The sequence below is a fragment of the Guptibacillus hwajinpoensis genome (genome assembly GCF_005144865.1).
Taxonomy (GTDB): Bacteria; Bacillota; Bacilli; order Bacillales; family Guptibacillaceae; genus Guptibacillus; species Guptibacillus hwajinpoensis_A.
In genome coordinates this window covers 576716-634386 of sequence record NZ_SWFM01000003.1, presented here as the reverse complement: position 1 = coordinate 634386, position 57671 = coordinate 576716, and the positions used below count along the sequence as shown (strand labels likewise).

Annotated in this window: 51 protein-coding genes, 1 tRNA gene and 2 riboswitches (2 of these 54 running past the window's edge); of the genes, 48 read left to right on the top strand and 4 right to left on the bottom strand. The window is 39.5% G+C overall.

The genetic code is table 11. The annotated features are described in order from the left end of the window. Positions 1-593: the 3' portion of a phenylalanine--tRNA ligase subunit alpha gene (gene pheS / locus FBF83_RS14130; RefSeq protein ID WP_136947773.1), read on the top strand. Its footprint begins 442 nt before the window's first position; only the last 593 of its 1035 coding nucleotides appear in the window; the start codon falls outside the window, past its left edge; the stop codon is at positions 591-593. 23 nt (positions 594-616) lie between these two features. Further along, positions 617-3025 (top strand): phenylalanine--tRNA ligase subunit beta, encoded by a 2409-nt coding sequence (gene pheT, locus FBF83_RS14125; protein ID WP_136947772.1) that lies wholly within the window; start codon positions 617-619, stop codon positions 3023-3025. A gap of 49 nt (positions 3026-3074) precedes the next feature. Here pheT and FBF83_RS14120 read toward each other — a convergent pair whose 3' ends face one another. Beyond that, the gene (locus FBF83_RS14120) at positions 3075-3371 is read right to left on the bottom strand and encodes a nucleoside transporter C-terminal domain-containing protein (RefSeq protein WP_240688101.1); all 297 of its coding nucleotides are present in this window, start codon (positions 3369-3371) and stop codon (positions 3075-3077) included. A 141-nt stretch (positions 3372-3512) separates the two neighbouring features. Further along, positions 3513-3615: riboswitch (purine riboswitch) on the bottom strand. Positions 3616-3804: 189 nt separating this feature from the next. Between FBF83_RS14120 and FBF83_RS14115 the strand changes: the two genes are divergently transcribed. Beyond that, positions 3805-4779 carry a nucleoside hydrolase gene (locus tag FBF83_RS14115; RefSeq protein ID WP_136947771.1) on the top strand — a complete coding sequence of 325 codons (975 nt, stop codon included), beginning with the start codon at positions 3805-3807 and terminating at the stop codon, positions 4777-4779. Positions 4780-4841: 62 nt separating this feature from the next. Here the strand turns inward: FBF83_RS14115 and rnhC are convergent, their stop codons facing one another. Continuing rightward, the gene (rnhC, locus tag FBF83_RS14110) at positions 4842-5789 is read right to left on the bottom strand and encodes a ribonuclease HIII (RefSeq protein WP_136947770.1); all 948 of its coding nucleotides are present in this window, start codon (positions 5787-5789) and stop codon (positions 4842-4844) included. Positions 5790-5940: 151 nt separating this feature from the next. Between rnhC and zapA the strand changes: the two genes are divergently transcribed. The 21 genes from zapA (at position 5941) to FBF83_RS14005 (ending at position 30512) form a co-directional block, all read left to right on the top strand. Next, entirely contained in the window at positions 5941-6201 is a 261-nt protein-coding gene (gene zapA / locus FBF83_RS14105) for a cell division protein ZapA (RefSeq protein WP_136947769.1), read from the top strand. A gap of 6 nt (positions 6202-6207) precedes the next feature. Further along, the gene (locus FBF83_RS14100; RefSeq protein WP_136947768.1) at positions 6208-6750 is read left to right on the top strand and encodes a CvpA family protein; all 543 of its coding nucleotides are present in this window, start codon (positions 6208-6210) and stop codon (positions 6748-6750) included. 323 nt (positions 6751-7073) lie between these two features. After that, on the top strand, positions 7074-8789 hold the full coding sequence (gene polX / locus FBF83_RS14095) for a DNA polymerase/3'-5' exonuclease PolX (RefSeq protein WP_136947767.1): 1716 nt from the start codon (positions 7074-7076) through the stop codon (positions 8787-8789). Positions 8790-8819: 30 nt separating this feature from the next. Further along, positions 8820-11165, top strand: a complete 2346-nt coding sequence (locus tag FBF83_RS14090; RefSeq protein ID WP_136947766.1) for an endonuclease MutS2 — start codon at positions 8820-8822, stop codon at positions 11163-11165. 17 nt (positions 11166-11182) lie between these two features. Continuing rightward, the gene (locus FBF83_RS14085) at positions 11183-11590 is read left to right on the top strand and encodes a DUF350 domain-containing protein (protein WP_136947765.1); all 408 of its coding nucleotides are present in this window, start codon (positions 11183-11185) and stop codon (positions 11588-11590) included. 303 nt (positions 11591-11893) lie between these two features. Then, complete coding sequence (locus FBF83_RS14080) at positions 11894-13588, top strand: long-chain-fatty-acid--CoA ligase (protein WP_136947764.1); 1695 nt, start codon at positions 11894-11896, stop codon at positions 13586-13588. 235 nt (positions 13589-13823) lie between these two features. Beyond that, the gene (locus FBF83_RS14075; protein WP_240688100.1) at positions 13824-14417 is read left to right on the top strand and encodes a TetR/AcrR family transcriptional regulator; all 594 of its coding nucleotides are present in this window, start codon (positions 13824-13826) and stop codon (positions 14415-14417) included. A gap of 49 nt (positions 14418-14466) precedes the next feature. Then, a complete protein-coding gene (locus FBF83_RS14070; RefSeq protein WP_136947763.1) occupies positions 14467-15240 on the top strand; it encodes an enoyl-CoA hydratase in 774 nt (257 codons plus the stop codon). Positions 15241-15269: 29 nt separating this feature from the next. Further along, positions 15270-16040 (top strand): electron transfer flavoprotein subunit beta/FixA family protein, encoded by a 771-nt coding sequence (locus FBF83_RS14065; protein ID WP_136947762.1) that lies wholly within the window; start codon positions 15270-15272, stop codon positions 16038-16040. Between the two features lie 12 nt (positions 16041-16052). After that, a complete protein-coding gene (locus FBF83_RS14060; protein ID WP_136947761.1) occupies positions 16053-17030 on the top strand; it encodes an electron transfer flavoprotein subunit alpha/FixB family protein in 978 nt (325 codons plus the stop codon). Positions 17031-17525: 495 nt separating this feature from the next. Beyond that, positions 17526-17837 carry a thioredoxin gene (trxA, locus tag FBF83_RS14055; protein ID WP_136947760.1) on the top strand — a complete coding sequence of 104 codons (312 nt, stop codon included), beginning with the start codon at positions 17526-17528 and terminating at the stop codon, positions 17835-17837. Positions 17838-17993: 156 nt separating this feature from the next. Beyond that, positions 17994-19199, top strand: a complete 1206-nt coding sequence (locus tag FBF83_RS14050; RefSeq protein WP_136947759.1) for a hypothetical protein — start codon at positions 17994-17996, stop codon at positions 19197-19199. A 75-nt stretch (positions 19200-19274) separates the two neighbouring features. Next, positions 19275-20216 (top strand): NAD-dependent epimerase/dehydratase family protein, encoded by a 942-nt coding sequence (locus FBF83_RS14045; protein ID WP_136947758.1) that lies wholly within the window; start codon positions 19275-19277, stop codon positions 20214-20216. Next, positions 20192-21133, top strand: a complete 942-nt coding sequence (locus FBF83_RS14040) for a lysylphosphatidylglycerol synthase transmembrane domain-containing protein (protein WP_136947757.1) — start codon at positions 20192-20194, stop codon at positions 21131-21133. The genes FBF83_RS14045 and FBF83_RS14040 overlap by 25 nt, the downstream gene beginning before the upstream one ends. Then, a complete protein-coding gene (locus FBF83_RS14035; RefSeq protein ID WP_136947756.1) occupies positions 21130-22590 on the top strand; it encodes an alkaline phosphatase family protein in 1461 nt (486 codons plus the stop codon). The genes FBF83_RS14040 and FBF83_RS14035 overlap by 4 nt, the downstream gene beginning before the upstream one ends. Continuing rightward, the gene (locus FBF83_RS14030; protein WP_136947755.1) at positions 22590-23363 is read left to right on the top strand and encodes a glycosyltransferase family 2 protein; all 774 of its coding nucleotides are present in this window, start codon (positions 22590-22592) and stop codon (positions 23361-23363) included. The genes FBF83_RS14035 and FBF83_RS14030 overlap by 1 nt, the downstream gene beginning before the upstream one ends. Positions 23364-23427: 64 nt before the next feature. Next, positions 23428-24192 (top strand): hypothetical protein, encoded by a 765-nt coding sequence (locus tag FBF83_RS14025; protein WP_136947754.1) that lies wholly within the window; start codon positions 23428-23430, stop codon positions 24190-24192. A gap of 27 nt (positions 24193-24219) precedes the next feature. Continuing rightward, positions 24220-25158 carry an FTR1 family iron permease gene (locus tag FBF83_RS14020; protein ID WP_136947753.1) on the top strand — a complete coding sequence of 313 codons (939 nt, stop codon included), beginning with the start codon at positions 24220-24222 and terminating at the stop codon, positions 25156-25158. 93 nt (positions 25159-25251) lie between these two features. Beyond that, positions 25252-26751, top strand: coding sequence for a hypothetical protein (locus tag FBF83_RS14015; RefSeq protein ID WP_136947752.1), 1500 nt, complete (start codon positions 25252-25254; stop codon positions 26749-26751). Positions 26752-26827: 76 nt separating this feature from the next. Further along, positions 26828-28609 (top strand): excinuclease ABC subunit UvrC, encoded by a 1782-nt coding sequence (gene uvrC / locus FBF83_RS14010; protein WP_136947751.1) that lies wholly within the window; start codon positions 26828-26830, stop codon positions 28607-28609. A gap of 79 nt (positions 28610-28688) precedes the next feature. Continuing rightward, positions 28689-28877: riboswitch (Lysine riboswitch) on the top strand. A 399-nt stretch (positions 28878-29276) separates the two neighbouring features. Further along, positions 29277-30512, top strand: a complete 1236-nt coding sequence (locus tag FBF83_RS14005; RefSeq protein WP_136947750.1) for an aspartate kinase — start codon at positions 29277-29279, stop codon at positions 30510-30512. 33 nt (positions 30513-30545) lie between these two features. Here FBF83_RS14005 and FBF83_RS14000 read toward each other — a convergent pair whose 3' ends face one another. Further along, a complete protein-coding gene (locus FBF83_RS14000) occupies positions 30546-30989 on the bottom strand; it encodes a YslB family protein (protein ID WP_136947749.1) in 444 nt (147 codons plus the stop codon). A 303-nt stretch (positions 30990-31292) separates the two neighbouring features. On the opposite strand from FBF83_RS14000, the gene FBF83_RS13995 reads away from it, so the two are divergent. The 24 genes from FBF83_RS13995 (at position 31293) to FBF83_RS13880 (ending at position 57310) form a co-directional block, all read left to right on the top strand. Further along, positions 31293-31901 (top strand): succinate dehydrogenase cytochrome b558 subunit, encoded by a 609-nt coding sequence (locus FBF83_RS13995; protein ID WP_136947748.1) that lies wholly within the window; start codon positions 31293-31295, stop codon positions 31899-31901. A 78-nt stretch (positions 31902-31979) separates the two neighbouring features. Next, a complete protein-coding gene (gene sdhA, locus FBF83_RS13990) occupies positions 31980-33743 on the top strand; it encodes a succinate dehydrogenase flavoprotein subunit (protein ID WP_136947747.1) in 1764 nt (587 codons plus the stop codon). Next, a complete protein-coding gene (gene sdhB, locus FBF83_RS13985; protein WP_136947746.1) occupies positions 33743-34501 on the top strand; it encodes a succinate dehydrogenase iron-sulfur subunit in 759 nt (252 codons plus the stop codon). The genes sdhA and sdhB overlap by 1 nt, the downstream gene beginning before the upstream one ends. Positions 34502-34726: 225 nt before the next feature. Then, complete coding sequence (locus FBF83_RS13980; RefSeq protein ID WP_369810531.1) at positions 34727-34954, top strand: helix-turn-helix domain-containing protein; 228 nt, start codon at positions 34727-34729, stop codon at positions 34952-34954. Between the two features lie 341 nt (positions 34955-35295). Continuing rightward, positions 35296-36135, top strand: coding sequence for a glucose PTS transporter transcription antiterminator GlcT (gene glcT, locus FBF83_RS13975; protein WP_136947745.1), 840 nt, complete (start codon positions 35296-35298; stop codon positions 36133-36135). 166 nt (positions 36136-36301) lie between these two features. Further along, complete coding sequence (gene ptsG / locus FBF83_RS13970) at positions 36302-38332, top strand: glucose-specific PTS transporter subunit IIBC (protein ID WP_136947744.1); 2031 nt, start codon at positions 36302-36304, stop codon at positions 38330-38332. Positions 38333-38362: 30 nt separating this feature from the next. Beyond that, positions 38363-38629 carry a phosphocarrier protein HPr gene (locus FBF83_RS13965; RefSeq protein WP_136947743.1) on the top strand — a complete coding sequence of 89 codons (267 nt, stop codon included), beginning with the start codon at positions 38363-38365 and terminating at the stop codon, positions 38627-38629. Next, positions 38629-40356 (top strand): phosphoenolpyruvate--protein phosphotransferase, encoded by a 1728-nt coding sequence (ptsP, locus tag FBF83_RS13960; RefSeq protein WP_136947742.1) that lies wholly within the window; start codon positions 38629-38631, stop codon positions 40354-40356. The genes FBF83_RS13965 and ptsP overlap by 1 nt, the downstream gene beginning before the upstream one ends. A gap of 296 nt (positions 40357-40652) precedes the next feature. After that, positions 40653-41102, top strand: coding sequence for a MarR family winged helix-turn-helix transcriptional regulator (locus FBF83_RS13955; RefSeq protein WP_136947741.1), 450 nt, complete (start codon positions 40653-40655; stop codon positions 41100-41102). Positions 41103-41132: 30 nt separating this feature from the next. Continuing rightward, positions 41133-41930, top strand: a complete 798-nt coding sequence (racE, locus tag FBF83_RS13950; RefSeq protein ID WP_136947740.1) for a glutamate racemase — start codon at positions 41133-41135, stop codon at positions 41928-41930. Between the two features lie 178 nt (positions 41931-42108). Further along, a complete protein-coding gene (locus tag FBF83_RS13945) occupies positions 42109-43197 on the top strand; it encodes a GerMN domain-containing protein (protein WP_136947739.1) in 1089 nt (362 codons plus the stop codon). 133 nt (positions 43198-43330) lie between these two features. Further along, positions 43331-44089, top strand: coding sequence for a ribonuclease PH (gene rph / locus FBF83_RS13940; RefSeq protein ID WP_136947738.1), 759 nt, complete (start codon positions 43331-43333; stop codon positions 44087-44089). Further along, complete coding sequence (locus FBF83_RS13935) at positions 44082-44675, top strand: XTP/dITP diphosphatase (protein ID WP_136947737.1); 594 nt, start codon at positions 44082-44084, stop codon at positions 44673-44675. Before rph ends, FBF83_RS13935 begins: the two co-directional genes overlap by 8 nt. 19 nt (positions 44676-44694) lie before the next feature. Further along, the gene (locus FBF83_RS13930; RefSeq protein ID WP_136947736.1) at positions 44695-45210 is read left to right on the top strand and encodes a metallophosphoesterase; all 516 of its coding nucleotides are present in this window, start codon (positions 44695-44697) and stop codon (positions 45208-45210) included. Positions 45211-45341: 131 nt separating this feature from the next. Then, a tRNA-Arg gene (locus FBF83_RS13925) sits at positions 45342-45418 on the top strand. 246 nt (positions 45419-45664) lie between these two features. Beyond that, positions 45665-46693, top strand: coding sequence for a tetratricopeptide repeat protein (locus FBF83_RS13920; RefSeq protein ID WP_136947735.1), 1029 nt, complete (start codon positions 45665-45667; stop codon positions 46691-46693). Positions 46694-46952: 259 nt separating this feature from the next. Then, a complete protein-coding gene (gene tig, locus FBF83_RS13915) occupies positions 46953-48245 on the top strand; it encodes a trigger factor (RefSeq protein ID WP_136947734.1) in 1293 nt (430 codons plus the stop codon). 325 nt (positions 48246-48570) lie between these two features. Continuing rightward, the gene (gene clpX, locus FBF83_RS13910) at positions 48571-49845 is read left to right on the top strand and encodes an ATP-dependent protease ATP-binding subunit ClpX (RefSeq protein ID WP_136947733.1); all 1275 of its coding nucleotides are present in this window, start codon (positions 48571-48573) and stop codon (positions 49843-49845) included. Positions 49846-49981: 136 nt separating this feature from the next. Then, complete coding sequence (gene lonB / locus FBF83_RS13905) at positions 49982-51643, top strand: ATP-dependent protease LonB (RefSeq protein ID WP_136947732.1); 1662 nt, start codon at positions 49982-49984, stop codon at positions 51641-51643. 172 nt (positions 51644-51815) lie between these two features. Then, a complete protein-coding gene (gene lon, locus FBF83_RS13900) occupies positions 51816-54137 on the top strand; it encodes an endopeptidase La (protein WP_136947731.1) in 2322 nt (773 codons plus the stop codon). Next, on the top strand, positions 54134-54715 hold the full coding sequence (yihA, locus tag FBF83_RS13895) for a ribosome biogenesis GTP-binding protein YihA/YsxC (protein ID WP_136947730.1): 582 nt from the start codon (positions 54134-54136) through the stop codon (positions 54713-54715). Before lon ends, yihA begins: the two co-directional genes overlap by 4 nt. 287 nt (positions 54716-55002) lie before the next feature. After that, positions 55003-55815 carry a transporter substrate-binding domain-containing protein gene (locus tag FBF83_RS13890; RefSeq protein WP_136947729.1) on the top strand — a complete coding sequence of 271 codons (813 nt, stop codon included), beginning with the start codon at positions 55003-55005 and terminating at the stop codon, positions 55813-55815. 73 nt (positions 55816-55888) lie between these two features. Then, entirely contained in the window at positions 55889-56548 is a 660-nt protein-coding gene (locus FBF83_RS13885) for an amino acid ABC transporter permease (RefSeq protein WP_136947728.1), read from the top strand. 21 nt (positions 56549-56569) lie between these two features. Further along, positions 56570-57310, top strand: a complete 741-nt coding sequence (locus tag FBF83_RS13880; protein WP_136947727.1) for an amino acid ABC transporter ATP-binding protein — start codon at positions 56570-56572, stop codon at positions 57308-57310. Between the two features lie 23 nt (positions 57311-57333). Here FBF83_RS13880 and FBF83_RS13875 read toward each other — a convergent pair whose 3' ends face one another. Next, positions 57334-57671: the 3' portion of a LiaI-LiaF-like domain-containing protein gene (locus FBF83_RS13875; protein WP_136947726.1), read on the bottom strand. 139 nt of this gene lie beyond the right edge of the window; 338 of the gene's 477 nt are visible here — the last part of the coding sequence; its start codon lies beyond the right edge, outside the window; the stop codon is at positions 57334-57336.

Genomic DNA, 57671 nt, shown 5'->3' with positions numbered 1-57671 from the left:
AGGACCATCCAGCTCGTGATATGCAGGATTCATTCTATATTACAGAGGAAACGTTACTTCGTACACATACGTCTCCTATGCAGGCAAGAACGATGGAGAAACTTAACGGTGAAGGTCCAGTTAAAATCATCGTCCCAGGTAAGGTATACCGCCGCGATACAGATGATGCAACACACTCTCATCAATTTATGCAAATTGAAGGGTTAATGGTTGGAGAAAATGTTCGCATGAGTGATTTGAAAGGCGTATTGCAATCATTCGCAAAGAAAATGTTCGGTGACGAGCGTGAAATTCGCCTCCGCCCAAGCTTCTTCCCATTTACAGAACCTTCTGTTGAAATGGATATTTCATGCTTTAACTGCGGTGGTAATGGGTGTTCTGTATGTAAGGGTACAGGATGGATTGAAATTCTTGGTGGAGGAATGGTTCATCCGAACGTTCTACGTATGTCAGGATTTGACCCTGAGAAAGTAACGGGCTTTGCATTTGGAATGGGACCTGAACGAATTGCAATGCTTAAATATGGCATTGATGATATTCGTCACTTCTATACAAATGACAGTCGATTTATTAAACAATTTAACACACTATAGATGATGGTTAGGAGGAGAAAAGAATGCTCGTATCAATGAACTGGCTACAACAATATGTAGATCTAGATAGTTATTCAGCTGATGAACTTGCAGACCTTATTACTAAGGGCGGTATTGAAGTTGAGACAGTTGAAAAGCTTAATAAAGGAATTAGTGGCGTGGTGATCGGACATGTTCTATCATGTGAACAACATCCTGATGCGGATAAGTTAAACATTTGCCTTGTAGACATTGGTGAAGAAGAACCTGTCCAAATTATCTGTGGAGCAGCTAATATAGCAAAAGGCCAACACGTAGCAGTTGCGAAGGTTGGAGCTGTTCTTCCAGGTAACTTCAAGATTAAGAAAGCAAAACTTCGTGGTGAAGCATCACATGGTATGATCTGCTCGCTACAAGAGCTTGGTATTGAAAGCAAGCTTGTTCAAAAAGAATTTGCTGATGGCATTTTTGTATTTAGTGATGATGTAACACCAGGTGAAGATGCGCTTCATTACCTTAATTTAAACGATGAAATTCTTGAATTAGGTTTAACGCCAAACCGTGCAGATGCGATGAATATGATCGGTGTTGCATATGAAGTTGGGGCAGTCCTAAATCGATCAATTGACCTACCATCACCTGAGCTTGTCCGTACAGAGGAAAGCGCAGAAGATTATGTGTCTCTTCATGTGGAGAATGAAGATGACAATCCTTATTACGGTGCAACTGTTATTAAAGACGTAACAATCGCCTCATCTCCGCAATGGCTTGTAAACAGACTTGTCTCTGCAGGGATTCGTCCAATCAATAATGTAGTTGATATTACAAACTATGTCCTACTTGAATACGGACAGCCGCTACACGCTTTCGATTATGACCGTTTTGGATCGAAAGAGGTTATTATTCGACGTGCAACAGATGGAGAGAAAATCGTCACGCTTGATGATACAGAGCGAACGCTTTCAAGTGATCATCTTGTCATTACGAATGGTTCTAAGCCAGTTGCTGTAGCAGGCGTAATGGGTGGAGCAGATTCGGAAGTTCAACAAGATACAACTACTATCTTGCTCGAAGCAGCTTATTTTAATAGTAAGCTTGTTCGTAAAGCATCGAAAGATTTAGGTTTAAGAAGTGACTCTAGCGCACGTTTTGAAAAAGGAATTGACCGTAATCGTGTAGTTGGCGCAAGCGAACGAGCTGCTCAGCTTATTCAAGAGATTGCCGGTGGAACAGTTCTTAAAGGAATAGCGGAACAAGGCGCACGAACAGTTGAAGCGAAAGACGTTAGCATCGAAGTAACGAGAATTAATCAAGTGCTCGGTACTGAAATTTCTGAAACAGAAGTTGCGGCTATTTTTGAGCGTCTTCAATTCTCATATCAGAACTTTGGTGGTACGTTTACTGTTCAGGTTCCTCCTCGTCGTCCTGATATTACAATTTCAGAGGACTTGATTGAGGAAGTAGGTCGTCTTTATGGTTACGACAATGTTCCTGCAACGTTACCAATTACGGAGAGCACTCCAGGTCAACTTTCTGATTACCAGAAGAAACGTCGTCGTGTTCGTCGAGCGTTAGAAGGTGCTGGCCTTTACCAGACTGTTACTTATTCCCTTACTAGCCCATCAAAGCGCATATTCTTCTCTGATGAGACAACAGATGCCATTCGTCTCGCAATGCCAATGAGTGAAGAGCGAAGTGAACTTAGAACTAGTCTATTACCGCATCTCCTAGAGGTAGCGCAGTATAACAAGAACCGTCAATTAGAGAATCTTGCTTTCTACGAAACAGCTTCTGTTTTCTTACCAGATGGAGAGCTTCCTAAAGAGCAGGAACATCTTGCTGGTGTAGTATCTGGGTTATGGCAAGAGCATCTATGGCAGAAAGAAAAGAAGTCAGTTGATTTCTTCGTTGTAAAAGGTATTCTTGAAGAACTTGCCGTAGAGTTCGGTGTGGAAGAGCGTCTTACATTTGCTCGAGCAGATGAACCAAAACTTCATCCTGGTAGAACGGCAGCAGTTCATCTTGATAATGAATTGATCGGTTACATTGGTCAACTACATCCTGAAGTTGAGAAAGAACTTGATTTAAGTGAAACGTATGTTTTCGAAATCAATCTTGAAGCATTGTTAAAAGCAAATGTTGATCATCTTAAGTACAAGAAGCTTCCTCGCTTCCCTTCCGTAACGCGTGATGTTGCACTTGTTGTAAATGAGTCCCTTGAAGCAGGACAGGTGAAGCGCGTCATTGAAGAAGCTGGCGGAGCAAAGCTTGTGGAAATTAATCTATTTGATGTCTATCAGGGCGAGCATCTAGAAGAAGGTAAGAAATCACTTGCTTTCTCCTTGCGTTATTACAATCCTGAACAAACATTAACAGAAGAAGAAGTGAAGAAAGCGCATGATCGTGTGCTTACAGCAGTAGAAGAACAATTTGGTGCTGCTCTTCGTAGCTAATAGGAAAGACTCCCTTCTTATAATAGAAGGGAGTCTTTTTAGATATTCTCTACATAAACATACCAACAAAAATAGCCGTAATAAACGAAGCGAGCGTTCCTCCAATAATTGCTTTGAATCCGAGGCGAGAAACTTGAGAACGTTTAGAAGGCTCGAGTGAGCCAAGTCCGATAATCAATTGGCCAATCGACGAGAAGTTCGCAAAGTTACAAAGAGCAACTGAAAGAATCGCTATCGTTTTCTCAGATAAATGATCCTGTATGGAAGTTAGGTTTTGATATGCAACGAATTCATTTATTGACATTTTGGTACCAATGATTGAAGAAGCACGGAAGGCTTCATCCATTGGAATGCCAACAAGTAATGCAAACGGATAGAATATATATAGCCAAGAATAGAACCAAGATCAGTACCAACTACACCAAGCATGCCGTTTACCACAGCGAGGATACTAATGAATGCTAAATACACTACATGTTTATTTTTTACCAATGCGTACCTTCCCTATAGTCCAGCAATTGACGGTTGCCGGGTAGAAACTTATTGGACCCTATTTCCAAAATTATATAGAGATAAATGTGAAGTTGTATTAATCAATTTAGCAGAAGAAATAGTAGGTAGCAAAACCTGTTAAGATAGTAGGAATCTTTAAAAAATCAAGCTCAATATGTAAGCGATCGACAAAATACGACGTATTGTTTCTTTTAGGTCTGATAGAGTACAAAGTGAAAAGTTGAAGGTTCAGTCAGGCGAGTATTTTTAGTTTAGGGAGATGACATATGAGTAAAAAGCGTGTGTATTTTAATCATGATGGTGGAGTTGATGATTTAGCATCTTTATTTCTATTGCTTACAATGGAGGAAATAGAGCTAGTAGGTGTATCTGTTATACCAGCAGATTGCTATTTAGAACCCGCAGTATCAGCAAGTAGAAAAATAATTGATCGGTTCGGTAAGGGTGAAAGCCTTAACGTTGCTGCTTCTACTTCACGAGGAGTCAATCCATTCCCGAAAGAATGGCGTATGCACGCATTTTACGTTGATGCCTTACCTTTATTGAATGAGGCAAACGTAATCAACACTCCGAAGTCGAAATTACCAGCACATTTGCACCTTATCCAAACACTTGAACAAAGCAATGAACCACTTACACTTCTTTTCACAGGGCCATTAACTGATCTTGCAAGAGCTTTGGAAATCTCACCTGAAATTGAGAAGAAGATTAATAAGTTAGTTTGGATGGGAGGTACATTTCTTGATGAAGGAAATGTCGAAGAGCCTGAACATGACGGGACGGCAGAATGGAATGCTTTTTGGGATCCAGAGGCAGTCGCAACTGTTTTTGATACTAACATCACAATAGAAATGGTTGCTCTTGAAAGCACCAATCAAGTTCCGTTAACGAATGAAGTTCGCAATATGTGGGCATCACAACGAAAGCAAATAGGCGTTGATTTTATTGGGCAATGCTATGCTATGTGCCCACCACTTGTTCATATGGAAACAAACTCTACTTATTATCTTTGGGATGTGTTAACAACGGTATCGGTAACCCCTCAATCGTTTATCCATTCTAAGGTGGTTAAGTGTAGCGTTGAAAAAGATGGGGTAAGTCAGGGAAGAACAGTTCTTAATGAAAAGGGAAGAGAAGTAAAAGTCGTCAATGATGTTGATCGTGATATGTTCTTTCAATACATTACAGCACTCATGCATCATGCAGAAGATCAACTAGAGGCGCCACAATTGTACTTATAGTCTTAAAGATCAAAAAAGCTGGCTCAACTGAGCCAGCTTTTATCTATAGTGTTAGAGATGGATTAGGATCGATCAGCCTTCTCGGCAATTTTCTTTGCTTTTAAGCTGTTAGCGAAATGTAACTTAGCGAGTTTATCAAGTACGCCTCCACCATGCTTTTGAATTAACTTGGCCGCTGCAAGATCTACAGCCGATCCCGCTCCTTTAGGCAATTTAACGTTGTTTTCTTTTCCAAGCTTATCGATTTCCATAACGAATGAATATCTAGCAATGATAGAAGCTGCTGCAACTGCGAGATGAATCTCTTCTGCTTTTGTCGCAAAATACACTTTTTCTTTCACAATTGTTGATTGACCCTTGAGATAGTTAAAATAAATTTCTGGCTTAGCGAACTGATCAATTAAAATAGCATCGTATGATGGAATTTTGCGTTGTACGTTTTGAATGGCCTGATTATGTAATAAAGCCTTCATCTTCCCCTGATTCATCCCTTTTTTCTGCATTGCATTATACTTTTCGTTTGGTAATACCATAAGACTATATGGAATTGTTTTAATTAGGTTTCTTGCGATTTCAATGATTTCAGGATCCTTCATTCCTTTAGAATCTCTTACACCAAGCTCTTTTAAGAGTGGAATCTGGTTTTTGTCAACAAAAGCAGCTGCTACTGTAATAGGTCCAAAGAAGTCTCCTGTTCCTACTTCATCACTTCCAATAGCTGAAAGAGTAGAAATATGTGCAGGTGGTGCGTATTGATGATCGCCCACTTTTTTCTTTGCAGGTGATTTACCTGAAGTAGGTGTACTTGAGGACTGCCATGGTTTTGCCTCTACTTCTGCTCCAGTACCTTGGAACATAATCTTTCCCGACCGGTATCCTGTAATAGTACAAGTGGGTGTCTTTGCTACAAAAATACTTCCTGGTGGCTGTTTATCGCTTAAGTGGCTGTTGTATTTCTTTTTAATTTCATTCATAATGGATGGTGATACAGTTAGAACTACCTGTGACATAACAAAACTCCCTTTGTGAACTGTGCTTACATCCTATTATATCAGACTGTGTTTGTGAATCGGAACGGTCCAAGAGCACTGTATTTCAAAACCACTTTATTCATGCTATGATATACGTTAGGATTCTCTCTCATGATAGGAGGCTTATTGGGTGACAGACAGTCATGGAAAAATACGCACAACCGTGGAAATATATGGAGAACAATACACAATCGTCGGCGATGAAAGTCATCAACACATTCGTGAAGTCTCAAATTTAGTCGATGAGAAGATGAGTGAGATTAAAGGATTAAATCCATACTTAGATACAAAGCGTCTCGCTGTGTTAACAGCAGTAAATATAGTAAATGAATACGTTATGATTAAAAAAGAACTTGAAGATATGAAGAAAAAACTGAGAGAAGAGGAATAACGTAAGATGGTTGATCTAATTCTTTTGATTATACTGGTTGGAGGTTTCCTTGTAGGACTTCGAAGAGGACTAATTCTACAGGTTGTCCATTTAACCGGATTTATTGTTTCGTTTATTGTAGCATACATGTACTTTAAAGACCTTGCTCCGCATCTAAAACTTTGGATACCATATCCATCTTTTGGGAACGAAGCGGCATCAACAGCCATGGTTTTTGATGCAATTAATCTTGAAGCTACATATTATAGTGGAATTGCTTTTGCACTACTGTTTTTTGGTACAAAAATCATTATGCAAATAATTGGGTCCATGCTTGATTTTCTTGCGGATCTTCCAATTTTGAGAACTGTGAATGGTTGGCTTGGTGGTGTACTTGGATTCGTAGAAGTGTACATTGTCGTATTTCTATTTCTATTTATTGCTGCCCTTGTTCCAAATGAAACGGTGCAAACCGCCATCTCGAATTCCATTCTTGCAGAGAGCATTGTGAAGCACACCCCTGTGCTGACAGAACAAATTAAAGATCTCTGGAGTACGCATGTAGCATAACCCTTCGCATAGAAGGGTTATTTGTTTGTTATAAGCTTTTTTTTAGATTATTGCTTTTAATAGGATTTTTGTATAAAGAACTATACTTAGCTGATTGGAGCGGAAGGATGCTCGACTCCTGCGGGACTAGCGGGACAGGTGAGACCCCACAGGAGTGTAAGCGACGAGGAGGCTCACCGCCCGCCCCGCGGAAAGCGAGCATCCTGGAGCGAAAATCGTTATAGCAACAATGTCTATTTAATAAATAAGATTAAATAATTGGATTTAGCTGTAAATATGGATACGATAGAGATAATGATTTCATTAAGAAGGGTGAGGAGACAATGAACAAAAAGAACGTCATTCAATACCTTGAAAAGATTGCAGTGTACATGGAACTAAAAGGCGAGAACCCTTTTAAAATATCTGCATTTCGTAAAGCAGCTCGTGCGTTAGAAACGGATGATCGAAGCATGGATCAAATCGAGGATCCTGCTGAACTAACAGGCATAGGTAAAGGAACCGCAGCTGTTATAAATGAGATTATAGAAAACGGTGAATCTGAAACTCTTGAGTCTTTAAAGAAAGAAGTGCCAGAAGGACTTGTTCCACTTCTTAAATTGCCCGGCCTTGGTGGTAAAAAGCTTGCCAAACTATATAAGGAGCTCGGAGTTGTTGATCTAGCTTCACTTAAAAAAGCATGTGAAGCTCAACAGATTCAAGAACTCCCAGGTTTTGGCAAGAAAAGTGAAGAAAAGATACTTGCAGCGCTTGAGGAAGTTGGAAAAAGACCAGATCGTTTATCGATTGCTTACATGCTCCCTCTTGCAGAGAAAATCGAGGTTCAATTAAATGAAATTGAGAGCATTGAAAAATTCGCAAGAGCAGGGAGCTTGCGAAGAGTTCGTGAAACGATTAAAGATCTTGATTTTATTATTGCGACTACAACAGCTGAAGACGTTTCAGAGAAGCTGCTAGAGCTTGACGGTATTTCAAAAATTGTTGTAAAAGGTGAAACGAAGATTACGCTAGAACTAGATGATGAGTATGGCGTATCAGTTGATTTTCGAATAGTGAAACCCGAAGAATTTGCAACAACTCTCCACCACTTTACAGGTTCAAAAGCACACAATGTAAAGATGAGACAAATTGCGAAAAAAAATGGCGAGCGAATTAGTGAATACGGAGTTGAGTCTTTAGAAACTGGAGAAGTTCTTACCTTTAAGAGTGAGGAAGAATTCTACCATCATTTTGCTCTGTCCTATATTCCACCCGAGATCCGAGAAGATACTGGTGAGATTGAGGAAGCTGCCGAAAAGAAGATGGAGTTAGTTCAATTAGAAGACATTAAAGGCGATCTCCACATGCACTCTACTTGGAGTGACGGAGCTTATACGATAGAGGAAATGGCCGAGCGTGCGCGAGAGAAGGGCTATTCTTATATCGCAATAACAGATCATTCACAGTACTTAAAGGTAGCAAATGGCTTAACTGCTGAAAGACTGCGCGAACAAAGAGTCGAGATCGATCGATTAAATAAGAATTGGACAGACTTTAGGATTTTTGCTGGAGTAGAGATGGATATATTACCAGATGGTACGCTTGACTATGATGACGAACTACTTGCTGAGATGGACTTTGTTATCGCCTCGATTCACTCTTCATTCACTCAAGACGAAGATACAATCATGGGGCGTCTTGAAACCGCGTTACGTAGTCATCACGTCGATCTGATCGCGCATCCATCTGGAAGACTTCTTGGCAGAAGGAAAGGCTATGCACTTAATCATGATAAGTTAATCCAACTTGCAAAAGAAACGAATACGGCCCTAGAGTTAAATGCGAATCCAAATCGATTGGATCTTGCTGCCGAATGGCTTCGTAAAGCACAGGATGAAGATGTTAAAATAATGATCAATACAGATGCCCATCACATGGACATGCTTGAACATATGGAAATAGGCGTAGCTGCTGGACGAAGAGGCTGGCTACGAAAAGAGAGCGTCTTAAACACATACACGGTGGAAGAACTTGAAACATTCTTTAACCGTCATCGTTAACTAAATCATAGCTTCTAGGAGGAACGACCATTGCAAAAAAGAGTGTTGCGACTACTCGAATACGACAAAGTTAAAGAACGACTCAGTAAACATGTATCGTCTTCATTAGGAAAGCAAAAAGTGGAACAGCTCGTTCCGTTGTTCTCCCTTACAGATGTGAAGCATCAGCTAGATGGAACTGAAGAAGGAAGAAAAGTGATCCGTCTTCGTGGTCAGGCACCGTTAGGCGGAATTAGAGATATACGTCAGAGTGTTAAGAGAGCCGAAATAGGTGGAATGCTTAATCCGTCTGAATTATTGGATATTTCTAGTACGATTTATGGAGGAAGACGATTTAAAACATTCCTCGAGAATATGATTGAAGATGGGGTAGAGCTTCCGCTTCTTGGAGATCTTGTAAGTCAAATAATGCATGAAACAGAGCTCGAACAGGAAATTAATGCATGCATTGATCAGGATGGAGACTTACTGGATTCAGCAAGCGATGATTTACGTCGTCTACGAACACAATTAAGAAGCTTTGAGTCTCGTGTAAGAGAAAAGCTTGAGAGTTTAATTCGATCATCAAGCACGAGAAAAATGCTTTCAGATGCTCTAATTACAATTCGAAATGAGCGATATGTTATCCCTGTAAAGCAAGAATACCGCGGTTCATTTGGAGGTATGGTTCATGATCAATCATCCTCAGGAGCGACGTTGTTTATTGAGCCGCAATCGGTTGTATCCATCAACAATCAGCTGAAAGAAGTGAAAGTGAAGGAAAAGCTTGAAATTGAGCGTATTTTAACTGAATTAACTAGACGCGTTGCAGAGTCTTCAGAAACGTTACGTCATAACGTCGACACGCTTGCGGACATTGACTTTATTTTCGCGCGAGCACTATATGCGAATGAATTGAAAGCAACACATCCCTCCATGAATGATGAAGGTGAACTTGAGATTAGAAACGGCCGACATCCCCTTCTTCCTCAGGATGTAGTCGTACCGTCTTCTCTTTACCTTGGACGTGATTATTCATCACTCGTTATTACTGGTCCAAATACAGGGGGGAAAACTGTTACACTGAAGACAGCTGGTCTTTTAACACTTATGGCACAGTCAGGTTTACATATTCCTGCTGATGAAGGCTCTACGATGTCCGTTTTCCAACAAATTTTTGCTGATATTGGCGATGAACAGTCGATTGAGCAAAGTTTAAGTACATTCTCTTCTCACATGACCAATATCGTTACGATTCTAGAGAACATTGATCACAATAGTCTTGTTCTGTTTGATGAGCTTGGTGCTGGTACGGATCCCCAAGAAGGAGCAGCGCTTGCCATCTCGATTCTAGACTATGTCTACAATCGTGGATCTAGAGTCATTGCCACTACACACTATAGTGAATTAAAAGCATATGCGTATAATCGTGAAGGGGTTATGAATGCTAGTGTAGAATTTGATGTGGAGACCCTTCGTCCAACTTATCGTCTATTAATTGGTGTTCCTGGCCGAAGTAATGCATTTGAAATCTCAAGACGCCTTGGGTTAATGGATGATATTATTGAGGATGCACGATCTCAGATCTCAAGTGAAAGCAACAAAGTCGATCGAATGATTTCTTCTTTAGAAGATAGCCAAAAGCAAGCCGAGCTAGATCGACAGAGTGCATCTGATCTCCGAAAAGAAGCTGAATCACTGAAAAAAGATTTGGAAACTCAGTTAGAGAAATTCGAAAAACAGCGTGAGCGAATGTTTGAAGAAGCAGAGCAGAAGGCTGCAGAAGAAGTTGAGAAAGCGCAGGAGCAAGCTAAAAGGATTATTCATGATTTGCGTACCTTCCAAAAAGGCTCTGTTAAAGAACATCAGTTAATCGATGCGCAGAAACAGCTTGAGGATGCGAAACCTGAACTTCGAAGCGAAAAGCCAGCACAAAAGAAAGCGAAAGTGAGATCCTACCAACCTGGTGATGAAGTAAAAGTGATTAGCTTCAACCAAAAGGGTCATATAGTGGAACAAGTCGGGAAGAACGAATACCAGGTTCAACTTGGAATTATGAAAATGAATGTAAAATCAAATGACCTTGAAGCGATTAAATCAAAACCAGTCGTTGAACGAAAGCCTCTAGTTACTGTTAGAGGAAGCGATAGCAGCGTGAAAACAGAACTTGACTTAAGAGGAAAAAGATACGAAGACGCTCAAATGGAAGTGGAACGCTATATTGACGACGCGCTTCTTGCAGGGTATAGCCAGGTTTCTATTATCCATGGTAAAGGCACTGGTGCGCTTAGAAAAGGTGTTCATGAATGGTTGAAACGGCACTCTCGAGTCAAAAATCTTCGTATGGGCGGAATGAATGAAGGCGGCGGTGGAGTAACCGTTGTGGAACTGAAGTAGAGAAAGGAATTATCATAATGGATCAATTATGGGAGAGTGTAGCATTTCAGACGGCCGCTAATTATAGTGTTGTCATTGTTTGTATGATTGTTTTTCTAGCGGTCTTTGAATTTGTCACATCCTATCGTAACTGGGAGGAAATCCAAAAAGGGAATCTTGCTGTAGCAATGGCTACTGGAGGGAAGATATTCGGAATAGCCAATATCTTTCGGTTTTCAATTGAGCACAATGATTCGCTTGTTACGATGATGGGTTGGGGAGTATTCGGTTTTTTCCTTCTATTGATTGGATACTTTACCTTTGAATTTCTAACGCCTAAATTTAAGATTGATAAAGAAATTGCAGCAGATAATCGAGCGGTAGGTTTTATTTCGATGGTGATCTCAATTGGCCTGTCCTTCGTTATTGGAGCAGGGATTTCATAAGAGGAGCAAGGTATGGAAACGTTATGGAAAGTTCTTATTGTCGTATCTGGCGTGTTTTTTATTGCCGGTATCGTCTATTTAATTTATTTTGTGTAAGAGTTAAAGAAACAGGCGAATTGCCTGTTTCTTTTTTCTTTAATTAAGAAAAACATTTATGACGCTCGTCTACCTTTTACGACCTAAATTGCCAATGTATTCAAAAAAATCAAAAAAAGATAGGATATTTTAAGCGTTTTCATTATAATTATCTTATAGAGAGAAATTTTTGGTTTGGAAGGAGTCGAAAAGGGAGGTTGACGATATATGACGAACAACGTTGAAAAAGAATGGTTTAGCTATTATCAAGAAGGGGTTCCTACCTCAATTGAATACGAGAATAAACCACTTCAAGCTTATTTGATTGATGCCGCAACAAAGCATCCCAACAAAACAGCTGTTCATTTCCTTGGGAAAGAGCTAACGTTTCAAGAACTACTTAGCCGTTCGAAGCGGCTAGCAAATTCATTACGAGAAAATGGGCTTGAAAAGGGTGAGCGTGTTTCCATTATGCTTCCCAACTGTCCGCAAGCTGTCATTAGCTATTATGCTGTACTTATGGCAGGAGGAGTAGTTGTTCAAACGAACCCTCTTTATATGGAAAGAGAACTAGAGCATCAGCTTTCTGATTCAGAAGCGACTATGATGATCTGTCTTGATCTTGTACTGCCAAAAGTACTGAAAGTAAAAAGTAAGACAGTGCTTCAGCACATTGTGGTAACAAAAATTCAGGACTACTTACCATTTCCTAAAAACCTTCTTTATCCGCTTATCCAAAAGCAAAAGAAGCAAGGATTGCTAGTCGAAATGCCATCTACAGCAGAAATTCATACATTCCAGGACTGGGTAGCAAAAGGAAGTAATGAAGACATTGAATTAGATGTTAATCCGAAAGAAGATCTTGCTCTTCTTCAATATACTGGAGGAACAACAGGTCTTGCAAAAGGTGTTATGCTGACTCACTTCAATCTTGTAGTTAATACGATGCAATGTAAAAACTGGATTCCTGATGCGAAATACGGTGAGGAAAGCGTAATGGGTATTCTACCGTTCTTCCATGTTTACGGCATGACATGTGTGATGAATCTTTCGATTATGTATGCTGCCAAAATGATTATCCTTCCTAAGTTTGAACCAAAAGATACCTTAAAGGCTATCCAGAAGCAGAAGCCAACATTATTTCCTGGAGCACCAACCATTTACATTTCATTGTTAAATGAACCTGACTTTGATCAGTATGATTTATCCTCCATTAAAGCTTGTATAAGCGGTTCTGCTCCCCTTCCGATTGAAGTACAACAAAAGTTTCAGGAGAAAATCACAGGTAGACTTGTAGAAGGGTATGGTCTAACAGAATCATCTCCTGTAACGCACTCGAATCCTCTGTCCGATGGAACCGTAGTTGGAAGTATAGGTCTTCCATGGCCAGACACAGATGCAAGAGTTGTGACGCCAACAGGAGAAGAAGCGCCACTTAAAGAAATTGGAGAGCTTATTGTAAAAGGACCTCAAGTTATGAAAGGGTATTGGAATAAACCGGATGAAACGGATGCGGTATTAAAAGATGGATGGCTTTTTACAGGTGACATGGCCTATCGTGATGAAAAAGGTTACTTCTATGTTGTTGATCGTAAGAAAGATATGATTATTGCGGGTGGCTATAATATATATCCTCGTGAAGTGGAAGAAGTATTGTATGAGCACCCAGCAGTACAAGAAGCTGTCGTCATAGGCATTCCTGATGCTTATCGTGGTGAAACGGTAAAGGCGTTTGTCGTACTGAAGCAGAATGAGAACACTACTGAAGAAGAAATGAATCAACACTGTCGTAAATTTCTTGCTGCCTATAAAGTGCCGCGCCTTTATGAATTTCGAGCAGAACTTCCGAAAACCACGGTCGGAAAAATTCTCCGACGTGTTCTAGTGGATGAAGAAAAAATGAAAAAGGACCAATCGCTCTAGCGATTGGTTTTCTTTGTGAGTTCTTAAATTTCTCACAATTAATATTCTGGAAAGATTCGCACATTTCTGCTTATTATGGTATGATTACTTTGTGAAAAAGCTCCTGATTCCAACCGAGCGCTCGCTCAGAAATCTTATGTTGACAGTAGATGGAATGTATCGCTACAATAAGATTATGAATGAATGCTCATTCATTTTGAATGAGCGCCGGATAAAGAATAAAGGAGAAAATATTATGGTTGAAAAGGGGAAGAAAAGGGGACCGAAGTACGATAAAATCATAGATGCAGCGGTAGTTGTCATTGCGCAAAATGGTTATCATCAAGCACAGGTTTCTAAGATTGCTAGAGAAGCTGGAGTTGCTGATGGTACAATTTATCTTTATTTTAAGAATAAAGAAGATTTATTAATATCATTATTCCAGAAAAAAATGGGTAGCTTTATCGACAAAACAGAAGAGCAAATTGCCCGCAAAGACAACGCAATGGATAAGCTTTTTACGCTGATTGATATGCATTTTAAACACCTTGGTTCAGATTATGAGCTTGCTATCGTTACACAACTAGAACTTAGACAAACAAACAAGGCGCTTCGTGCTCAAATCGGCGAGGTACTTAAGAAATACCTCACCCTGGTTGATCATATTCTCGATGAAGGTATTAAATCAGGTTTGTTTATTGAAGAATTAGACATTCGACTAGCTAGGCAAATGATTTTTGGCACGTTGGATGAAACCGTAACAAACTGGGTAATGAAGGATCACAAGTTTGAATTAGAGGCACTCGCAAAGCCGCTTCACAATTTATTGATAAACGGCTTGAGTAAATAAAAAGATGTCCCGGCTCAGACCGGGGCCACCATGTGAGAGGAGTGGAGAAGTGGAATTTATTAGGGTAGCTAATGAAAACAAGGTAGCACATGTAACGCTAAACCGCCCACCAGCCAATGCGGTAGCATCTGATGTATTAAAAGAACTGTCCGAAGTTCTTACCAGTATTGAAAAAGATCCCGAGACAAAAGTTGTCCTAATTTCAGGAGAAGGCAAGTTTTTCTCAGCTGGAGCTGATATTAAGGAATTTACTACCGTTAGTAGTGAAGAGGGATTTGCAGAGCTGGGTGGTTTTGGACAGCGTTTATTCGATAAAATGGAAGCGTTCCCAAAACCGATCATTGCAGCTATTCATGGTGCTGCTCTTGGTGGAGGTTTGGAACTTGCGATGGCTTGTCACATTCGACTAGTAACTGAAACGGCCAAGCTTGGACTTCCTGAACTTCAACTCGGTCTTGTCCCTGGGTTTGCAGGAACACAAAGGCTACCTGCACTTGTTGGGAAAGCAAAAGCAACTGAAATGCTACTAACAAGTGAGCCGATTACAGGCATTGAAGCTGTGGCTGCAGGTCTAGCGAATCAAGTATATAGCGACGAAGATCTGCTTCCGAAAGCTAAAGAACTTGCTGAGAAGATCGCTTTAAAGAGTGCTGTAGCAGTTAACTATGCTCTTAAACTTCTCACCTATTCTAAGTCAGAGCAGTTTGATGAAGGTGTACAAAAAGAAAGAGAGTATTTTGGGAAGGCGTTTGCTTCAGAAGATGGACAGGAAGGTATTCGTGCATTTATTGAGAAACGTAAGCCTCAATTCCAAGATAAATAAAGTGAACTATTTCAGGGAGGGATAAAGATATGAACATTTATGTAATCATGAAAAGAACTTTTGATACTGAGGAAAAAATCGTTATCGAAAACGGAAAAATTAGTGAAGAAGGTGTTGAATTCATTATCAACCCTTATGATGAGTATGCCATAGAAGAGGCTATTCAACTTCGTGATGACCACGGCGGTGAAGTAACAGTTGTTAGTATTGGTGATGAAGATGTAGAGAAGGAGCTTAGAACAGCCCTTGCAATGGGAGCTGATAAAGCCGTTCTTATTAATAATGAAGATCTTGATGAAAGTGATCAATACACAACTACTGCCCTTCTTGCTGCATATTTCGAAGATAAGGAATACGACATCATTCTTGGAGGAAACGTATCCAACGATAACAGCACTGGACAAGTTGGCCCCCGTCTTGCTGAGAAACTTGGAATCGCTTACGTAACGACGATTACTAAGCTTGATATTGATGGAACAACAGCTACAATGGAGCGAGACGTTGAAGGGGACATGGAAATTGTAGAAGCACAGCTCCCATTACTAGTGACGGCTCAACAGGGACTTAACGAACCTCGCTATCCTTCACTTCCGGGTATTATGAAGGCAAAGAAAAAGCCATTAGAAGAGATCGATTATGATGATCTTGATGTGGAAGATGATGAAATAGAAGCAAAAACCGAAACCATTGAGCGCTATCTTCCACCTAAAAAGGAAGCAGGTAAGGTTCTTGAAGGTGAGTTAGGTGATCAAGTAGAAGAACTAGTGAAACTACTTCGCCAGGAAGCGAAAGTTATATAGGAGGGGACAATTATGGCTAAAAAAGTACTCGTATTTGCAGAAGCTCGTGATAATGAATTACGTAACGTATCGTTTGAGGCGATTGGTGCAGGGAAAGAAATCGCAGCTGGTGGTGAAGTCATCGCAGTAGTGGTAGGAGAAAATGTTAGCTCTTTAACAGATCCTCTTTTCCATTACGGAGCGGACCGTGTCATTAAAGTAGAGGATCAGAAGCTTAAAAACTATACAAGTGATGGGTATGGACAGGCTTTCTTACAGATCGTTGATTCCGTTGATCCTGATGCTATTCTAATGCCGCATACTTCAATTGGGAAAGACCTAGCTCCTCGACTGGCAAGTAAACTTGATGCAGGTCTTGTATCTGATGCTACAGGTATTGAACTTGACGGAGAAGAGGTTATCTTTACTCGTCCGATCTATTCAGGTAAAGCTTTTGAAAAGAAAAAAGTTAAAGAAGGTATTATTCTTGCAACGATCAGACCTAACAATATTGATGCACTTGAAATTGATGAGTCTCGTTCAGGTGAGGTTTTTGAAGAGAGCGTAAACATTAAAGACCTACGTACAATTGTGAAAGAAGTTGTTCGCAAATCGACTTCAGGCGTGGATCTTTCTGAAGCAAAAGTTATTGTAGCTGGTGGTCGTGGTGTTAAGAGTGAAGAAGGATTTGAACCTCTTCAGGAACTAGCAGATCTTCTTGGAGCAGCAGTAGGAGCTTCTCGTGGAGCTTGTGATGCGGATTACTGTGATTACTCCCTTCAGATCGGACAAACAGGTAAAGTTGTAACACCAGATCTTTATATTGCGTGTGGTATTTCCGGTGCAATTCAGCATTTAGCTGGTATGTCTAATTCGAAAGTAATTGTAGCGATCAATAAAGATCCTGAAGCAAGCATCTTCAGTGTTGCTGATTATGGCATCGTAGGCGATCTTTTCGAAGTCGTACCATTGCTTACAGAAGAATTTAAGAAAGTACTTCAAACAAACTAAGATGGAAGCGAGCTATATAGCTCGCTTTTTCTTATGAGTCGTAGAAGTTTCTAAAAGATTGTTTTATTTAATGAATTTTATATTAAAGGCTCTTTTATAAATGATCGTTGTTTTTAAAGGATTTTCCTATAGAGAACAACACTCCGTAGTTAATTGGAGCGGAAGGTGCTCGACTCCTGCGGGACTAGCGGGACAGGTGAGACCCCACAGGAGCGGACATCAACTTCTACTCATATCGGCATAGCAACAAAGTCTACGAAAACAGACAGTTTAAAAGAAGATCTAAATAGTTTAGATTATTATATCCTGACTCGTTTGATTAAAAGAAAGATGGGGAACAATGAATGTGAGTCAAAAAAATGGAATCATGATGAGTATTAATGATATACTCATTTTGTGCCAGTTGATAATTGTCAACCTGGCAGAGCACACTGAGGCAACCGGCCTTAACCTGGTATACTCAAGTGATAAATGTTTTAAGGAGGAAGATATAGAATGGCTATTGTACACGCAACAGATCAAAGTTTCACAGAAGAAACAAGTGAAGGTCTTGTACTAGCAGACTTTTGGGCACCATGGTGTGGCCCATGTAAAATGATTGCACCAGTTCTTGAAGAGCTTGATGCTGAAATGACTGACGTGAAAGTTGTTAAACTTGACGTTGATGAAAATCAGGAAACAGCAAGCAAGTTCGGTGTAATGAGCATCCCAACGCTTCTAGTATTCAAAAATGGTGAGGTAGTTGACCAGGTTGTTGGCTTCCAACCAAAAGAAGCACTTGCGCAAACTCTTTCTAAACATCAATAATGGAAGAAATGTAAAGAGCCCTGATCTGTATATACAGATCAGGGTTCTTTTTTGTTTAGCTATCATTCTCTAAAAGGTAAATTGTATTGACAATGATAATCGTTCTCGTTATAATCGTCATGGATAAACAACCCTAGGAAAAAGGAGTTTTACATAATGAAAAAGTCTATGATGTTATTCGCTTCCATCACATTAGCAGGTACAGTTCTCGTCGCTTGTGGTAATAATTCTGAAAATGCTGCAAATACAGAGAAAAATTCTCAGCAAGAAGAAGCTGCTAATTCTCAATCTTCAGAAGAAAATGCAGAAATGTCAATTGACGAATCGGCAACTGCAAAGCAAGTCGAGGCATATAAAGCAATTACCGACGAATTGAATAAGATGAAAGAAAACCAAGACGTTGATTGGGACCTTGTCGAATCAACTTATACTAGTGACTTGAAAAGCGCAGTGAATGAAATCGATAACGAGTTCGACCAATTCATTACAACAGGTATTCAGGCTGGAAAATCAGAAGAGCTTGATGAGAATGTTGCACGACAAATGATTGATAAAGGCACTCAATCTTATTTCTACCAGAAACAAAAGTCACTACAGCAAGCAGTAATTGATGCGAAAGACGCTGATAAGAGTGATGAAGCAATGCTTCATTTCAATGAAATTAAGTTACTAGCTGAAGATGTCTTTGTTCCTACCGCTGAGAAACGCGATTCTTATTACGAGCTTGAAGGAGAGTCTAGTATCGTTGAGAACATAAACAGCGGATTGGCGGCACAAGAAGAAGCTCTTTCTAGTGAAGAAGGTATGGAAGACTTTGCTGTAGCCAAGCAAATAACGGATAAATCAATTTATAGAAGTTATTACCTTGCTTCAAATTCTTACGCAGAGAAAATTGAAGAAGCTGTAACTTCTGGCGATACTGAAGAAGTCCAAATCATGCAAACTGAAGCATTAGGATTTTATCAGGCGATTAAAGGTTCATTAGCTGGTGGTGATGAAGAAGCTGCTGCTAAGCTAAGTGAGTTATTCGATCTAAGTAATGATCCTGCTTCTATTAAAGCAGACGAAGTTTCCAATCTATTTGTAAAGGCTTTTGTAGGCAAAATCAAAGGCTATCATGAAGAAGTTGCTGAAATGGCTGAAGAGGGCAAGATTACTGAAGCAAAAGAAGATGCTATGGAAGCTAATGTCTTTTTGAAAGCAATCGAAATGCCAGTAAATGATGCAATCGGGCAGGAGAAAGCAGATGTGCTTTACGCAGATGCAAAAAATTGGTATGAAGCAATTGCTGACGGTAATGCTGAAGAAGCGAACAAACTAAGTGAGCAGATTTTGTCCGAGTTACAAAGTGTAGTAGAATAATGACAGATCTTAACGGCCGCTAATTGCGGCCGTTTCTATTGTATAAAGGTTATATGATGTTTAGGGGTGCACGATATGAACATATTGATTACAGGCGGAGCTGGTTTTATTGGAAGTAGCCTGGCGAAGTCACTATTGAAAGCAAAGCATGATGTATCGATTATCGATCACTTTTCAACATTCTACAATGTTGAAAGGAAAAAGGAGCAGGTTAATCAAATTAAAAGGATCGGCCCTGTTGTGGTGCATGAGTTTGATTTACTAGATGAAGAGGAAACAATAGTTCATTTTAAAAACCACAAATATGATGCAGTAATTCATCTAGCTGCACTACCTGGCGTTCAGCCTTCTTTAACGAATCCACATGCATACATTGATCAGGATATTAAGGTTACCGTGAACGTGTTAAGAGCTTCTGGAATATCAGGGGTGCCACATGTATTATTTGGTTCTTCTTCTTCTGTATATGGAAATCAAGATGGTCCAGTATCAGAATCCTTTGCTAATGGCAAAGTAAAATCGCCTTATGCAGCTGCAAAAGCGGGAGCAGAATCATTCTGTCATGCTTATCAGTCGCTTTATGGGTTCAAATTAACGATTCTTCGATTTTTCACAGTGTATGGTCCTTGGGGGAGACCTGATATGGCCATTCCTCTTTTTCTAACTAAACTTCTAAATGGAGAGTCAATTAATATTTACGGACGTCATCAGTCCAGAGATTTTACATACATAGATGATATTGTGAATGGTATAGCTCTTGCATTTAATCAAACTGGTCAATCCGAGATTTATAATCTTGGTTCTGGAAAACCGATTCGTCTCGAAGAATTAATTCGTCTTTTAATGACCTATTTTCCAAATGCTAGTGTGGTGGATGAAACGTTTCGTGCTGGAGATGTGAGACATACGTGGAGTAACATAGAAAAGGCTGAGAAAGAACTTGGGTATGTTCCTGAAATAGGGTTCGAGGAAGGGTTGCGGAGAACAGTCGAATGGGCAAAAAAATACCACAACTAGTTAAGTGGACTGTAGGTTTGCTTCTCGTCATTCTGTTTATTTTTCTTCTATTAAATGAATTTAATTTATCAATGGTAACATCTTTCAGCCTTAACTTACTTGATCATCCAGTTTGGTTTCTAACGATGATTAGTGGGTATACAGCCTCTTTCCTGTTGCGTGGCTGGTGCTGGCAACTGCTTGTTGATCAGAAGATTAAATTTAGAGTGTACATATCAGGCATCTTCTACAGCTTGTTTTTTAATCATCTTCTTCCATTTAAAGGTGGCGAAGCAGTTCGGATGGGAGTTCTTGCACAGGAACAGCAAGGGAAATGGGGGACTGCCGTTCAATCGGTTGTTCTTTTACGCATTGTTGATCTTTTTTGGTTAGGTCTATTTGCAATTGTTGGTGCTGCTTTGATAGGAATTAGCGTGCATCTACATTTTCTAATTGGATCGGTGTTTGTTTTGGTAGCTTCAGGTCTCCTTGTCATTCTATTTCTCAAAAAAAGTAAGTTTCGATCTGCCCTGAAGCAGTTGCTCACATTGAGAGACCTCATGATCTCACCCAATTTCCCTTTCGTTTTAGTGCTATCGTGTATTAGTTGGATTGCTGAAGGGGTTGTGGTGTTCGGAGTTGCAAGCCTGAGTGAATCTACTTTTACTTATTTAAATGCGATGTGGATAACGGCATTATCTGTGGGGGCAGGTGTGTTTCAGCTTGCACCAGGAGGATTTGCAACCTATGAAAGTGTGATGAGCTTCTCTCTAAATCAGGTCGGTTTTGGGTGGGAAGAAGCTCTTTCAATCGCGCTAATCACACATGCATTTAAGTACCTCTATTCTTTTGCTGCCGGTGTGGTGGCGTTTTATCTTTATCCTCTTCAATTTCGTAAATTGAAGACGTTTCTAACAAAGAAAGGAGAAACATCATGAAACAAGCGTCAGGATTTGAGAAAATAGCAGCGAGGTGCTGGAATCTTCTAAATGAGGGTAAACCATTCACCCCAATCTTTGTAACAGGGACTATTTTGTTGTTGTATATAACACAGTGGTCTGAGGTCGAGTTCTGGGAAGGTTTCTTCCTTGGACTTGGTGCCATTCTTCCCTTACTTGTTTTATATTACTTCTACGATTTCCCACTGTTTTTAAGGAATTATTTATGGATACCGTTAATCGCTTATTTATTATTATTTGATACGTTCTCCCTCTCAGCAGCAATGCTTGGAATTGGATTGTACTTCTTCTTTACCGTTTTCTTCTGGGGAACGTTCTATTATCATCTCCGAATCGGGACAAGCTGGCTTAACTTTACACGATTCTGGAAGTTAGTGCTTAAGAATAGTGATTCAACGAGTGGGAATGCTCAAGAACAATTGCCTAAATTTCTACTGATTTTACCAATATGGTCGATGGTGATTAACGCATCAATGGGCACTGGACCATCGTTCGACTTGGTCAATCTTCTATACTTATACGCTGGAATCTGGTTATTTAGCTTTATCTTGCATCGGAACTTATTTGATTGGAAACCAGAGGTCAAATCGGACTATACGAAAAAAATACCAGCTACTTCAATAAATGAACGCGTTATGATGATCGTTATTGACGGAATGCGTAAAGAACGTTTTCAAGAAGCGAATACACCATTCCTTGATTCATTAAAGAAAAATGGGACAGAATACAGTCAAATGGAGACTGTTTACCCTGCTCGAACTGTTGTGTGTTTTTCTTCAATGATGACAGGCACTTACCCTATTGAACATGGTATTAAGTCAAATATGGTATGGAAGCTTGGAGTGAAGGTAGAGACAATATTTGATTCTTTACGTAAAGTTGGAAAAAGCGGTCGCCTGCTTGGTATTGCTCATCTTGTTGATGCGATGGGTGAAGATGTTGATACAGTAACAGCTGTAATGAACAATGATGTAGCTGATACGAAAATCATGGAAGGCGCTCGCCAAATCATGTTGGATAAGAATCCTGATTTCTTTGCAGTACAGTTAATCGGTACCGATCAAACTGGACACGCTCGTGGTGTTTTGTATGATGATTACATTCAAAAAATTGAAGAAGCAGATAAATTAGTTGAAGAGTATGTAGAATGGTTAGAGCAGCAAGGATTCATGGAGAATACAACGTTGATCGTTTGTGCCGACCACGGTCAAGCAGATGGAATTGGCGGACATGGACATCTTGACGAAGGTGAAAGGTACGTACCGTTCTTTATGAATGGACCTTCAATAGCAAAAGGAAAAATCATAGAGGACAAGCATAGTCTTACATCTGTAGCCCCAACTGTTGCTCATCTTTTAGGAGCTCCGATACCTACTCATAGTAGAGGAGCTATCCTAGAAGATGCTTTTCAAGATAGGAAGGAAGAAATGAATTAATGAAACAACACGTAATTGTATTTTTACCTGCCCATAACGAAGAAAATGCTATCGGAGAAGTTATAAAGCAGATTCCTCGTGATTTTCACTCTAGTGTTCATGTGAGTGTACTCGTTATTGATGATGGCTCAACTGATCGAACAGTGGAAGTAGCGAAGAATGCTGGCGCGGATTATATTTTTTCTTTTGATACAAACCAGGGGTTAGGTGCAGCTGTTCGTAAAGGTCTCTCTTATTCACTAGAACTTGGCGCGGATATTGGTGTCATGCTTGATGCTGATAATGAGTATCCAGCATGGCAACTACCTGAGCTTTTAGAGCCCCTATTTCGTGGCGAAGCTGATTATGTAATGGGTTCACGCTTCAAAGGAACGATTGACGGAATGCGACTTCACCGTCGATTGGGAAATTATTGTTTTACTTTCTTACAATCTCTTTTATTACAGAAGTGGATCTATGATGGTCAATCAGGCATGAGGGTGTTCTCCAAACAGGCAATGGATCATGGTGAAATTATTCATGACTACAACTATGCTCAGGTTCTAACACTAAACCTTGTAAGAAAAGGCTTTAGGGTTAAGGAAGTGCCAATCACGTATCAGGTGCGTTCGACAGGAGAATCTTATATTAAATTTAAAGCATATGTCACGTCTGTTTTACCAGCCATTCTAAAAGAAATGATGCGCCCTGTGAAAAAGGTAACTATTGAAGACGACGCACATGTTATTGCAAGAATTTCTACACCTGCTTTCGTGGCAGAAAAGTCACAATAATTGCAGATCTATTATTGACTTAATGGCTGATAATCATTATCATTATCAATGAGGAGGATTTTCAATGATAAAACGCATTCTTTCAATGGCATTCATTCTGATATTGATCAGTACGCTTACAGTGCCTGATCTAGCTCGAGCCTATTCTTACGGAGATCCAACTGAAGAGAAGGTCGCCGAAGCTTATACTGAGATGTTTGCTAAATTAAACGAGTCTCCTCCGAAGTACGATGAAGCAACTAAAATATTCTCATCTGTGAGCGACGAAATACAATTACATATGGGCGATGATGCTGTGCAAGCAGTTCAAAGCGAGCTTGATAATGAGAATAGAGAAGCTATTATCAAGAATATGCAGCAGATTCTTGTTCTCAATATTTCACGTCGCCTAGAGAGCGTTGAACAGGATTTTGAAGAATATGATACAACCAGAAAGCTGGTAGGTAAAGCAGATGCAACATACAAAAAGCTTTCACCAGTCGTTCAACAAAATAATGCAGATCTTAATGAAACGATAAAAACTGAATTCGAAACGCTTCTTAATTCACTAGGAAACCCCGGATTATTCGGAGTTGGTGAAAAAGAATCAGATAAAGAACAATTTATCAAAAGCAAAAAGATTATCCTTGATGGATTAAAGGCTCAATTCGATATGAAATCTGTTGAAATTGGGCATTTTGGCGAAAGCGCCACAGATGACGAAGCAACAAGCAACGGTAAAACTGATTGGACTGACCTTGGTAAATTATCCAATTGGTTACCGCTTGTCTTGCTGGTTGTCGTGATTACGAGCGTCGTGATATATACAAGAAAACGTCGTCGCTCGTAACTTTGTTTGCAGAAAGGGGAAAGCATAATGGAAATTCAGGCATTGCTGATTATGTTCAGGGAAGTACTAGAAGCACTTCTTATCATTGGAATCATAACAACATACATGAAGAGAATGGGCCAGTGCCAGTATAATAAATTTGTCTGGCTCGGTGCAGGGCTTGCAGTCTTAGCGAGCGTTGGAGTAGCTATGCTGTTCCAGGTTGTCTTCACAGGGTTCGCTGCAATGGGAAGTGAGATCTACCTGAAGATTTCCATTATGTTAATCTCTGCTGTACTGCTTACTCAGATGGTTTTCTGGATGGCTTCACATAGTCGAAATCTTAAAGGTAAAACAGAAGGTAAAATGACTCAGTTGATAACAACTGGTAATGTGGTCGGAATGGTTATTCACTCATTTCTTGTCGTCCTACGTGAAGGTGTCGAGACTGTCTTCTTCTTCGCTGCCATTACAGGTGGAGATATTGGAAAAGGATTTCAAGGATGGGGAGCCCTTACAGGAATCGTAATTGCTACCGCTGTCTCCTATTTATTCTTTAAAGGAACAATGCGCATCCCTCTTAAATCTTTCTTTAAAGTTACTGGTATTTTCATTGTATTAATTGCAGGTGGATTGTTTGTTCAGGGAATATCGATGATGCAAGATATTAAAATGATCGGTAGCGTAATTCCACACGTATACGATTTAACGTGGTTCCTACCTGAACATCCGATTGATTATGCTCACTACGTCCGTGATCATGGTGTGGCGCCACTGCTCTCTGGTGATGTTGGGATATTCTTTAAGGCATTGTTTGGTTATTCTTCTATGCCATCACTTGAAGAAATTGTTGGTTATATCGGATATTTCACAGTCATTTACTTACTCGTTAATACGAAAAAAGAACCCGTGAAAGCGAGTGTAAAAGAACCAAAAACGACTGTATTTAAAACATCAAACAAGATGAATGAATCTGCAGTTAAATAATTGATTAAGGTGCAAGGCGAAGCATATCGTCTTGTGCTTTTTCTTTATTATGACAAGTCGGCTTAAAATGGTCTTGGTGAAGGGTGATGGGAATTGAACCGTTTAAAGGAGCATTTATTATGGAATAAGATATTTGTATGTGCACTATGGACTGTTTCGATAAGCAGTATATCTCTTATCATATGGTGGAGACTCGTCTATGCAATTGATGTGCCGCGTTCATGGGATCAGGTTGACTTTTCCTTGGCATTAACTAGGTTTGACCTATTTGCTATGCAGCCACATTTCCCTGGGTATCCTTATTTCATCCTAGGTGGGATGCTTATAAATAAATGGATTGTGAATCCCACTCAGGCTCTTTCGATATGGAATTCACTTTTATTACTTACAACGATTTACCCTGTTTTCGCATTGAGTCGATCCTATCTCACAAAGACTGGTAGCGTAGTGATGGTAGCGATTATTCAATCGACGGTTTTTCTAAATGTCATGACGGTTCAGCCGATGAGTGAAACAGCTGCAGTAGCTATCCTATGGTGGTATATTTGGGTATTACATAGCGCCTTTCAACGTAAAAACTCAACTGGATTTGTTGTTTTTTCATCTTTATTATTTAGTTTCCTACTAGGCATTCGGCTATCCTATCTCCCGTTTGGGATTGGACTTTTGATCCTTCTACTTTCACGAATAAAGCAATACAACCCTCGAGAGTATGTCTCGTTTTTAGTCATACAACTTAGTGTTGCGTTATTGTTTCAGTTGATTTGGTTGGCTGGACTTGCTGTATCAGAAGGCGGAGTTGCAGCATTTATTCAGTTAGCACTGGGTTTTTCGACTGGCCATTTTCAGGAATGGGGAGGTACAGCCGTTTCAGTTTCTTCATCATTCTTGGAACGATTCTCTGATTTGCTGCTCTATAATATCGCGTGGACTGGTCTTGGTGGACAACGTATTTTATTGCTAGCTCTTATGGGATTATTCACTCTATATGCAGCTATTAAAATATTGAGGAGAACAAATAAGCTTAGATTTACTCCGTTTGTTTGGGCTTATATATCGATGTTTATTGGTTATTTTCTATGGGCTTTATTTGCACAAAATGTTGACAAACCAAGGCATATTCTTCCTCTTCCGACTATGGTGTTATTTGGTTTAGTCTGTTTTATTTGTATAAAACAACAAGTGCTACATATTAGATTAATGATACTTTTTCTAAGTATCGTTATTACACAAACTGTTTTTTCATATGACGTTATGAAAGAGGCCGAAAAGCCGTCGGCAGTTCATCAACTCATTGACTATTTAGAAGATATCAATGAACCGATTATCGTGTATACATGGGAAGAAACAAGGGTAATGGGATATGTAGATGCCGACTTTAAACACGAACAAATTTATACGTATTCTACTTTTCAATCTGATAAAAGCTATTACGAAAATCATCGAATCTTTTTAACAAAGGAAGTCGTAGAAGGATTTAAAGAACAGGGGATTCCGATCGAAAACGCCATTAAGAAAGTGAAAGACTTTCATTCATCTTCTTTATATGATCCAGTTTATGACAACATTGTCTTATACGAGTATCGTGAATAAAGAAATTAGCGGAAATGTGGTACAATGAGAGGCGAACATAGATACGCCTTTAAAGGGAATAGTGAGGTGAGTCATCATGGAGCAACAACTTAAAAACAAGCTAGCCATCCTTCCTGACCAGCCCGGGTGTTACTTAATGAAAGATCGCCAGGGAACGATTATTTACGTTGGGAAAGCAAAGATTCTGAAAAATAGAGTTCGTTCTTATTTTAGTGGATCACATGATGGAAAGACACAGCGTCTTGTAAGTGAAATTCGCGATCTCGAATATATTGTTACTTCTACAGATCTTGAAGCACTAATTCTTGAACTTAATTTAATTAAAAAGCATGATCCTAAATATAACGTTATGCTAAAAGACGATAAAAGCTATCCATACATTAAAATAACTTCCGAAGAGCAACCACGATTAATTACTACGAGGAAGATAAAGAAGGATAAAGGAAAATACTTTGGTCCTTATCCAAATGCGTATGCAGCAAGTGCAACAAAGAAGCTGCTCGATCGTCTTTATCCACTAAGGAAATGTAGAAAAATGCCAGACCGAGTTTGCCTTTATTATCATATTGGCCAGTGTCTTGCACCTTGTGTGAAAGATGTTACTAAAGAACAAAATAAGGAAATGATTGATGGAATTACCCGCTTTCTAAATGGTGGTCATCAAGAGGTTAAAGAGGACATTGAGCGGAAAATGGGACTTGCCGCAGAAAATATGGATTTTGAGCGAGCAAAAGAGTACCGTGATCTCATGTATCATATTGATAAAGTAATGGAAGTGCAAAAGATTCAATCCAATGATGGAATTGATAGGGATATCTTTGGTTACAGCTACGATAAAGGCTGGATGTGTGTTCAAGTCTTTTTTGTGCGTCAGGGAAAGCTTATTGAAAGGGATGTATCATTATTTCCATTTTATAATGATGCGGAAGAGGACTTTCTAACCTACCTTGGCCAGTTTTATTTACAAAAAAACCACCCTAAACCGAAAGAATTGCTATTGCCACAGCAAGTTAATGCTGAAATGGCACAAGAGTTGCTTGAGATTCCTGTTCATCAACCAAAGCGTGGGAAGAAAAAAGAACTCGTTGAGCTGACGGTGAAAAATGCTACGATTGCTTTGAATGAAAAATTCTCACTAATTGAGCGTGATGAGAAGAGAACAATTGATGCAGTTGAGAATTTAGGAGATCAACTTGGTATAGACGCGCCGCTCCGAATAGAAGCATTTGATAATTCTAATATACAAGGTACAAATCCTGTATCTGCTATGGTTGTTTTTTTGGATGGCAAACCTAAGAAAAATGAGTATAGGAAATACAAGATTAAAACGGTTGAAGGTCCAAACGACGTTGGATCAATGAAAGAAGTTGTTCGTAGGCGTTACTCAAGAATGCTGAAAGAGAGTGGGCCCCTACCTGACTTAATTATTATCGATGGCGGAATTGCTCAAATTCAAGCTGCAAAAGATGTGCTAGAGAATGAACTTGGCCTTGATATACCTGTTTGTTCTTTAACTAAAGATGAGAAACATAAAACGTCTCATCTGCTCATTGGCGATCCTCCTGTTGGTGTATATTTGCCAAGGAACAGTCAAGAATTCTACCTATTGCAACGAATTCAAGATGAAGTCCATCGATTTGCGATTACATTCCATCGCCAGCTTCGTGGGAAATCCATGCTTAAATCAAGTCTTGATGATATACCAGGTATAGGAGAGAAGCGTAAAAAAATGCTTTTAAAACATTTTGGATCAATTAAAAAAATGAAAGAAGCAAGCATCGACGATTTACAAGAAGCCGGTTTACCTCAGAGTGTCGCTAAGGAATTACTAGCAAGATTCGAAAATCAAGCGAATTAATTTACAGCAACCTGTTGCGGCTTTGTGTTAAGTCCGTTATAATGAATGAAATTTAATAGTTCCACACTTCGAAAGTTGAAGTGATGGTAGAGGCGCAAAAACCATTAGTATGCTCACTTAAGAGTGATAAGACTCGTTGATAGGAGCTGAAAGGGGGATTTGCCGAAGTGGAAAGGCACTTATCTGTCTGAAGCTGGATCTGCATTAAATAAATGCAGGGCTGTCATCCAATACCTACCCTGGAATTGGATGGAGAACTATCTCACAAAGGGACGTTTTCTTGGATTTGTTATGAAAACAGCAGTGAGGTTTTTCTCATTGTTGTTTTTTTTATACTTTATTACTTTTTAAAAGGTTATTTTCGTAAAAATTGTTGCTCTTGAAATAATTATTGAATAAAAACACACACTTTGCTGATTGGAGCGGAAGGAGGCTCACCGCCCGCCCCGCGGAAAGCGAGCATCCTGCAGCGGAAATCAAACGCTATACAGTAAAAGCAACAATGTCTACGAAAAAAGCCTATAGAAAAGAGTAAAGTATAACAAAACGAAGACTTTCGCTTGTAAAGATTAGGCGAATATCCATATAACTCTTATTTAGTGAGGCGTGTGCTATAAGCGCATAAATAGAAAGAGAAACCAGTTACATGAGAGAAAGGATGGAGAGAGTGGGACTACGCGTATTAAAGTTTGGTGGCACATCTGTAGGCGATGTAGAGAAAATTAAAAATGTCTCAAGAAGACTCATTGAGGCAGTAGATGCAGGAGACGAAGTTGTTGCTGTTGTTTCTGCAATGGGGAAAACGACTGATGAACTTCTAGGATTAACTAAAGGGATTTCAACGAAACCATCCGCTAGGGAGCTAGACATGCTTCTAACAACAGGAGAGCAAGTGACAACTGCGCTACTTTCAATGGCAATACATGAAGCAGGTTATGATTCGGTATCGTTAACTGGTTGGCAGGCTGGAATAAAGACAGAAACGTTTCATGGCAATGCGAGAATACTTGATATCGATGCAAAGCGAATGAATCAACATCTTGCAGAAGGAAAAATTGTAATCGTGGCAGGATTCCAGGGCCTTACTGATACAAACGATATCGCTACGCTTGGTAGAGGCGGCTCTGATACAACAGCAGTTGCTATTGCTGCAGCTTTGAAGGCAGATCGTTGTGAAATTTATACTGATGTAGATGGTGTTTATACGACCGATCCTCGCTATGTAAAGGCAGCGAGAAAACTGTCTACCATTTCTTATGATGAAATGCTTGAACTAGCCAATCTAGGAGCAGGAGTGCTGCATCCAAGAGCGGTTGAGTTTGCTAAAAATTACAATATATTGCTTGAGGTTCGCTCAAGCTTTACGAATGAACCTGGAACGTTAATTGAGGAGGTTGCATCAATGGAACAAAATCTAGTCGTCAGGGGTCTGGCGTTTGAAAGTAATGTAACAAAAATAACGATTTCTGGATTACCAAATGAAATTACAACACTACCATCTCTTTTCTCATCCCTTGCGTCCAATGGGATAAATGTCGATGTTATTATCCAAAGTACAAGTGAAAAGAATACGACAAGCATTTCGTTTTCAATTGAATCAGCATCTCTTGAGTTAACTTTGGATGTACTAAATCGTATCAAAGTTAAACTGCCATACGAGAATATTTTCCATGAGTCTGATTTAGCTAAAGTATCAATTGTAGGATCAGGAATGATTTCAAACCCAGGTGTAGCTGCGCAAATGTTTGAAGTACTATCAGAGCATGGAATTGAAATTAAAATGGTCAGTACGTCAGAAATAAAAGTGTCGACAATTGTGCCACAAGATAAGATGATTTATGCAATTGAACTACTACATGAGAAATTCCAATTAGATGAAAGAAAGCCAGTTCAACAAGTATAAAGAACAAAAGGGAGACCACATAGGGTCTCCCTTTTATTCTATTTTATCTTTTGGATCCCATTTAACTGTAAACTGAATCTCATTCTTTTTGTCAGTTTCATAGGCTTCTGTTACACATTTATGCATGTTTTGATACTGCTCAGAGATAAACCCTGCTTCTAACTGATAACAGGAGATGCGAGTCGTATTCTTGCGTTCAGTGATTAATGGTGATTGGAGCAAGAAAGTGATCTCATTCTTTTTTTCCTGTTGGACTAAGAGCGTGCCCCAACTCGCATTCTTAAAGAAGTCTATTATTTCTTCTTTAGAAGAGAGCGGGAATTGTCTTGCCATTTCTTTGCCTGTCCAGTAAAGGACGGCTGGCTGTTCATTTCCTAAAAGCTCAGGAAGAAGAATCTCCCTGAAGAATTCATACCCAAAAGCTGTTGTTTCTATTTCGTGACTATAGTCGATCGTGTTTGTACGCTTCTTAAACATAAATTCCTCCTAGCTTGTCTGCTACAATTATAACGTTAAGAAGCGAAATCCTCCATAGCACGATAGATAGAAATTGAAGAAAATAAAGCGCATTCAAATGTGACAAATTAAAGTCTTGCTACGAGATTTTGAAAAATCTGAATGTACGCGTTTTCTTGACGGTCCTAAATGATGGGAGTACAATGGTTATGTCACAATTTAATCGACAGAAAGCGATGATTTCTGTGCATGCAAAGACTTCTATTGTAGAAAAATGCACTGACAGATGGTAGCTTAACAACTTAAAAGGGGGACACACAAAACATGGCCGCAAGTCGAGACTTTGTAAGCCGAAAATTGCATTCGCTTCTAGGGGTTATTCCACTCGGACTCTATGTTACGCAACATCTAACAGTAAACTACTTCGCAACACGAGGGCCTGAGGACTTTAATGCAGCAGCGCATTTCATGGAAAGCCTACCTTATCGTTATCTTTTAGAAATTTTCGTTATTTTCTTACCGCTCTTATTCCATGCGATATATGGTGTTTTTATCGCATTTCAATCCAAAAATAACGTAAGCACTTATGGCTATTTACGAAACTGGATGTTTTATTTGCAGCGGATTTCAGGTGTAATCGTACTTATTTTTGTAACTTGGCACGTTTGGCAAACTAGGATACAGGCTGCCATGGGAGCTGAAGTAAACTATCAAATGATGGCTGATATTCTATCAAACCCAGGGATGATGATCTTTTACATCGTTGGTGTTGTAGGTACTGTCTTCCACTTTGCGAATGGTTTATGGTCATTCTTCGTGAGCTGGGGCTTAACAGTAACACCTAAATCACAACGTGCAATGACATATGTAACAATGATTATTTTCCTTGCACTATCGTTCGTTGGAATTCGCGCGTTATTTGCTTTCGTATAAGAAACCGAACAGTCTTCACCACCAAGTCTGGATACATAATCTCCAGACAGAGCCAGCATTTAAGGGGGAACCGTTCTTATGAGTAAAGGTAAATTAGTAATCGTTGGAGGCGGTCTTGCCGGGTTAATGGCAACGATCAAAGCGGCAGAAGCCGGAATGAATGTAGACTTGCTTTCCATCGTACCAGTTAAACGATCTCACTCTGTTTGTGCACAGGGGGGAATTAATGGAGCTGTTAATACCAAAGGTGAAGGGGATTCTCCTTGGGAACACTTCGATGATACAGTTTATGGAGGAGACTTTCTTGCTAACCAGCCTCCAGTAAAAGCTATGTGTGATGCCGCGCCTGGGATCATTCATTTAATGGACCGTATGGGTGTTATGTTTAATAGAACGCCAGAAGGTCTACTTGACTTCCGACGCTTTGGTGGTACACAGCACCACCGTACTGCATTTGCAGGGGCAACTACAGGACAGCAGTTACTTTATGCACTAGATGAGCAGGTACGCCGACATGAAGTCGCTGGACTTGTAACGAAATATGAAGGATGGGAATTCCTATCCGCAATTCTTGATGATGATGGTGTATGTCGCGGTGTTGTAGGTGAAAACCTTACGACATCTGAAATTCGTAGCTTTGAAGCAGACGCTGTTATTATGGCAACAGGCGGACCAGGAATCATCTTTGGTAAAAGCACGAATTCTGTTATTAATACTGGTTCAGCAGCTGGTGCCTTGTACCAGCAGGGAGCTATTTATTCGAATGGTGAGTTCATTCAAATTCACCCTACTGCTATTCCTGGTGATGATAAGCTACGTCTTATGAGTGAATCTGCTCGTGGAGAAGGCGGACGTGTTTGGACTTACAAAGACGGTAAACCATGGTACTTCCTTGAAGAAAAATACCCTGCATACGGTAACCTAGTTCCACGAGATATTGCAACAAGAGAGATTTTTGACGTTTGTGTACGTCAAAAGCTTGGGATCAATGGCGAGAATATGGTTTACCTTGATCTTTCCCATAAAGACTCTAAAGAGCTTGATGTTAAGCTTGGAGGAATCATTGAGATTTATGAGAAATTCATGGGTGACGATCCTCGTAAAGTACCTATGAAAATCTTCCCTGCTGTTCACTATTCTATGGGTGGTCTGTGGGTTGATTTCAACCAGCAAACTAATATTCCAGGATTGTTTGCAGCTGGTGAATGTGATTATTCTCAACATGGTGGAAATCGTCTTGGAGCAAACTCGCTACTTTCTTCTATTTATGGAGGAATGGTCGCTGGCCCGAACGCAGTTGAATACATTAACGGTCTTGAAGAAACTGTTGAAGATTTATCATCGACATTATTTGAAAAGCATCAGCAAGAAGAGCAGTCTAAACAAGATGCGATAATGAAAATGGACGGAACAGAAAACGCATACCAGATTCATAAAGAACTTGGTGAGTGGATGACTGCAAATGTTACTGTTGTAAGAGATAATGAGAAGCTTCGAGAAACGGATGAAAAGATCCAAGAGTTAATGGAGCGTTACGAGAATATCAATATTAATGATACGTCTAAATGGAGTAATCAGGGAGCGTCATTTACTAGACAGCTTTCAAACATGCTTCAGCTTGCAAGAGTCATTACAATTGGGGCCCTTAATCGAAATGAAAGCCGTGGAGCTCATTACAAACCTGATTTCCCAGACCGTAATGATGAAGAATGGCTTAAAACAACTATGGCGAAATACGATGCAGTTAACAACAAACCAGAGTTCTACTATGAAGAAGTAGATACATCATTAATTACACCTCGTAAACGCGATTATTCGAAGAAGAAAGCGGGGAAAAAGTAATGAGTGAAGAACGTACAGTAACGCTAAAGATTAAAAGACAGGATGGACCTGAATCTGCGCCATATGAAGAAACATTCACAATTCCATATCGTCAAAATATGAATGTCATTTCTGCACTAATGGAAATTCGACGCAATCCAGTAAATGCAAAAGGTGAGAAAACATCACCGGTTGTGTGGGAAATGGGTTGCCTGGAAGAAGTGTGCGGCGCTTGTTCGATGGTCATTAACGGGAAGCCTCGTCAATCATGTACAGCTCTTGTAGATAAACTTGAGCAGCCGATTCGCCTTGAGCCAATGACAACATTTCCTGTCGTTCGTGACCTCGCAGTAGATCGAAGCAGAATGTTCGACGCTCTTAAGAAGGTGAAAGCTTGGATCCCAATTGATGGTACTTATGATCTTGGCCCGGGACCAAGAATGCCTGAAAATAAACGACAGTGGGCATATGAACTTTCAAAATGCATGACTTGCGGTGTTTGCTTGGAAGCATGTCCTAATGTTAATAGCCGATCTGAGTTTATTGGACCTGCAGCTGTTTCACAAGTTCGCTTGTTTAACGCGCATCCCACAGGTTCAATGAACAAAGAAGAAAGACTTGAAGGATTAATGGATGAGGGCGGACTTGCGAATTGTGGTAACTCACAGAACTGTGTGCAGTCATGTCCAAAAGGGATTCCATTGACTACATCAATTGCTGCTATGAACCGTGCAACATCTCTTCAAACATTTAAGAACTTCTTTGGCAGTGACCACTAAATAGGAAGATCCCCTTAAGGGGGTCTTTTTTTGTATATAATCACTAACATTTTTGGTTATTTCTCAGGAAATGATGAATGAACACGAAGCCTGTCATCCTTGATTGACAAAACCGTTTGAAAAGACTTTGCTAATTACTGTAACACGTATGCTTATGATTCATATATTGTATGGACTATATAATTTCAGCTGAAGTTGCTTTGTTGCCCTATCGAGGAGGGTGGAATGTTGAAAGGGAACCACTACCGACCAAAGCCACTATTAACCAAACGAGAAAGAGAAGTTTTCGAATTGCTAGTTCAAGATAAAACAACAAGAGAAATAGCGGAAGAACTGTTTATCAGTGAAAAAACAGTTCGTAACCATATTTCCAACACGATGCAAAAGCTGGGGGTTAAGGGGCGTTCTCAGGCTGTTGTTGAATTGCTTCGTCTGGGAGAATTAGAAATATAGCAGTGCCGGCTGATTTTAAGCCGGTCTTTTTATTTGGCTCTTTTCGTATATTTTGTTGCTAATAAGCGGTTGATTTGCGCTCCTACCCGCTTTGTATGGTGAAATAATTAACTTATTTACCTATCTTAATTTCCAAGTTGATAGTAAACTAAGGTAAACTATTTTCCATATAATCAACGTTTTGAATGATCGGAATATAAAATTTTTGGAAAATAAAAACTTTAAATCTGTTGTTTTCCATACAGGTGGAACCTTTTCTAATTGACGTTCCATTTTTAATTTACTATGATTAATACGTTCGTAATCATAAATGAAACCGGTTTAATGAGGGGAACTTGTAAATGAATGGTCCATTTAAAATAAAAAAAATTCTAAATAATAACGTCGTTATCGCTTTAACAGAGCAAGATAATGAAGTAGTGCTCACGGGGAAAGGCATAGGCTTCAATCAAAAGCAGGGCGAAACATTGGATGATACCAAGGTAGATAAGTATTTTGTTCTTGTAGACAAGTCTGAACAAGAACAGTACAAGCTTCTAGTGCCGCATGTTTCTGAGTACTTTATTGGTGTCATGAATGAAGTGATCTATCTAATTAGCGAAAAGCTGGACGCTGATTTTGATGAACATATCCATATTGCTTTAACGGATCACCTCTCGTTTGCTATTAAACGTATTCAACAGGGGCTTGGAGTAAAAAATCCATTTCTGATTGAAACTCAGACCATGTATCCGAAAGAATACACCATTGCTGAAGAAGTGATTCAACTATTGAATCATAAACTAGATGTCGAACTTCCTGAGGGAGAGATCGGTTTTGTAGCATTGCATATTCATAGCGCTGTGACGAATCGAAGTATTACTGAACTTAGTAAATATTCCGCATTGATTAACGGTCTTGTAGTTGTTATCGAGGAGTCTCTCAAGGTTGAAGTCAGCCGAACTGGCATTGATTATTTACGTCTTGTCCGACATTTACGACATGCAATCGAAAGAAGTGAGCTCAACCAACCTGTAGAGGCACATGAAAGGTTAGAAAAAGTCTTGAAAGAAGAATATCCACTGTGCTATAATCTGTCATGGAAGTTGATTAAGATTATGCAAAAGGAGCTTCAGACGAAGTTTCCAGATGCAGAAGCAGTTTACTTAACAATGCACTTGCAAAGGCTTTCTCCTAATTAATATAATAATTAACGGTAACGTGTTACTGATACGATCAGGCATGAGTGAAACCGGAATGACAATTCTGTATTGGGGTATAGTATATCCTGATTGTATTGTCATACCGTCCACTCATGCCTTTTTATATGGAGAATGATTTTGGGGGAAAATAAAAGGAGGAAAAAACATGTTTAAAAACGCTTTTGGTGTTTTACAAAGAGTTGGTAAAGCACTAATGCTTCCAGTGGCGATTTTGCCAGCAGCTGGATTGTTACTAGGTTTTGGTAATGCTTTTCAAAACCCAACTTTGCTTGAAAAATTACCATTCATGTCAGCAGAATGGTTCCAGCTTCTTGCTACTGTCATGGAAGAATCTGGAGGAATTGTGTTTGCTAACCTTGCGCTATTATTCGCAGTTGGTGTAGCAATTGGTTTGTCAGACGGAGACGGTGTTGCGGGACTTGCTGCTATCGTCGGATTCTTGGTAATGAACATTTCGATGGGTGTGCTTGAAGGAGTATCTGCTGATCAAGTAGCTGAAAGCGCATCATATGCAAATGTACTCGGTATTCCTACGCTTCAGACAGGAGTATTCGGAGGAATTATAGTCGGTATTCTTGCCTCTTATATGTATAAACGGTATTATAATATTCAACTTCCTCAATACCTTGGTTTCTTTGCTGGGAAGCGTTTTGTGCCAATCGCGACAGCGGTTTCAGCTTTGATTCTAGGTGTAATCATGATCTTTGTATGGCCACCTGTTCAAGCAGGCTTAAATGCTTTCTCACATAATATGCTTGATGCAAACCCAGCTCTTGCTGCATTTGTATTCGGTGTTATTGAACGTTCATTAATTCCATTTGGACTTCACCACATCTTCTATTCACCATTCTGGTTTGAGTTTGGTCAATATACAAATGCTGCTGGTGATATTATTCGAGGAGATCAGAAGATTTTCTTTGAACAATTAAAAGATGGTGCAGAGCTTACTGCAGGTACTTTCATGACTGGTAAATTCCCATTCATGATGTTTGGACTTCCAGCTGCTGCTCTTGCAATTTATCATGAAGCACGTCCTGAGAAAAAAGCAGTAGTAGCGGGTATTATGGGATCGGCTGCACTTACATCTTTCTTAACAGGTATTACAGAACCAATTGAATTTTCATTTCTATTCGTAGCACCGGTACTGTTCGGTATCCATGCGATCTTTGCAGGTCTTTCATTTATGACAATGGCTTTGCTAGACGTTAAAATTGGTATGACGTTCTCCGGTGGAGTAATTGATTTCCTTCTCTTCGGTGTTCTTCAAGGAAGAACAGCATGGTGGCTTGTGATTCCAGTAGGATTAGCATTTGCTGTCATTTATTACTTCGGATTCAGATTTGCGATTCGTAAGTTTAACTTGATGACCCCTGGTCGTGAAGAAGACGAAGAAGATGAAATTGCTGATGATGGTCAAGAAAACACTGCTTTAGCTTATAACGTACTTCAGGCTCTTGGTGGCGAAAGCAATATCACGAATCTAGATGCTTGTATTACTCGTCTGCGTGTATCTGTAGCTGATAAGGGAGAAGTAGATAAGAAACGCTTGCAACGTCTAGGCGCAGCTGGTGTCATGGAAGTTGGTAACAACATTCAGGCTATTTTCGGTACACAATCCGATGGTTTGAAAGGACAAATTGCAGATATCATTAGTGGTAAAACGCCAAAACCTCTTCAGGATCAGCAAAAAGAAGAGAAGCCAGAAGAAGGTCAAAGAGGCGAAGATCACCTAATTGCTCCGATTGAAGGTAAAATTTTACCGATTACAGAAGTGCCTGACCAAGTATTCTCTGGTAAAATGATGGGAGACGGTTTTGCGATTGAGCCAACAGATGGCTTGATTGTCGCACCGGTTGATGGCAAAATAATGAATGTGTTCCCAACTAAGCATGCAATTGGTATCGAGTCTGTTAACGGTCGTGAAATTCTAATACATGTTGGAATTGACACGGTTAACCTTAAAGGTGAAGGCTTCGAGGTGTTCATTAGTGAAGGCGATGAAATTAAGCAAGGACAAAAGCTTATGAAAGTTGATCTTGAATTTATTAAAGAAAATGCAACATCAACAATTACCCCTATCGTTTTCACGAATCTTGAAGATGGAGAAACAATTGATCTTGCTAAAGAAGGTAACGTTTCTAGGGAAGACAAAGATATTATTACGATATCAAAATAAAAATATAAAATTTGAAAGAGGGAATTAAAAATGGCAGAGAAAAATTTCACAGTAACAAGCGAATCAGGTATTCATGCACGTCCAGCAACAGCACTAGTAAACAAAGCAGGTCAATACAGCTCTGACGTTACTCTTGATTATAATGGCAAGTCTGTAAACCTTAAATCAATCATGGGCGTAATGAGCCTTGGTATCCAACAAAACTCTGAAATCACTATCAAAGCAGAAGGATCAGATGCTGACGATGCGATTGCAGGACTTACTGAAGTTATGGAAAACGAAGGTCTAGGCAAGTAATGTCTAACCAACTGACTGGAATTGGCGCTTCTGCCGGAATTGCGATCGCTAAAGCATTCGTTCTTGAAAATCCAGCACTTGAAATTGAACAAAAGACAATTACAGATGCTGGTGCTGAAATCGAACGTTTTGAAGCGGCCGTGAATACTGCCAAAGGTGAACTTGAAGTTATTAAGAATCATGCCAATGAACAGCTCGGAGAAGATAAAGCAGCGATTTTCGCTGCTCATCTTCTCGTTTTATCTGATCCAGAGTTGTTAAATGCGGTTAAAGATAAAGTGAATAATGAAAAAGTTAATGCTGAGAGCGCAATGAGCGACGTATCGAATATGTTTATAAGTATGTTTGAAAATATGGATAATGAATACATGAAGGAACGTGCGGCAGATATCCGTGATGTTTCCAAACGTGTTTTAGCTCATTTACTTGGCGTGACATTTACTTCACCAGGAGCGATTACAGATGAAGTAATCGTGCTTGCAGAAGACTTAACACCTTCTGATACTGCTCAGCTGAACAAGCAATTTGTTAAAGGATTTGCAACAGATATTGGTGGCAGAACGTCTCACTCTGCAATCATGGCTCGTTCTATGGAAATCCCTGCAGTAGTAGGAACAAAGACTATTACTACTGAAGATGTTGAAGGGAAAGTAATTATCATTGATGGTATCGATGGTAACGTTATTGTTGATCCTTCTGAAGAAGAAATCGCACAATACACTAAGAAAAAGGAAAACTTCGAAGCCAAAAAGCAAGAGTGGGCGAAGCTTGTTAATGAGCCAACAACTACAAAAGACGAGAAACACGTTGAACTTGCTGCAAACATTGGTACTCCTGAAGACGTAAAAGGTGTGCTTGAGAATGGTGGCGAAGGTGTTGGACTTTACCGTACAGAATTCCTTTATATGGGTAGAAATGAATTGCCTACGGAAGAAGAACAGTTCAATTCATATAAAGAAGTATTAGAGAAGATGGACGGTAAACCGGTAGTTATCAGAACACTTGATATCGGTGGAGATAAAGAACTTCCTTACTTAAATCTTCCAAAAGAAATGAATCCATTCCTAGGTTTTAGAGCGATTCGTCTTTGTTTGGAAGAAACGGAAATTTTCCGTACTCAGTTACGTGCCCTACTTCGTGCAAGTGTCTATGGTAACTTGAAGGTTATGTTCCCTATGATTGCGACTGTGGGAGAATTCCGTCAGGCAAAAGAAATGCTACTTTCTGTTAAGGAAGAGCTAATAGGGGAAGGCATTAAAGTTTCAGAAGACATTGAAGTAGGAATGATGGTTGAAATTCCAGCTACGGCTGCAATGGCCGATGTTTTTGCTAAAGAAGTTGATTTCTTTAGTGTTGGCACAAATGACCTTATTCAATACACAATGGCTGCTGACCGTATGAATCAAAAAGTTTCATACTTATATCAACCGTATAACCCTGCGATTCTGCGTCTTGTGAAAATGGTTATTGACGCAGCTCATAAAGAAGGCAAATGGGCTGGTATGTGTGGAGAAATGGCTGGCGATCAAATTGCCATTCCAATTCTACTTGGACTAGGACTTGATGAGTTCAGTATGAGTGCAACTTCTATTCTACCTGCAAGAAGCCAAATGACAAAGTTGTCTAAAGAAGAAATCTCTTCTCACATCGATCATATTCTTTCGCTCGCAACGAACGAAGAAGTGATTGCTTATGTAACAGAACATTTCGCAACGGAAGAGCTATAGGAAACTATAGCTCTTTTTTTTGATAACTGCGTTAAAGTTTTAAGGTTTTCTGTATAAAACATACTTCATAGTTAATTTGGACGGATGGTGTCCCGTCCAGCCAAAAACGAGCATTTTGGAACGGAAATTACCCCTACTTTTATAGCGGTATTTCTACGAAAATAGACTTTACTTTATATGTTTACTAATAGGTAACAGGTACCGAATCTGACATCTTTCTAGGTAAGTGCATACTCTTGCATTTCGATTCACTTACAATCAAAATAGATAGTAAGACATAATAAGGGGGAGACTAGATGCCTGAAGAATTGACAAGAGAACCAGCATCAATTGTTGATATAGAGAAATCACTACGGATGGTCGCAGGTATTATTAAGCAGAATGGACGTGAACTTCTGAGTGAATTCTCAATTACACCTCCTCAATTCCTTGCTCTTCAATGGCTCTCAGAATATGGTGATCTAACCATTGGCGAGCTTTCTAATAAAATGTATTTAGCATGTAGTACAACGACCGATCTCGTTGACAGAATGGAAAAAACAGATTTAGTTAAAAGAGTGAAAGACCCAAACGACAGACGAGTCGTTCGAATTCATATATTAGATAAAGGAAATGAGATCATTAAGAAAGTTATTCACAAAAGACAGGTCTATTTGGACAAGATCACAAAGAAATTTTCAGGTGATCAAGTAAAGGCTCTTGAAGAGAGTTTGCACTTGCTTTATGAAGAGATGAAAAAGAACTAACTGGACCGGTAATTAGAGAGGCGAAATATTTTGAAGAAACCAATAGGGGTTATTGATTCAGGTGTTGGTGGATTAACTGTAGCAAGAGAGATCATGCGACAGCTTCCAAAAGAAGAAATAGTATACATTGGTGATACTGCGAGATGTCCTTATGGACCTAGATCATCTGCGGAAGTTAGCCAGTATACATGGGAGATGACGAATTACCTTCTAGAACAATACCAAATTAAAATGTTAATTATTGCATGCAATACGGCCACTGCTGTAGTCTTGAATGAAATTCAAGAAAAGCTCGATATTCCTGTGCGAGGTGTCATACATCCCGGTGCAAGAAGCGCTTTAAAAGAAACGACAAACCGATATATAGGTGTCATTGGAACATCAGGAACAATTAAGAGTGGTGCATATGAGAAGTCCCTTAAAGCCATTAATAATGATATTCGAGTAGATAGTTTAGCCTGTCCACCATTTGTTCCACTTGTTGAAACAGGAAATCTTGACAGCGTAGAAACATATGAAACTGTCAAAACAACTCTTGCTCCATTGGCTGATAAAGGCATTGATACGCTCATACTTGGGTGCACCCATTATCCTTTATTAGAACCAGTTATCCAATCCGTCATGGGGGAAAGCACGTCTATTATCTGTTCAGGTGATGAAACCGCCTATGAGGTGAGTGGAATCCTAGAATATAGCTCTCTTCTGTATACTGGTGATGAAAAGCCTTCCCATACGTTTTTAACGACTGGATCTATCGATAATTTCACGAGAATCGCGACCCACTGGCTAGATTATCCAGTTTTAAAGGTTGAACAAATAAAGCTCTAGTCCATGGACTAGAGCTTTTTGTTAGGCTCATTTAAATTGCTTGGAGCGGAAACCACTCATTAATTTTAATAAGATTTCTGCTTAATTAATGGTAAGCCAAGTTATTCTCATTCCTCTGGTATAAATTCTTATATAACTCGTATAAATGATAGTACAAACCATCCGGGGAGGGATAGCTATGCGTTTACGTGGGATTGGATTTATCATAATGTTGCTTTCATTCTTATTAACAATATCGGGATGTGGATTTGGATTTGAAAAGACGCTTAAAGAAATTGATCCGCCTAAAGTCGACTATGTTGAAGAAGGAAAGCAGCTTGATGATAAGGATACTGGTGCTGTGAAAGAAGAGAGCGGTGCAGAAGATGCTGAGGGAGAGCAAGCAACTGATGCGACAACAGGTATGACACCTCGACAGCTTTATCTGCTTGATGCAAATGGAATGGTCGTTCCACAAACGGTTCAATTACCTGCAGTAGAAGGTGCAGCGAAACAGGCTCTTGAATACCTGGTTGTGGATGGACCGGTTACCGAAATGCTTCCTAATGGATTTAAAGCAGTTTTGCCAGCTGGAACAGTTGTACAGGGAATTGATCAAATGGATCATACTCTAGTCGTCGACTTCTCTAAAGAGTTTAAAGACTATGCAGCTGAGAATGAGAAGCAAATCTTAGAAGCAGTAACTTGGACGCTTACGCAGTTTGAAGGTGTAGAAAAAGTAAAGATTCAAATAAATGGGTACGATCAAACAGAAATGCCTGTTAACGGTACACCAATTGGCGAAAGCTTCAGCCGAGCGAATGGAATAAACCATGAGATGGGTAATGTTGTTGATGTTTCAAATAGTGAAGGTATAACAGTATACTTCATGGCACAAAGTGATGATTACTCCTATTATGTGCCTGTTACGAAGCGTATGGAAGGCGTCTCAAATGATGTGAAAGGTGTACTTAAAGGTTTGATGGAAGGGCCACCTGTTCATTCAGGGCTTTTCACACAAATTTCTAAAGATGTGAAGCTACTCAATGCTAAAGAGGAAGATGGGCTGTTAACGTTAGATTTTAATGATGCGATATTAACTGGAGCAGAAGATAAAGTGCTTGAGAAAGAACTTTTAAATACTCTCGTTCTTTCACTAACAGAGCAAACCAATGTTGAAGAAGTAGCCATTACAGTAGATGGTAATGCTGAAGTAGTAGACGAATCAGGAAAAAGCCTTTCTGAGCCAGTTACTAGACCTGTAGACGTTAACAAAGTAGGTTTTTAAAAAAGAATATGATAGGATGAAGAGGCAGGAGTTCTGCCTCTTTTCTTTGTTTAGAATGGAATATTTAATCTTCGTGAAAGCCTTCTAACTATGAGTGCAGCCTGTGAACGATATGGTGAACAGGAGGACTATTATGAGAGTTGACGACCGTAAACCTAATGAGTTACGTGAGATACATATTGAAAAAGATTATATTAAACACCCTGAAGGTTCCGTATTAATATCAGTGGGTGATACAAAGGTGATATGCTCTGCATCTATTGAAGATCGTGTTCCTCCATTTTTGAGAGGACAGGGGAAAGGATGGATAGCGGCAGAATACGCTATGCTTCCAAGAGCAACGGAACAACGTAATATTCGTGAATCCAGTAAAGGGAAAGTTGCTGGTCGAACAATGGAAATTCAGCGTTTAATTGGAAGAGCACTTCGGACGGTTGTTGACCTTGAGGCATTAGGCGAACGAACTGTATGGATTGATTGCGATGTAATTCAAGCAGATGGTGGAACACGCACTGCTTCAATAACTGGAGCATTTGTTGCCTTATCTATTGCTATTGAAAAAGGTCTTGCAAGAAAGCAGTTCAAAAAAATGCCGTTGACCGATTTCCTGGCTGCCACCTCTGTAGGTATTAATGGAAGTGGAGAGGCTATCCTTGACTTATGTTACAAAGAGGACTCTTCTGCTCAAGTTGATATGAACATTGTGATGACAGGAAGCGGAGAATTTGTTGAACTTCAAGGTACCGGTGAAGAAGCTACATTCAATATGAACCAACTGAATGATATGCTGGCTCTCGGAAAAGAAGGTATTGAACAATTAATAGAGAAACAAGCCGATGTGATTGGTGGATTTGCTTCCAAGATCAAGGGGGATCATTCTAATCATGCGTAAACTTCTGATTGCAACAAAGAACGAGGGAAAAGTAAAAGAATTTAAGCGTCGTTTTGAATCAGAGAACCTAACTGTTATTTCTTTATTGGATCTTGAAGAGGCACCGGATGTAGCAGAAACCGGAAGCACTTTTGCTGAGAATGCGGTTTTAAAGGCTGAGGCGATTATGCGCTTAACGAATCAACCTGTTATCGCAGATGATTCAGGACTTGTTGTAGATGCTCTTGATGGAGATCCAGGTGTCTATTCAGCAAGGTACGCTGGTCTAGAAAAAGATGATGAAGCAAACATTGATAAAGTATTAAATGAAATGAAGGACATACCAGAAGAGAAGCGTACAGCTTCCTTTCAGTGTGTTTTAGCAGTTGCTATTCCAGATAATAAGACAGAAATTTTTTCAGGAAAATGTAATGGAACAATTGCATTTGAACGTTCAGGAATCAACGGCTTTGGATATGATCCAATTTTCTATGTCCCTTCTTATGGTAAGACTATGGCAGAATTATCTCCAGATGAGAAAAATGCTGTCTCACACCGTGGAAAAGCACTTGATCGTCTTGAAGAAAATTTCAAAGAATTATTTTAGATGAAAGGAGTGGAGTGAATTGAAAGTACTTGTTGTTAGTGATAATCATAGTTCAGCAGAAGAACTTCATCAGTTAGTTGAAAGGCATCAAGGAGATGTACAATGTATGGTTCATTGTGGAGACTCCGAGTTTGATTATGATGCTGAAGAGATGACTCCATTCCAAATTAGAGTAAGAGGCAATTGCGATTTTGATAATCGCTATCCTAATGAAATTGCTGAAACAATAGGTAGTAAAACAATCTTCACTACACACGGGCACTTATACAATGTAAAGATGACGCTAATGAAGCTTGCGTATAAAGCTGAAGAAACAAATGCAGATCTTGTTTGTTTTGGTCATTCTCATGAAGCCCTTGCTGTTTATGAAGATGGAACTCTTTTTCTGAATCCAGGAAGTGTTAGACTTCCAAGGCAACCTGCAATTAAAACATATGCCATTGTAGAATGGTCAGATAGCAAAGTTACGGTTACATTTCATGATGAAGAGGGTACTCTTGTAAATGATCTATCTAGAAGTTTCCCTTTAACTTAAAGTTTTTTGAAAAACACAGCTACGCTGTGTTTTTTTTGATTGCAAAACTATTGACTTTGCCCGTTCCTTTCGATATATTTATATTTGTCGCTGCGCGGCAGTAATACATACATAGCTTTTACATTAGTATTGTCCCAGTAGCTCAGCAGGATAGAGCAACAGCCTTCTAAGCTGTGGGTCGGGAGTTCGAATCTCTCCTGGGACACCATAGTATATCAATCCAAAGACATTTATCTTCTTGATAGATGTCTTTTTTAGTTTTTCTTTGTACTTCACGAGATAACGGATATTTAATTAAAATAACGGTCCAGGTGATATGATAAAAATAAGAGGGGGGCATGCTTCAGCTTGAGTTTACATGTGGATACTGATAAACTGATAGCTAATCGTAGCTGCGCCTTTCCTGCTGTAAACTCTTTTAATAGAGAATATAAGAGAGTGGAGCGATTACGTCATGGATAAAGAAAAGCATGAACGGAAAATAGTTTATTTCCCAAACGTGGCAGGCAAGCTTGTCGAAAAAGGAATGGCAGCACTAAAAGCTAAGCAAATAAAAGAGGCACATGAACATTTCAGTCAGCTTCTTGAAATTGAACCAGATCATCCACAAGGGCATTTTGGGATGGTGCTCAGCCTGGTTGAGATGGGAGATTTAATGGAAGCTTCTGAACGCTGTGAAACAATGATGCAGCAGGGTATCGGGGACTATTATGACATTTTTCAAGTATACATATCAATATTGGTTCAGCTTGGAAAGTATCAGAAAGTGGTTACGATGATTGAAGCGGTAATACAAGAAAAACAGCTTCCGTCGAACATTGCGGAATCGCTCTATCAGCTGCTGCATTTCAGCAGACAAATGACAAATTATGACCTTGATTCCCATGATGAGTATGACGCTGTTCAAGAGGAAGATACTGACAAGCTGATTGCTTATCTAGAAAGCGATAAGACGGAGAAACAGTGGCTGGCAATTCAGAAGTTAAGCGCTGCAGATGAGAAAAAGTCAATCCCCGTATACCTTACATATCTAAATGAAACAAACAAAGATCCTCTTCTGAAGAGCCTTGTATTACAGGTTCTAAGAGAAAAAGAGTTGGATCAAGAAGTCGTCGTACATAAATTTGGTAGAGAGATTACTGTTAACCCATCCCACTTAAAAGATATCTTTTTACAAGATTTCTCTTTAAGTGTGAAGTCAAAACTCTCTGACGTATTAGAACAGAAAAACCCAGCTCTGTTTGAGATGTGCATGCAAATTTGGTGGCATTACCTTTTCGCTATTTCTCCATTTGAAGCTGAACCTTCGAATAGTTCCGTCTGGGCTGCAGCTGTTCATAAAGTGGCTTCCGACATGAATGGTGAAGAGATTACTAATGAAGAATTGCGTGAGCATTATCAAATCAAATCTTCGGAGTACGAAGTGGCTGCAAATCGCATTATGAACATAGAGAATCAGCCTTTTTACCGTCCCTTTGAGTAGAAATAAATGGAAAGTAAATGTTTTTACTTGCGATTAAAAGAAATCATCGATAAGCTGTACTATGGCTAAACGGTTTGCAATCATGCCGTATGTGTTGAAAACCGGCTGTTCTATGTTATAATACAATAGTTGCAAACCCATATTTACTAGTAAAAGAGACCGTTTAAAAGTAAGTAGACGCTTTTATACTCCAAAAAGTGTCATCTTATTTAAACGCTCGATTAGTGGAAATATATTTATTGTTGGAGGTAATGTGTAAATGACTGCAAAATGGGAAAAGCTTGAAGGTAACCAGGGCGTCCTTACAGTTGAAGTTGACGCTACTGAGGTAAATACTGCGCTTGATGAAGCGTTCAAAAAGGTTGTTAAACAGGTAAACGTACCTGGATTCCGTAAAGGTAAAATGCCACGTTCTCTTTTCGAAAAACGTTTTGGTGTAGAATCTCTTTATCAAGATGCTCTTGATATCATTCTTCCAAAAGCATATTCCGAAGCTATTGACGAATCTGGAATTGAGCCAGTTGATCGTCCAGAAGTTGACGTTGAGCAAATGGAAAAAGGTCAAAACTTGATCTTCAAAGCAACTGTAACAGTTAAGCCTGAAGTTAAGCTTGGCGAATACAAAGGTCTTGAAGTTGAAGAACAAGATACGAATGTAACAGACGAAGAAGTAGAAGCTGAGCTTAAAGCTCTTCAAGAAAAGCAAGCTGAGCTTGTTGTTGTTGAAGACGGAGAGCTTCAAGAAGGCGATACAGCAGTAATCGACTTTGAAGGCTTCCTAGGTGAAGAACCATTTGAAGGTGGAAAAGGCGAGAACTATTCACTAGAAATCGGTTCAAACACGTTTATCCCTGGATTTGAAGAGCAATTGATTGGTGAGAAAGCTGGCGCTGAAAAGGAAGTAACAGTTACTTTCCCTGAAGAGTACCATGCTGAGAACCTTGCTGGACAAGAAGCGAAGTTCCAGGTGAAAATTCACGACATTAAGCGTAAAGAGCTTCCAGAGCTTGACGATGAGTTTGCTAAAGACGTAAACGAAGAAGTCGAAACACTTGATGAGCTTAAGAAAACAACGAAAGAAAATCTTGCGAAGCAAAAAGCAGAAGATGCTGATGTTCAAAAGAAAGACACGTTGATTGAAAAAGCTGCTGAAAATAGTGAGATCGATCTTCCATCTGCTATGGTAGATGCAGAAGTAGATCGCATGCTTCAAGAATTTGAACAGCGTCTACAACAACAAGGTATGAACCTTGAAATGTACTACCAGTTCTCTGGACAAGATGAGAAAGCACTTCGCGAACAAATGCAAGAAGACGGTGAAAAGCGCGTGCGCACGAACTTGACTCTTGAAGCGATTGCTGACGCTGAGAATGTTGAAGTTTCTGAAGAAGAAGTAAATGAAGAACTTTCCAAGATGGCAGCAATGTACAACATGGAAGAAGAACAAATTCGTTCAATGCTAACAATGCAGGGCGGCACTGATGCACTTAAAGGTGACCTTCGCGTCCGTAAAGCAATCGATGTTCTTGTAGATAACAGCAAAAAAGCATAATTAAAGCTATCATTGGCTTATTTGAAACAAGGCGCTTAATTGCGCCTTGTTTTTAAAAAAGAAGTAGTAATGAAATCATTCAAATTAGCTAAACATAGTAGTAGGACAAATACTCTATACATAGTAAGCTTTCAAAGAGTCGTTTTACTTCGTATCCTTTTGAGTTATGTGATACAATTTCAATACATAAATAGGATAAGAAACCAGTGGTGAATGCCCGTTAGGATTGCTTAATAAGTGATAGTTAGTTCAGTTGAACTAATGGAGTTTCTTTGCAGATAGACCTACTCGGATTTCATCGAGATCAACGGTTAGGGGTGAATTCATGTTTAAATTTAACGACGAAAAAGGACAACTGAAATGTTCTTTCTGTGGTAAAACACAGGATCAAGTACGAAAGCTAGTTGCAGGACCAGGTGTATACATCTGTGATGAATGTATTGAACTTTGTACTGAAATTGTAGAAGAAGAGCTTGGAACTGAAGAAGAGGTGGACTTCAAAGAAGTACCGAAGCCTCATGAAATTTGTCAGATCCTTGATGACTATGTCATCGGCCAAGAAAAAGCGAAAAAGTCTCTATCTGTTGCGGTTTATAATCACTACAAGCGTATTAACGCTTCAGGTAAACCAGATGACGTAGAACTTGCAAAGAGTAACATCGCGTTGATTGGTCCAACAGGTAGCGGTAAAACTCTTCTCGCTCAAACCCTTGCTAGAATTTTGAACGTGCCTTTCGCAATAGCGGATGCAACGTCATTAACTGAAGCAGGTTATGTAGGTGAGGATGTTGAGAATATTCTTCTTAAACTCATCCAAGCCGCAGATTACGATGTAGAAAAAGCTGAAAAAGGTATTATTTACATCGATGAAATCGATAAAGTTGCTCGTAAGTCTGAAAACCCTTCTATTACACGTGATGTGTCAGGTGAAGGTGTACAGCAGGCACTACTTAAAATTCTTGAGGGTACTACTGCAAGCGTTCCTCCACAAGGTGGACGTAAGCATCCTCATCAAGAATTTATCCAAATTGATACGACGAATATCCTCTTTATTTGCGGAGGAGCATTTGATGGTATCGAACAAATCATTAAACGTCGTCTTGGTAAGAAAATCATTGGATTCAGTGGTGAAGCAAAACAGGAAGATCTTAAGCCAGGTGAATATCTAAGCAAAGTACTTCCAGAAGACTTACTTCGCTTCGGACTTATTCCGGAATTCATCGGTCGTCTTCCAGTTATCGGAAGCCTTGAACCACTTGATGAAGAAGCACTGGTTGAAATTCTTACAAAGCCTAAAAATGCGCTTGTTAAACAATACCAGAAGCTTCTAGAACTTGACGATGTAGAGCTTGAATTTGAAGATGATGCTCTTGTTGAAATTGCTAAACAAGCTATCGAAAGAAAGACAGGTGCACGTGGACTTCGTTCTATTATTGAAGGCATTATGCTTGATGTGATGTACGATCTTCCTTCTCGTGATGAGATTAAGAAATGTGTGCTTACAGCTTCAACTGTAAGTGAAAAGTCCACACCTAAATTGATTTTAGAAGATGGCTCTGTTATTGATGAAGATAAGAAATCACCAAAGGAAAGTGCATAAGAAAATTAACCAATCACCCGTGGGTGGTTGGTTTTTTTATATTCCTATTAATGGATTCAAATTATTGATTTCCGGTTTATGGAACCATACCTCAGGAGATACTAGTGCTATTGATAAATCTCCAGGAGGTACGATTATGAATTGGACAGGCATTGCGTTAGCGATACAATTGTTTTTTGGAATTGTTATAGGATTGTATTTCTGGAATTTGCTTCGTAATCAGCGAACCCAGAAAGTTTCTATAGATAAAGAATCCCGAAAAGAAATGGAGCACTTAAGACGATTAAGGAGTATTTCGTTAAGTGAGCCACTTTCAGAGCGCATTAGACCTAATGGTTTTTCAGAAATTGTGGGCCAAGAAGAGGGGATTCGTACTCTAAGAGCTGCTATTTGCGGACCGAATCCTCAACATGTACTTATATACGGTCCGCCTGGGGTTGGTAAAACGGCTGCAGCTCGGCTAGTGCTAGAAGAGGCAAAACGCAACCGCGGAACCCCTTTTAAACAAACAGCGGTGTTTGTTGAATTGGATGCTACAACTGCAAGGTTTGATGAAAGAGGCATTGCAGATCCATTAATTGGTTCTGTTCATGACCCTATTTATCAAGGGGCAGGTGCTATGGGACAAGCTGGTATTCCTCAACCCAAACAAGGTGCTGTAACAAATGCACATGGAGGAATTCTTTTTATTGATGAAATTGGAGAGCTTCATCCGATCCAAATGAATAAGCTTCTAAAAGTGCTAGAAGATCGTAAGGTTTTTCTAGAAAGTGCTTATTACAATGAAGAGAACTCGAATATCCCAACACACATACATGATATATTCCAGAATGGGTTACCTGCTGATTTCAGGATGATTGGAGCTACCACAAGAACACCCGACGAAATTCCTCCTGCCATTCGTTCAAGATGTATGGAGGTGTACTTTAGGGAACTAAGTCAGGATGAAATTGCTAGAATTGCAACCAGAGCTGCTAAAAAGCTCAACCTTACGTTAGATGATGAAGGAATACAGCGTGTTAGCAGATATGCAAGAAATGGACGTGAAGCTGTAAATTTGATGCAAATTGCTGCAGGACTTGCAATTACGGAGAGTAGAGGGAGTATTACAGCAGCCGATATGGAATGGGTTATCCATGCAAGCAGACTAACACCTCGACCTGAAAGGAAAATTCCACTTCATCCAAGTACTGGGCTAGTGAATGGCCTTGCTGTTTACGGACCAAATACGGGAGCACTACTTGAAATTGAAGTAACAGCTGTTAAAGCAGAGAAGGAAGGGACTGTTACGATTACAGGGATTGTGGAAGAAGAAAGCATTGGAAATCAATCCAAGTCGATTCGAAGAAAGAGTCTTGCAAAATCTTCGGTTGAAAATGTGATGACTGTTCTAAAGGCAATGGGCATTCCTGCTGATTCTTACAATCTACATATCAATTTCCCTGGCGGTGTTCCAGTGGATGGGCCTTCAGCAGGGGTTGCAATTGCAACAGGTATATATTCAGCTATTAAAGGAAGCCCTGTTAGTAACAAAATAGCTATGACAGGTGAAGTTAGTATTCATGGGTTCGTTAAACCAGTTGGTGGCGTATTTGCAAAGGTAACGGCTGCTCGCGATGCTGGAGCAGAGCTTGCATTAATTCCCGAGGAAAATAACGAAGAAATGCTTAAAGTAATAAAGGGTATCAAAGTCGTACCTGTTAAGCATTTGTCAGAGGTGTTTGATGCAGCTTTTCTTCTTGGAAAGCAACAAGAATATCCATCTATAGTGATGGGACAATCCCAGCCCGGTAGTTAAAGGGCGGGATTTTCTTTATGTAGATAAGTTTTTTTAGGAGATTGGACAGGGAAGATTAGACAAGTGCAAGATAGTTAGGATACAATGAAGTACAACTTATTAACTAGATAAGCTCAGGATTTTTACGAGTCAAATAAGATTTTTTATAGTTTGTTGTCTGGAGGTGCCATGATTGAAAAGTGAACATAAAACATTGCCATTATTACCATTAAGAGGGTTGCTGGTATATCCATCCATGGTTTTGCATCTTGATGTTGGACGAGATAAATCTGTTCAAGCACTTGAGAAGGTTATGATGGACGATCAACAAATCTTCCTCTCTACACAAAAAGAAGTAGAAATTGAGACACCAGAAGTTGAAGATATTTACGAAATTGGTACGCTTGCAACCGTTAAGCAAATGCTTAAGCTACCTAATGGTACGATTCGAGTTCTTGTTGAAGGACTTCAACGTGGGAAGATAATTGAATTTAAAGATACAGAAGAATTTTATGAAGTCGAAATCGAGCAGATCGATGAGAGCGCTGAACGGAACGTTGAAGAAGAAGCGCTAATGCGTACTGTGCTAGATTTATTTGAACAATATATTAAAGTTTCTAAGAAGGTAACGGCTGAGACCTTCGCTTCTGTAAGTGATATTGAGCAACCAGGACGGCTTGCAGATATCATCGCATCCCATCTTTCACTAAAGATTCGTCAGAAGCAAGAAATTCTTGAAACGTATAATTCTCAGGAACGATTAAATAAGCTCATTGAAATTCTCCAAAATGAGAAAGACGTCATTGATCTTGAGAAAAAAATCGGACAAAGAGTTAAGCGTTCTATGGAAAAGACTCAGAAAGAATACTACCTTCGCGAACAAATGAAGGCTATTCAAAATGAGCTGGGTGAAAAAGAAGGTAAAACAGGTGAAGTTTCGTCTTTGAAAGAGAAGATTGAAGAAGCGGATATGCCTGAAAATGTCCAAGAAATGGCTTACAAAGAGCTTGATCGATACGAGAAGATTCCTCAGAGCTCTGCTGAAAGTTCAGTGATACGAAACTATATTGATTGGTTAATTCAAATTCCTTGGTCGAAAGAAACTGAGGATAATCTTGATATCAACCATGCTGAAAAAATACTAAATGAAGATCATTATGGTCTTGAGAATGTAAAAGAACGTGTCCTTGAATACCTTGCTGTTCAACAGCTAACGAAATCTCTTAAGGGACCAATTCTATGCCTTGTAGGACCACCAGGAGTAGGGAAGACTTCACTTGCACGATCAGTAGCTCGTTCTATTGGACGTGAATTCGTCCGTATATCACTAGGTGGTGTTCGTGATGAAGCTGAAATCCGCGGTCATAGAAGAACATATGTCGGTGCTATGCCAGGTCGAATCATTCGTGGAATGAAAAAAGCGGGTACGGTGAATCCTGTTTTCCTTCTTGATGAAATTGATAAAATGTCTAATGATTTCCGCGGTGATCCTTCTTCTGCCTTGCTTGAAGTACTCGATCCACAGCAAAATAACACGTTTAGTGACCATTATATTGAGGAGCCTTACGATCTTTCGAAAGTCATGTTTGTAACAACAGCAAACAGCCTTGCAACGATTCCTGAGCCACTTCTTGATCGAATGGAAGTTATTCGTATTGCAGGTTATACTGAAATCGAGAAAGTTAATATTGCTAAGAACTATCTGATGCCAAGACAATTGGAAGAGCATGGCTTGAGCAAGAGTAATCTTCAGATTAGAGATGAAAGTCTCTATAAGCTTGTACGTCAGTATACAAGAGAAGCTGGTGTTCGTAATCTGGAACGACAAATTGCAACTGTTTGTCGAAAAGCGACTAAATTAATCGTTTCTGGTAAGAAAAAACGTGTTATTGTAACAGAGTCTATGCTTGAAGAACTACTAGGACATCCAAAGTTCCGATATGGTGAAGCAGAGAAAGAAGATCAAATTGGTACGGCCACAGGCCTTGCTTATACAACTGCCGGAGGAGACACACTTGCAATTGAAGTCTCCTTATCACCAGGAAAAGGGAAGTTGATTCTAACAGGTAAGCTTGGAGACGTTATGAAAGAGTCTGCTCAGGCTGCTTTCAGTTATATTCGCTCAAAGTCCGAAGAACTTTCTATTGATCCTACTTTCCATGAAACGAACGATATTCACATTCATGTTCCAGAGGGAGCGACTCCAAAAGATGGTCCTTCTGCAGGAATTACCATTGCAACAGCTCTAGTATCCGCATTAACTGGCAAGGCTGTTCGAAGAGATGTAGGGATGACGGGTGAAATCACCCTTCGTGGACGTGTCCTTCCAATTGGTGGGTTAAAAGAAAAGTCGTTAAGTGCTCACCGTGCTGGATTAACGACGATTATAATGCCAAAAGAAAATGAAAAAGATCTGGAAGATATTCCAGAAAGCATACGCAAAGATTTAACCTTCCTTCCAGTTTCACATTTGGATGAAGTGTTAAAAACCGCACTTGTGGGGGAGAATAAATGAAAGTAACAAAATCAGATTTTATTATCAGCGCTGTTAAACCGGAGCAATATCCTATAGATAGATTACCTGAGATTGGACTAGCTGGTAGATCAAATGTAGGTAAATCATCTTTAATCAACACGCTGATTAATCGAAAGAACCTTGCCAGAACTTCTCAGAGGCCTGGTAAAACACAAACTCTCAATTTCTATATGATTAATGAAATTCTTTACTTTGTCGACGTTCCAGGATATGGATTTGCAAAAGTATCGAAGAAAGAAAGAGATTCTTGGGGCAAAATGATTGAAACGTATTTAACTGATCGAGATCAGTTGAAAGCTGTTATTCAAATCGTCGACTTAAGACATTCACCTTCAAACGACGATGTTGTTATGTATGATTGGTTAAAGCATTATGAGATTCCAGTTATCGTAGTAGCAACAAAGTCTGACAAAATTCCAAAAGGAAAATGGGGCAAGCATCTGAAAGTTGTTAGTCAAACGCTTAAGATTGAGCCAACTGATAAGCTCGTAACGTTCTCTTCTCATACGGGACAGGGTAAAGAAGATGTTTGGAGCGCCATAAGATCCTATTTATAAAGTAATTATGACCGGCATATATGCTGGTCTTTTTTTGTGTAAATCGTTTTAATTATTCAGAAAAATCATGTTTGTCTATCATTTTTAAAGGGAATAGAAAGGAAGGCTAGTAAACAGAAGGATAAGCTTGCTGAGTCCGTCTTATGCTTGTAAATGCTTTAATAGGGGGTGTAGTAACGTTTATGTAGAATTGATTGAAATGTCAAAATATTGGTATTATAGTAATATCGCAGTTTACATAATCTTAACTGCATAAAAGAAAAGTCGTTCAAGGGGGACATGTGAAGATGAAAAAGAAGTGGAGTTTTCTTACCGCACTAATGTTAACGTTTGTTCTTATTCTTACTGCCTGTGGTGGGGGTAACGAAGAGAGTGAATCGTCAGGATCTGAAGGATCTGATGGACTGGAACTAACAAAAGATGGTAAATTCAGTTACGTCGTTTCGGGAGAGTTTCCTCCTTTTAGTACGGTTGATGAGAACGGTGACCTTGACGGTTTTGACGTTGCGGTAGGTAAAGCTATTGCAGAAAAGCTAGGACTTGAGCCAGCAGTTGAGAAATTTAAGTTTAGTGGTATGGTGTCAGCTATTCAATCAGGACGCTATGATGCAGCAGTAGCTAGTCATACGATTACAGATGAGCGTAAAGAAGCAGTGAATTTTAGTGAACCATACTATTATTCAGGTCCTGTTCTCTACGTACAGCCTGGAAGTGACATTAAGAGTGTAGAAGATCTATCTGATAAAGATGTAGCAGTATCAAAAGGCTCGACATACGAGAAATCTGCACAGGAGTACACAGACAAAATTTCGAATTACGACAGTGATCAGACTGCCCTTCGTGCCTTAAGCGAAGGAAAGCACGATGCCGTTATTACAGATGACATTACTGGTAAACAAGCAATTGAAGAAGGCTTTAAAATTGAAAAAGTAGAGCAGCTTGGTACTAGTGAACAGGCTGTTGCGATTAAGAAAGAGAATGCAAATCTTTTAGAAGCTGTAAACAAGGCGTTACAGGAACTAAAAGAAGATGGAACGCTTAAAGAACTTAGTGAGGAATACATCGGAGTAGACATCACCCAGAATCCTGACAGCGAGTAAGGAAAAGGAATGTGTGCTATTGCACACATTCCTTTTTAAACTATGCTACACAACTCTAAGGAGCTGATTTCACTTGCCAACTTTTGGTCATTTTTTAGAAACATTATTAAATAGCTACCCTGTATTCTTTGAAGGGTTATGGCTCACCATACGAGTTACATTCGTATCGGTTCTAATTGCAGTTTTTATAGGACTCTTCTTTGCATTATTTAAGATTTCACAATCCAAGATTTTAAACTGGATAGCAAACATTTATATTGCGGTTATACGTGGTACTCCACTCATCGTACAAATATTTATTTTCTATTTCGGATTAACAGAATTTAATATTCCTAAGTTCTGGGCAGCATCGATTGGACTAGCCTTACATAACGGAGCTTATATTGCAGAGATCTTCCGAGGATCCATTCAATCCATTGATAAAGGTCAAATGGAAGCTGGGCGCTCTCTTGGAATGAGTCACACCCTTGCCATGAGACGAATTATTTTACCACAGGCATTTCGAAGAGCACTTCCACCGCTTGGAAACCAGTTTATCATCGGTTTAAAAGATTCTTCCCTAGCTGCATTCATTGCACTCCCAGAGTTATTTAGCGTTGCGACTACACAGGGAGCAAGGACGTTTGATGAAATGACGTACTTACTGATTGTAGCTGTATATTATCTTGTTCTTGTTCTAATCTTTACGCTACTTGTTAACCTGCTTGAAAAAAGATTATCCGCTAGTGATTAAGAGATAAGAGAGGTGCTGTATATGGGAGATAAAGCTGAAATGATTCGTGTAGAGAAACTGAATAAATCCTTCGGTGATCTTCACGTTCTTAAAGATATTGACCTTGAGGTAAATGAAAGTGATGTTGTGGTTCTAATCGGAGCTAGTGGATCGGGGAAAAGTACGCTACTCCGTTGCATGAACTTTCTTGAAATTAAAAACAGCGGCAATGTCATTATCGAAGGTGAAACAATAGATCCTAAGAATAATGATCTGAATAAAGTGAGACAGCGAGTAGGAATGGTGTTTCAACATTTTAATCTATTTCCTCACAAATCAGTTTTGGATAATGTTATTGAAGCGCCGCTTACGGTTAAGAAAATGAAACGAGCAGATGCTGAGAAAGAAGGGAAAGAACTACTTGCGAAAGTAGGTCTTGCTGACAAAGCCAACGTGTACCCTAATAAACTTTCAGGGGGCCAAAAGCAGCGTGTAGCAATTGCTCGGTCACTAGCTATGAAACCTGATATTATGCTATTTGATGAGCCAACCTCAGCACTAGACCCAGAACTTGTTGGCGAAGTCCTTTCTACTATGAAGTCTTTAGCTAAAGAAGGAATGACTATGGTAGTCGTCACACATGAAATGGGATTTGCTCGAGAAGTAGGCGACTGGGTTGTGTATATGCACGATGGTAAAATTGTTGAGAAAGGTCATCCGAATGATATCTTTAATGATCCTAAAGAGCAGCGTACACAGGACTTTTTAAGTTCCATCCTATAGAAAAAGTAAGGAGCAGCCGCTCCTTACTTTTTTTTCATTACTAGATATATACCTATTACAATTAAAGCGAGTGGCCAGAACTTTCCTACAAAGGAAAATGTCGAAGCAAGCCAGATTTCAAGTCCTGTATAAAGAAGTTCAATGATTGATATGGCAAGTAAGATAAGGCCTGGAATAAGTCCGTTCTTTTTCGTTTTATAATACGTAACTAGATAGGCTGCACTTAATATTAATGTGTACATTCCCCAGCTTTCTGGCCATATAGCTAGTTTATTAACAAAATAAAGGTGAAGGCCAAGTCCAAGCAGGAGAACACCAGGGAATAACATAGGTCCTTCTTTTGAAATGAAGCCCTGGATGA

Bases quoted from the DNA above. Each gene is read 5' to 3' on its own strand.
- yihA (WP_136947730.1), top strand. From the start codon at position 54,134: ATGAAAGTAACAAAATCAGATTTTATTATCAGCGCTGTTAAACCGGAG.
- glcT (WP_136947745.1), top strand. From the start codon at position 35,296: ATGAATGGTCCATTTAAAATAAAAAAAATTCTAAATAATAACGTCGTT.
- ptsP (WP_136947742.1), top strand. From the start codon at position 38,629: ATGTCTAACCAACTGACTGGAATTGGCGCTTCTGCCGGAATTGCGATC.
- FBF83_RS14040 (WP_136947757.1), top strand. From the start codon at position 20,192: ATGGGCAAAAAAATACCACAACTAGTTAAGTGGACTGTAGGTTTGCTT.
- FBF83_RS13965 (WP_136947743.1), top strand. From the start codon at position 38,363: ATGGCAGAGAAAAATTTCACAGTAACAAGCGAATCAGGTATTCATGCA.
- clpX (WP_136947733.1), top strand. From the start codon at position 48,571: ATGTTTAAATTTAACGACGAAAAAGGACAACTGAAATGTTCTTTCTGT.
- FBF83_RS13935 (WP_136947737.1), top strand. From the start codon at position 44,082: ATGCGTAAACTTCTGATTGCAACAAAGAACGAGGGAAAAGTAAAAGAA.
- FBF83_RS14075 (WP_240688100.1), top strand. From the start codon at position 13,824: ATGGTTGAAAAGGGGAAGAAAAGGGGACCGAAGTACGATAAAATCATA.
- FBF83_RS14080 (WP_136947764.1), top strand. From the start codon at position 11,894: ATGACGAACAACGTTGAAAAAGAATGGTTTAGCTATTATCAAGAAGGG.
- FBF83_RS14025 (WP_136947754.1), top strand. From the start codon at position 23,428: ATGATAAAACGCATTCTTTCAATGGCATTCATTCTGATATTGATCAGT.
- FBF83_RS13955 (WP_136947741.1), top strand. From the start codon at position 40,653: ATGCCTGAAGAATTGACAAGAGAACCAGCATCAATTGTTGATATAGAG.
- FBF83_RS14035 (WP_136947756.1), top strand. From the start codon at position 21,130: ATGAAACAAGCGTCAGGATTTGAGAAAATAGCAGCGAGGTGCTGGAAT.
- ptsG (WP_136947744.1), top strand. From the start codon at position 36,302: ATGTTTAAAAACGCTTTTGGTGTTTTACAAAGAGTTGGTAAAGCACTA.
- lonB (WP_136947732.1), top strand. From the start codon at position 49,982: ATGAATTGGACAGGCATTGCGTTAGCGATACAATTGTTTTTTGGAATT.
- FBF83_RS14045 (WP_136947758.1), top strand. From the start codon at position 19,275: ATGAACATATTGATTACAGGCGGAGCTGGTTTTATTGGAAGTAGCCTG.
- FBF83_RS13920 (WP_136947735.1), top strand. From the start codon at position 45,665: ATGGATAAAGAAAAGCATGAACGGAAAATAGTTTATTTCCCAAACGTG.
- FBF83_RS14085 (WP_136947765.1), top strand. From the start codon at position 11,183: ATGGATCAATTATGGGAGAGTGTAGCATTTCAGACGGCCGCTAATTAT.
- rph (WP_136947738.1), top strand. From the start codon at position 43,331: ATGAGAGTTGACGACCGTAAACCTAATGAGTTACGTGAGATACATATT.
- FBF83_RS14100 (WP_136947768.1), top strand. From the start codon at position 6,208: ATGGTTGATCTAATTCTTTTGATTATACTGGTTGGAGGTTTCCTTGTA.
- FBF83_RS14050 (WP_136947759.1), top strand. From the start codon at position 17,994: ATGAAAAAGTCTATGATGTTATTCGCTTCCATCACATTAGCAGGTACA.
- sdhA (WP_136947747.1), top strand. From the start codon at position 31,980: ATGAGTAAAGGTAAATTAGTAATCGTTGGAGGCGGTCTTGCCGGGTTA.
- FBF83_RS13995 (WP_136947748.1), top strand. From the start codon at position 31,293: ATGGCCGCAAGTCGAGACTTTGTAAGCCGAAAATTGCATTCGCTTCTA.
- FBF83_RS13880 (WP_136947727.1), top strand. From the start codon at position 56,570: ATGGGAGATAAAGCTGAAATGATTCGTGTAGAGAAACTGAATAAATCC.
- polX (WP_136947767.1), top strand. From the start codon at position 7,074: ATGAACAAAAAGAACGTCATTCAATACCTTGAAAAGATTGCAGTGTAC.
- FBF83_RS14030 (WP_136947755.1), top strand. From the start codon at position 22,590: ATGAAACAACACGTAATTGTATTTTTACCTGCCCATAACGAAGAAAAT.
- FBF83_RS14020 (WP_136947753.1), top strand. From the start codon at position 24,220: ATGGAAATTCAGGCATTGCTGATTATGTTCAGGGAAGTACTAGAAGCA.
- pheT (WP_136947772.1), top strand. From the start codon at position 617: ATGCTCGTATCAATGAACTGGCTACAACAATATGTAGATCTAGATAGT.
- FBF83_RS14060 (WP_136947761.1), top strand. From the start codon at position 16,053: ATGGCTAAAAAAGTACTCGTATTTGCAGAAGCTCGTGATAATGAATTA.
- FBF83_RS14120 (WP_240688101.1), bottom strand. From the start codon at position 3,371: ATGGATGAAGCCTTCCGTGCTTCTTCAATCATTGGTACCAAAATGTCA.
- rnhC (WP_136947770.1), bottom strand. From the start codon at position 5,789: ATGTCACAGGTAGTTCTAACTGTATCACCATCCATTATGAATGAAATT.
- tig (WP_136947734.1), top strand. From the start codon at position 46,953: ATGACTGCAAAATGGGAAAAGCTTGAAGGTAACCAGGGCGTCCTTACA.
- sdhB (WP_136947746.1), top strand. From the start codon at position 33,743: ATGAGTGAAGAACGTACAGTAACGCTAAAGATTAAAAGACAGGATGGA.
- trxA (WP_136947760.1), top strand. From the start codon at position 17,526: ATGGCTATTGTACACGCAACAGATCAAAGTTTCACAGAAGAAACAAGT.
- FBF83_RS13945 (WP_136947739.1), top strand. From the start codon at position 42,109: ATGCGTTTACGTGGGATTGGATTTATCATAATGTTGCTTTCATTCTTA.
- FBF83_RS13980 (WP_369810531.1), top strand. From the start codon at position 34,727: ATGTTGAAAGGGAACCACTACCGACCAAAGCCACTATTAACCAAACGA.
- FBF83_RS13890 (WP_136947729.1), top strand. From the start codon at position 55,003: ATGAAAAAGAAGTGGAGTTTTCTTACCGCACTAATGTTAACGTTTGTT.
- uvrC (WP_136947751.1), top strand. From the start codon at position 26,828: ATGGAGCAACAACTTAAAAACAAGCTAGCCATCCTTCCTGACCAGCCC.
- FBF83_RS14115 (WP_136947771.1), top strand. From the start codon at position 3,805: ATGAGTAAAAAGCGTGTGTATTTTAATCATGATGGTGGAGTTGATGAT.
- FBF83_RS14000 (WP_136947749.1), bottom strand. From the start codon at position 30,989: ATGTTTAAGAAGCGTACAAACACGATCGACTATAGTCACGAAATAGAA.
- FBF83_RS14065 (WP_136947762.1), top strand. From the start codon at position 15,270: ATGAACATTTATGTAATCATGAAAAGAACTTTTGATACTGAGGAAAAA.